The organism is Micromonospora sp. WMMD1082 (assembly GCF_029626175.1).
Classification (GTDB): domain Bacteria; phylum Actinomycetota; class Actinomycetes; order Mycobacteriales; family Micromonosporaceae; genus Micromonospora.
This window is the reverse complement of record NZ_JARUBM010000002.1, coordinates 3240996-3297512: the sequence shown is the minus strand read 5'-3', so window position 1 is coordinate 3297512 and position 56517 is coordinate 3240996. Positions and strand designations below refer to the sequence as shown.

Sequence of the window (56517 nt, the reverse complement as noted above, 5' to 3'; positions counted from 1 at the left end):
GGCACCTGCACCGCGCCTCCGTGATCCTGTTCTGGTTCCCCGCATCGCCCACCAGCGACCAGCCGATCGCTCTCTACGAGCTGGGCGTGCATGCCGCCACCGCGCGGGTGCCGGTCGCCGTCGGCGCCGACCCCGCCTACCGCCGACACCGCGACCTGATCCTCCAGATGAGCGTCGCACGACCCGATATCACCGTGCACACCACCCTCGCCGACACGGTCGCCGCAGCGCGCACCTGGCTCCCGCCGACGCGCTGACAACTGTCGCGGGTATGCGCTGCCCGACGTTCCGGGACAGTTGCTAGCCCAGCCCTGTCGCCGCCGTGGTGGAGTCCGCTGAGGCACCTCGTGGCGGAGCTTCCCCTTGCGAAGGCGTTCACCGTACGCCAGCCAGGAAAGCCGCGGCGCCGCCGATGTGTGTACACACCGCAGACGAGCAAACATTGAGCCATTGATGCCGGCCTGCGATGTGCCCGGCAGTCGATGAATCAGCGTGGTCCGGTTCGCCGGCCAGCACCGCGGTCCCCGCGCCCAGTGACCGAAACGGACGGAGATGCCGCCGGCATCTGCCAGCCGACCGGCAACGGCGAACCGTCACCAGTGGCTCGTTGTGGGCGGACGCGCAGCGCCGCCGGCCTCGTGCCGCCGACCCCATTGACATACCTCCCGAATGGCGAAACGTCCGGTCACTGCGCGTGCTGGTTCTCCGTCACGAATGCGGGCAACTCCGTCGCTACCAAAACGATTGGCACCCATGTATCCGGCACCATGTCCCAGGAGTTGAGGCAGCCCAGACTGCGGTAGGACTTCGGGTGTACGTAGACGCCGAGTCCGCGCTCGGTCCAAAAAACGATGGCACCTGGGTTCGGATTGAGATTGTCGATCAGCGCGAACTTCGGTGCCGTGTCACCGTTGGCCCAGAGTCGTCCGACTTCGTCATAGGCCACAGGCGCCGCAGGGTCCCCCTCACTCAGATGCACCTTGCCCCAGCTGTGCCGTGTGGTGGGGATGTCCCGGATGCGGGGTGGACACGGCCACCCGGGGAGGTCGGAGATCCGGGCCTGGGGTGGTGTGGTCATCAGCGTGCTCCCCCAGCAATGATCGTTAAGTGTCGGTCTGCAACCGACAGCCTACGGTGGACAGCCCGCAGCCCTAGGCATCACGGGACAGGGATCTTCTCGCTCCGCCGGCGTGAACGCCTCAGCACGGCACCGGCCTCGACCGTCACTGGTGGCGGCGCGAGGACCACCGTGCTCAGCGCACCAGCGGTACCAGCAACGATAAGCCAGGCGATCAACCCAACCGGTCAGCCCATCCACTCCGCACACCGCTACCCGAGGAACACGCCCAGCATCCGCCGGCACTAGGTGACCGAGACGTTGCTCATCGTCGCCTACCCAGATCGGTGGTGCAACGCCCAACCCTCACACGACAACCGGTAGCTACCCGACCGGCAAACACGCATGTCGGCCAGCGAACCGAACAAGGCTGGCATCTGACCAGCGGACCCGTCGCGCCGACCGCCACACCCACGGCCAGGGCCGGCGCCCGTGACCGGCCCGCCGAGCATCTACCACGACGCCACGACATGCCGCGTGTCGGCGGCGGTTCGTCAGGTCGCCGACCGCTCTGCCGCCTCCAGGTACTCGGCCGGGACCCGCACGGGCCGGTAGCCGAGCTCAGCACCAAAGTTGATCATATAGGCGTCCGGCGGTCCGGCTACGACCGCCGTGCCGGGTGGGTCGACCTGCCAGGCCGCGCCTTCCACGACCCCGACTCGGCCGCCGTGCTCTCCGCCGGAGACCGTCACCCGCGTACCGCGGTGCAGGCCGCCGCGCTCGTTGAGCATGGCCTGCTCCACCGCGGCGCCCGCCCAGAGCAGACACACGTCCACCGCCGGATCCCGTAGGCCACGGCCTATGCCTCGGGTCAGTCCGTCCCAGCGCTTGCCCGGCGGCGCGTCCGGGTCCCACGGTCGCCGCAGCCATGCCCACTGCGCTGACACCGGGTTCGCGGCGTCGCCGAGCTGCGCGGCGAGCACGGTGGTGACGAGGGTGACGAATCGATCTTCATCCAGCAGCGGCACGATCAGCTGGCCGAGCGGCACCGCCGCCACCGGCACCTCGTCCCGGCACGCCACCGCGTGCAGGGCCACCGCGATGATCCCCCGCGTGGCGACCCAGTCCCACGAGGCCGCCGTACCCCAGGGCACGGAAAGCCGCGCCAGATCGCCACCGAGGACCAGCGCGTCGGACCAGGAGCCGGCACCGGCGTGGTCGGCTTTAGCTGCGGCTGCTGCGGGCGCGTCGGCCGCCTGCGGATCAGGGCCACCGCCACTGCGCGATTCCGGCTCCACCTCACGCTCTCCTAACTCCGCGCGCGCGGCGGTAGTGCATCGCCACCGCGCCGTTGCGCAGCGGGTCCGCCGAGAGCAACTCGAGCCGGCGCGTGCCGGGTAGCCCGCCCTGGTACAGCGTCGGGCCGTGGCCGGCGATCCTGGGGTGGACGAGCAGTTTGTACTCGTCGATCAGGTCCAGCCGGTCGAGCTCGGTCGCGAGCTTGCCGCTTCCGAGCAGGACCCCGGCCGGCGTCACGTCCTTGAGCTTCTGCACGCCCTCGCGCAGATCACCGGCGATGTGGTGGCTGTTGGTCCACCCGAAGTCCGTGCGCGTCGACGACACCACATACTTCGGTTTGGCCCCCAGCTTGACCGCCCACTCGCGCAGGGCCGGCGGCGCCTCCACGTCACCGCGGGCGACGATCGGCCAGTAGCCCTCCATCATCTCGTAGGTGACGCGACCCCACAGCATTGCCCCGCCCTCGTCCATGAGACGGGTGAAGAAGGCGTGCGTCTCGTCGTCGGCGATCCCCTCCCGGTGGTCGACACAACCGTCCAGGGTGAGATTGAGGCTGATGGTGAGCAGACCCATGGCCGGCGAGTCTAACGCCGGGGTGGCCTACCTGCGGGCGAAGGAGTCCCGGCGGGCGGTGGCGGCGTCGCCGCTCGGCAAGCCGGCCCGTCCGGCGGGTGGGCTGCGGTGGCAGCGTCAGTCCGGCTAGTCGTCGATGACGTCGATGTCGTGCTGCTCGGCGTATCGCATCACGTCGGGCTGCGCCTGCCGGTCCCAGTAGCGTCGCCGCACGTTCCCATCGGCGGTGAGCTGGAGCGCTTCCGGGCGGCCGAACTCCTGGACCAGGCCGGTGGCGAGGTGGTACGTGGCGGCCAGCAGATCCCGACCGTCGGTGGCCAGTTCGTCGATGTCAGCGACGGTGTCGGCGACCGGCGGCTGCCACACAGGGTAAGTACCCAGGTTGTCGACGCCGCCGAGGCGGGAGTGCACGAGACGGGCCGGCCGGTCCGGCCCTACCGGGAAGATGGTGGCCCGCACGGTGGCGAGGCCGCCTGCCGCCGCGCGGTCCCGGGCGTGCACCGCGAGGAACCTCAGCGCTGCGGCGACGGTGGCGACGAGGATCTCGTCGTTGATGAGGCTCGGTGGCGGTGGCCCGTCGTGGCCGGGTCGAGGCTGTCGGGGGTCGAAGCAGGAAGCGATGCTGGCACTGCCGTTCTCGTGCAGTTCGCAGGCAAGATCCAGGTACCGCCCGTGTGTGTCGGACTCGCCGTAGCCCATCAGCCGGCGGTGGCGAACCCCGGCCCGTCGGAAGCGCGCGACTGGGATGTCCAGTCCCAGGATGGGACGGCCGGCGATGTCATCGTCGAAGGCCTTGAGTGTGGCCGTGTCGATGCGGAAGGCCCCGGGCAGGTCGGGTACGAGGGTGGCCACGAGCCAGGATTGCCGGTTGTCGAGGCGGGTGGTGAAGTCCTGCTCGATGCGGGCAGCTTCGGTGATGCGGTCGGCGAGGCCGGCGAATCGGGCGCGGTACGCCTCGGCCACCAGTGCTTCGGTAAGCCACACGGTCTGGGTGCCGATGCGTTTGGGGTAGAGCAGCGAGTTGTTCTGGATGTAGGCGTGGGGCGCCGTCGCTGTCCGGGCGACCGAGATGATGAGGAAGCCGGTACCCGGCCGGTCGGGGTTCTCGACCGGGATGATGTCGAACGTCGGCGTCGGGTGGATGTTGGCGACGACGCTCTGGTGAAGCCGGAGGCGTTCGGCGTCGCTGATGTCGACACCGTCGGCCTTCGCGGCGCGTCCCTGGCTGTCCTCGTCCATGCCGAGGATGAGCACGCCGCCGTTGGCGTTGGCCAGGCCACCGACATCGCCGCACAGCGCTTTGCGGTCCCTGTCCCGGCCGCCGTACGTGTCGCGCTTGATGTCCAGGTCGGGGCCTTCGGCGGTGGCCGGGATGAGGCCCGTGACCTGCCCGTAGGTCAGGGACTCGTCAATCGGTCCACCGAGGAGCTGTTCCAGTCGGCGGTTCCGCACGCTCGGCATGGGCTGATCGTGGACCGCCGCGTCGTGGTCGGGCAAATCGCAAGGTCCGTGGCACTTCCGACTGGACGATCACCGCGACGATGGGGTGGCGTGACGGCACCCGACTGGCCAGTTGTCGCCGGCGCAGGCCACTCGTACGGTCGAGGAATCGGCTGGGCAGAGTGGCTTCCCCCGTGGTCACCCTGCCCGGCCGATTCCTCGTGGCGCCGGGTCGTCATAGTCACCGGCCGTGGGTGTTGCGCGGGTGAGCGCGCCCGACCAGGCCGGATGATCTTGCGGGAGCCGGCCGAGCGCAACCCGTGCGCGGACCTACCCCGCCGGCGGTTGCTCGCGCGGCGGGTTGCGGAAGAGGCTGGCACGAAGTTCGGCGGCCTTGCGGGCGATGGGGCCGTAGTGCCGGTGGAAATACTCCAACTCGACGAAGTTCGGCTCGCGCGCTCCGACGATCTCGCCGTCTTCGATGACAGGCATCGACAGCTCCCCGCATTGCGCACACATGAATATCGCGTTGTCGCCTGGTGGCTTGCTCGCGTCGGCGCCTGGTCGAACGGACGCGCCGACCGAATTCTCTGTCCCGCAGACCGTGCACACGATCGGCGTGAACGGGTGCCTTTGCGGTCGTGGGGTCATCGTCATCCTTAGGGTCGCTGCGACCGATCCTAGACGCGTATCAGCACTGATCGCCGGGCGAGGAGCCCGGGTTCCGCGACGGCGGCCCGCGCCGCGGTGGCCGATCCGCACCTCGGCCCGGCGGCGGGTCAGGCGCGCTCCTGGTGGAGTGGTAGCGCTCGGCCTAGGGCGGCGGTGGCGCCGGGTGTGAACCCGTCCCGGAGAACGGGTGCGCTCTGCCGGTGATCGTCGAACAGACCACCGTTGCTGGTCGGCCACAACGACGCATCCGTGATCGCGATGCCCAGGTAGGCAACCCCCATGCCGGCGTCCCACGTGGGGTCGACCGCGGTGCCGTCGGTGGCGGCACACCAGGCGTGCGGCACACTCAACGGCTGCCCCCGTACGGTGAAGGACGCGATGCCTTCGGCGTAGAGCAGGCCATGGCTTCGGCGCGCAGCTGTCGCGGCGTTGATGAAGCAGAACCGGTCGCGCATCTTGCCGAGCCCGCGCGGCAGTGGGCCCGGAGTGAACAGGCGACCGGACGCGAGGAGCAAGTGGAAGGACGTCGCGTGACGCCAGCCGTCGGCGATCTGGTTGCTGGCGTCGATCAGATCGGCGTAACCGCGGACGTAGTCGAGCAGCATGTGCTCAGCATCGGTGATCATGGGTTCTCGCCGATGGACGGTCACCCTGCGATTCTGCGGCAATCGACACAGCCGGCCAAGCCCGGACCGGCGGGGCACCAGATATGTCGGGGTCGCCGGCCGCGATCTCGAACCCGACGACGTTGACCTCGTTCGCACCGCGAAACCTCGCCCCAAGCTCAAGGGTCCTGCTTCGGTACACGGTGCTGCGGGGCCCGGTCTCGCCGTGCGACGCCGCGTGCGGCCCGCGCGATGTCGCGCATGACGCCCTCCGCTGCCGACCGCCCCGTCGGGCGAGGCTTGCTCCGCGTGCGGTCAGGTCCGCGCGGTTGATCATGGAAACGTGCCGCCGGGCTGGCGAGCCTGTTCAGGTCCGCGATGAGATGCGGCTTGTCGATGACGTATGGCCGTTGGTGGTCGGCGAGTTCCCGATCGCGCCGGTTCCGTGCCCGGCCGACGGAGCGCGGGATTCCGGTACTCTGACCGGACGGTGCAGCTCGGCCAGCATCGATGTGCCGCTGGCCGAGTGTCAGCAGGCGGCCCGCCCTCGAAGCGTGGCGTGGCAGGCCTCCGGGCGACACACCCGCCACAGGTCGTGCGGTGTTGTCCCGTACCGCAGCGCCTGACGGACCTGGCAGAATGCGCGGTCAGGAGGGCAACGGTGCCGCTGGCTACCCGCGGCGGACACCGACGACCGGCTACCGAGGGAGATGCCGTGGATGCGGACCTCGCCGCGTCGCCGCCGGAGCCGCAGGCACGAGGTCGAGGTGAGTGCGGCGGCGGTCGTGACAGGGCGCGGATGGTGATCGCCGAGCTGGTCATCATGCGGCACGGGGAGAGCCTGGCCAACGTCGCCTACCAGGCGGCAATCGCCGCAGGGCGGGCGGAGACCGGATTGACAGGGCCGGACGCCGAGGTCGACCTGTCGCCGCAGGGCCGCCAGGAGGCGGCCGGGGTCGGCAGCTGGCTCGCCGCGCTGCCGGCCGGCCGGCGCCCGCAGGTGGTGCGGTGCTCGCCGTACCGGCGCGCCTGGCGGACCTGGCAGATCGCCGCCGACGCCAGTGGCGTGTCCCTGCCTGAGGCGGTTATCGATGACCGGTTGACCGACCGCCTCATGGGTGAACTGTCCCTGATGCGGTCGGTAGAGGTTGATCAGCGTTTTCCCGCCGAACGTGATCGGCGGCGCGCGGCAGGCCCGTACCACTACCAGCCACCGGGCGGTGAATCGTACGCGCATATGCATGATCGGATAGCCGCCCTTGTTGCTGATCTGCACGTCCACTACCCAGGGCAACGGGTCTTGGCCGTCGCGCATAACGCCGTCATCCTCCTCGTACGCATGATTGCCGACGGGCTGACCTGGACAGACGTCGCCGAGTTGGCACGCCGTCAACCGCTGGGAAACGCGTCGGTCAGCCGCTTCGAGGCCATCACGAGCGGGCTGCGGACGACCACCTGGAACCAGCCCACCGGCCAACGGCCCGACGCATGACGGCCCAAGCACGCCGCGCCCGCCCCGCGGGCGAGGGCTGCCGCGGCACGCGCGATGCGGCCAACCCGCGCCTACCCTCCCAGGACCTGTTGCGCTGCGCCCCCTGCGCTGCCCGCATAGCCCGGAGAAGCGTCCGGCAGACCCGTGACCTGACCACCGGTGTCACCCGCCCCGAGCCCGGCGCGGCGGATCCCCGCGTCCTACGGGTCTGCCTCACCGGCGCCGTCGAGGCGGTGCACGCCGGCACGGTCGGCTGCGCCCCGCGGATCCCGCGCGTGGCGCACGACATCACCGCCCGATCTGGTCGGCAGGAACCCACCGAAGGGCAGGCAGCGACGTGATGGTGCGACGACACGCGAAAGCGCTACGCCGTCAGGCGGTATGGCAGCTGTTCCTCGACGTCCACTTCGGCCTGCGGCGCATCCTTGTCGACGGAGAATTCGCCACCAACGAAGCTGCAACGGAGATCGAAACACTACGCGACCGGCTGCACCACTGCGCCCCGCACCTGCAGGACACGGCACCGCACGTCATCACGCAGATCGCCACAGCGATCGGCCTCATCGAACACACCCGCCGCCACGCACGACAGGCCGCCCAACGCGCCGCCATCGACACCGTCGGGCGCCTCGGACTGCTGCCCGCCGACCTGCCGCACCTGACCAGCCACCTCGTCCTCACCGCCACCGACATCGACACCCACTCTCGTGGCGTGCACGGCGCCGCTGCCCGCATCATCGACACCGCCACCCGCACCGCAGGGCACCATCCCGAGCAGCACCGCCTCGACAGCGCCGTCCTGCACGTCGAGCAGTGCCTGCGCGCCATCGACACGGTCAACGCACCGCTCAGGGCCCAGGCGCTGGCCCTGCTCGACACCGCTCTGAAAGAACTCACCCGGATCGGCGGCCTGCCGGTCGACCACCACGCGCTGCCGCCGCCGACAGCGTCGCACCACACCCGGCCTCGATGACCGCCGCAGCCCTCCGGCCGGGCGTCGTACCCCGCCGTCGCCCGGCCGCGAGAGGCCAAGTGCCGGCCGAGGCATCCGATGCCCGCGTGGGCCCGCCGCGACGCGGACTCAGTCGGACCGGTTCCTCACGGTCAGCCGAAGGTAGGTGCGATCATCGAAGCTGTAGCTGTCCGCGAGCCCTTTCGTTCCCGGGTTCGGGCCGATGCGTAGGGGGTCGGCCCGCAGCGAAGCGGCGAGTTCGGACTCAGCGGCGGCCCAGGTGGGCGCGGGGGTGAGGTAGCCGTCGGAGGCGAGCACCACCTCCCGCACGCCCGGTGGTACCGGGATGACCTCCACGTAGCGGGCCGGCACCGCGCGGCCGTCGAGGACACCGTGGCCGAGCGGGTGCTCATCGTCGCGGTTGGCGAGCACGCCCTGCGCGCGCAGCAGGGGCATGACCATGGCGCGGCCCGGGTCCGTAGCGGCCAGGTCCGCCGCGCTCGCCCCAGCGGCCAGCAGGCAGTGCAGCAGCGCGGCCCGCGCCGAGGCCACCACGCGGTCGATTGTCTTGTCGGCGGGGTACACCTGCCAGTCACCGGCCCCGCGGCGCAGGGCCACGTGCACATCGCCCACCCGCCAAATCTCGCCGCGGCGCGGCACGACAACGGCGGCGACAGCGCTCGGCGCGAGCGCATCGTCCGGGTCGATCGCCCAGCGCCGTCGAAGCGCGGCCAGTCGGTCGGTCACCATAGCTACCGCGTCCGTCGGGCTGAGGTCCACGGCGTGCTCGGCGAGGGCGTCCGCGACGCACTGTGCCGCGATAGCGCCGCCGGTGCGTCCACCGTAGTCGCGCCCGCTCTTGTCCGTCGCCCCGTCGATCACCGCGCCCAACCGCAGCCCCGACCCCTCGCGGCGCAGCACGAGACGATCTTCGCCCCGCCCCGACCCCTTCGGGATCTGCTGCTGCTCGGCGACTGTCCACACCAGCATGCACTCACGCCCTCGGCGACACCGTTGCACGACATGTTCGGCACGCCACCGTACCGCCCCCGGACCTATCGCCGTAGTCGGCCAGTACCTGCCGTGCCACTGCCACAGGGCCCGACGGCGTACCTCGCCTGCCACCATCGCACCCCGTGCCGCTCGTCTATCTCGATGACCAGAACAGTCACCATCCCGGTCGGTCGGCACGCGGCCGGCGCACCTGCGGTATCGGCCCGAACGCGGCAGCCAGCCTGGACCGGCAAATCCGAGAGCACCGAGAACTCGGGCCTGAGGCCCGGCGCACGTCCGTGGCACGCCGCAGGCTGGCCTCGACGGCTATCGGACAATGCGCGGCGGCCGAGGCGTCGGGCAGTTGACAATGTTCCGACGACGACTACCGCCGAGTCCTCATAGGAGGGTAGGTGCAACGGTTCATCACCGGTGCTCGGACGTGGGCGACGGGCACCCGGAAGCTGCAGGTCTACATCGTTCCCGACCTGACCCGTGATACCGCGTTGCACGACCTGGTCACCCGGACCCGGTCGGTGGTGCGGCCGGATTTCAGTCACTGCCTTGCCGAGGTACCCGACGAGTGGCTGCACGCGACCGTCCGGGCGGTCGCCGGGATCCCGTCCGCCGACATCAGCACCGCGCAGCGGGCCGCGTTCACGAGCGCGCTGACCGACCGGCTCGCCGCGGTGCCGGCGTTCACCAGCACCGCCGGCCCGCCCATGGCGACCATGACCTCGGTGCTCATCGACGTCGACGGCGATCACCGTGGCGGTCCGTGGAAGGCCTTGGACTCCGCGGTCAAGGCGGCCATCGCCGACGTGTTCGGCGGCGCCGCCTCGGCGATGGATCCGAGCCCTGCACACGTGACGATCGGTTACGGAGTAGCGGACGAGGATTCGGGGCGGATCCAGTCGGCGCTGCGCAAGCAGGTCCGACCGGCCCGCGCCAGGCTGAGCGTCGACGAGGTGCACGTCGTGGACGTGGAACAGGACGCCACCGCAAGCACCTACCGGTGGGAGACGGTCGCCCGCATCCCCCTGGGCGCAGGAGCAGCCGTTGCGTAGCTTCGATGAGACGATGTGGTCACCGCCCGGTTCACGGCCTCACATCGAGATCCCCGCATCCGGGCAGGTCCACGCGCTGGCAGAAGTCTACCTCGCGCAGACTCGGACGTGGTGGGCCGAGCAGGATGACAGCCGACCGTTCGAGGCGGTGTTCCGCCCCGTCGCTCCCGAGTTCAGGCATTTGACCGTGGCCTGGCTCGACCAGCTCACTGCCGACATCACAGCCGAGCACCTCGACGACCTACACACCGCGCTTGGCGCCCGGCTGCGGCACATCGCACCCTTCGACGTCACCGTCGGCCCGGCGATCATGGGCCTGTACGCCCTGGAGCTGTACGTCGCGCCCCACCCTCAGGCCGACGCGGTGGCCGCCGCGGCCCGGGCAGCGATCCGCGAGGTCTTCGGCGCGCAGGCCGCACCCGAACCCCCACCGGCCCGGCCGTGGCGCCCACACATCACCGCCTGCTACGGCCGCCAGCGTGCTGACACCGACGCGCTGGCGTCGCGGATCGCGTACACCTTCGCCCCCGACACCGAGCACCTCATCACCCCGGCCACCATGCCGGTCGACGCCGTGCTGCTCGTCGACCAGAACACGTGGGGCCCCACCGGACTGGCCTGGGACACCGACACCGCCCGCCGCATCCCCCTCGGGCACCCCCAACCGGGCTGACATCGACCCCGCCCGGCGACCGCCACCGCACGCACGCGGCCCGTCCGACCAGGATCCACGTCAGCGCTTCGACGGTGTCATGTGGGCCGCGCAGGGCGTGGTGTGGCGAATCCTTCGCCAGCGACCCGATCCGCCGCCGGGGTGAGCAACCGGCGAGCGGGCTGGTCGGGGCGCGACGCCCCGCGTCGATCGACCCGGCGTCGGCCCCCTACCGACGCTTCCTGCGGTTCCTGCCCTACCGCAGCGCGCGTTCCGCGCTACAACGCGCGTCGAACTGGTCCGACACTGAACCCCGCAACCCGGCTGCGGCTCCGCGACGCACACCAGCGGCGCCGCCGACACCAACCCGGCGCGACAGCCATCCCCCGCGCACCGCGAGCCAGCGGGGTCGACGGCGCGGCAACCGAGGCACAGGAACGAACAACCCCGGGGCTCACGCTGATCTTGTGACCGACACCGGCGGTGCCGACCATCGCCCACCAGCCGAACCGCACGCCGAGGTCACCACCCCGCCGGAACACCACAGGGGCGGTGATGTCATCGGCCCGCAGGCCCACCGTCGGCTACTCGCGGCGGCGCAGGATGCCCGCGAGCCGGGGCAGCTCGGGTAGGTGAACCGTGACTGCCGGCGGGGACCAGGGGCGGCGCAGCGCGAGCAGGCTGAGCGTGATCCACCAGAGGGCGGCGATACCCGCGGCGGTGGTCCGGGCCGGGCCTGGGGTCGCGGCCCAGACCATGGCCACGGTGGCGGTGCCGAAGAGGATCCAGCCGAGCCGAGCGGCGACGGCGCGGGCGAGGAACGCGAGCGTGAACAGAGCGATTCCGGCGGCGCACCAGGTCCACCACAGGGTCTCGGAGGTGACGGGCAGGCCGGCGGCGTGGGTGGTGAGGTAGTCGCGTAGCCAGTCGGCGCCGTCGCCGAGCATCGAGGTGACGAGGGTGGCCAGCCAGCGGATCAGGGGAAGGATGAGTCCGACCAGCAGGAGCGCGACCAGGAGCACCCCGACGATGCCGGCCGACGGCACGAGCCATGCGGGTGGCCAGTCGGCGCTGTCACGGGTGCGATGGACGCGCTGCCACCGGTCCGCGGCCCATTCGTTGAGCATGGCGGGCCAGCTGGCGTCCGTGTCCTCGATCGGCGACGGCGGGTCCGGGGTGGTGGCGCTCATGGCTGGTCGTCCTCGGTGTCGGCCGGGTCGACGTCGTCGACGGCGATGATGACCTGCTCGCCGCGGCGGGCGGCCTCCAGTTGGGCGCGGGTGAGTACGGTGCGGTCGGGCAGTTTGCGGGAGAACAGGGCTTCCAGGCCCGGCGGAGCACCGACGGCGTCGGCCGGTGCTTGTGTGTTGATGTCGTCGAGCAGCGCGTCGACGAGTAGCGCGAGTGAGCCGGGTCCGGATCCGTTGTAGCCCCAGCTGATGCCGTAGTAGGAGTCGCCCGGAGCGGGGTAGATCTTGTCGTCGGCGGTGCGCACCCAGACCGGGCCGTCGAGGATCAGCTCGGCCAACGGCGCGGTCGCCGGTAGCCGTTGGGGCATGGCGGCGGTGTAGTCGCCGACACCGTTGTGCCAGACCGGAGCGTCGGTGTAGGGGTCGACCAGCGCGGTACCGGGCTCGTCCGGTCGGGCGAGGACTTCGAACGCGGCCGTGCGGGCAGTGGGGACCAGTCGCCGCGTCCACGCATACGCCCAAACACTGTCGTTCTCCTCGATGCTCTGAGGGTTGCTGTAGGGCAGGTCGGAACCGGCGTCCCAGTTGGTCACCTCACGCACGCAGCGGCGGGCGAGGTCGTCGGTGCGGGCCAGCAGGTCGAGCCAGCCGGCGCGGCGATGGGTCGGGTCGACCGCGTCGAGGTCGCCGTCCGGCACCGGCATCGGTCGAGCGGCGATCCGCAGCACCCCGTCCGGGAGATCGGCGCCCTCGACCATGCTCACCAGTGTCTCGGCGGAGCTGGCGGCCTGAGCGTGCGCCAGACGCGCGAGGTGGACCAGCACCCGCGCGGCCGGGTGGGTCTGCGGGTAGGTCGACGCCATCATGAGCAACGCGGCGGTGTCCAACGCGGGAACCGCCATCGCGGTGACCGTGTCGGTGGACGGCGTCCAGTCCCGCAGCAGCCGCGCGTCCCGCAGGGTCACCGGCCACCACGGCAGCGGGTGGCCCACCACGGCCGCCACCTCGATCCAGGTCGGGGTGTAGGCCCGCGCCGACAGCCCGGGCAGCAGACCCTTGAGTTCCGGGCCGTGCCGCAGCGAGAAGCCACCCGACACGACGAGCACCGCGCCGTCACCACCCGGGGTGAGTTGCTCGACCCACTGCCGATGCGGCGCCCGCGCCGCGGTCGGCAACGGCCATACCAGATGCACCGGACCCCACCGCGTTCGCCAGCGCAACGCCACCGCCCCGGGCAACTGCACCGCCGCCTCGTAGACGGTATGCAACGGCATGGACGGCCACGCGGTCACCGGCACCCGCCCCGACCAGTCACCGTCACGTCGACGCAACACCCACTGGTAGACGTCGTCCTCGGACCACCACCGCTGGCCGTCGTCGAGGCCGGTCTCGGTCAGCTGCCCGGTCTTGACCCACCACCACACCATCAGCCGGGGCACACCCAGCAGCTGCCCCACCGCACCCATCCCGAGCCGCCTGCGCTTGTCCGCGTCCTCCACGTCCCGCAATCCTCCGTCACCAACAGATAGCCCAGCGTCACTGCTGTCTCAGCGTGCCAGAGCCGCCCCGACCCTGGCTACCCGCCGCTGGAATGCGCGCGACCGACCGGCGCCCGCTGGCTCCTGCGCCAGGGGCACGCGCCGTTCGACTGGCACCACCCCCGCGCTAGAAGGCCATGCCCATGAACGCGTTCACGCCGATAGCCGCACGCGGCCGCCACCGAATTCGAAGCGCCGGGTCGCCAAGCGGAAGGGTCGCCGAGTCGACGAACAGCACCTCGTGCCCAGCCAGCAACCACTGAACGCGGGCCTTCTCCACGATTCTTCTTGACTCATCCGTCGTAGGGGAAGATCGAAACCGCGATCCGACGCTCTAGCCCGCGTCGAGCGCGTCTCTGGGCCGAACCCAGCAAGCTGCACGGTCTACCTGCCGCCTGAACTCGACCAGCACCCCGAACTCACCCGACTGATCACCCGCGCCCACGACATCCTCGCCGACTCATCACGGTCCTCCGGCCTCCGCGGCCACCTGTGACCACCGGCAAGCACTAGCCGACCGACTCGCCCCGGCGTTGGCCGACGTGCCCCTAACCGGACTGATGGTCGGTTCGGTGCTGCCCACCGCCACCCATCGCTGTCACGTCCAGGATGCCCGCACTTCAGCTCGCCTACGCCGCCGCCAGCGGCGACCCCGGTGTCGTCGCCGCCGCGCTACGACGAGTGCCCCCAGCCACGCCACCCTGACCCTACGCACGATCGACCTCTGGACCCGGCCGGCGAGGCGAGAGCCGGTGGTGTCTGCCACGGACACGGCCGCGGCTTGCACAGAGACCGTTCACGGCCAGCGATTCCTGCAGTGGGCGAATCCCCCGCGGGCACGAGGGCGTCGTTCGGTAGGCGCTGTCCGGGCGAGGCGGCAGCCGGGAACCGGTCCGCGGGTCTTGTGGCAGAGGTGGCTATGTGCGTAGCTGCCTGATCAGAGGCGGGAGCAGCCGGGCGAGTGTGCCAGCGTGCGCCCACACGTGTGTGGCGACGTCATCATCCGGCAGGTCCAGGCCGGCCGACGCGGCGGTGCCCAGCAGGCGGCGGGTACCGGCGAGCGCGGCGAGCATGGCGGGATAGACGATCGCGTCGATGCGAGTGAGGACGGTGTCGGCGTCGGGGCCGCCGGTGATCCGGGTGAGGGCCCGTTCGGCTAGGTCGGTGTTGCCGGCGGCGAGCGCGGCGACCAGCAGCACCGCTGCCTGCCCGGCCGGATCGCGGGCGGGGATGTACCCGTCCAGGAAACCGGCGATGTCCTCGACGGCCCGGTATCCGCCGCAGACCTCGGTGATGGTGTGCGTGAACGCGTGCGCGTACCAGGCCAGTAACAGCGATACCTGCCGGTCGGACAGGCGCAGCAGGGCGGCGGCGATCTGCTGCTGCAGCCGGTTGTCGCCCTCGCGTGCGGCGGCCCAGATCGCCCTGCGGTACCGTTCGCCGCCGCGCGGCAGCCAGGACAGCCGGCCGACGGCGTCGCGGTCACCGAGCAGGGCAGCGCCGCGCGCCCACGTGTGCAGCACCGCCACCGCGACGACCGGGTCCAGGCCACCGGCGCCGCCCCGGAAGGCGTGCAGGAACGCGGACTGGTTGGGCGGATCCGCGGACAACGCGATCACGACCTGCCGCGAGACGTCCTCCGCCTGAGCGAGCACCGGCCTGCTGTCCACCCACTCATGATATCGACGCACGAGCTACCACCGGCCGCCCCAGAACGAGCAGCCGCATCGATGTATCGGCGTCGGTGCGCCGGTGAGGCAGGCACACCCGCTCCACGACCGCGGGAACATGCCCCGGCCGGTCGCGACGCTTCACCGACCACTTCGGACAGGGGCGTTAGGCGGCCGCGAGTCGGGGCAGAGCGCCACGATTGCCGCGATCGATGCGCGAGGTACTAAGCTCACCGCGACGCCATGCCACGACGCCACATGCACGGGAGGCCATGATGGGCGACACGTTGGACGAGGATCTGGTCGCTCGGCTCAACCCGCACATCCCGCACAGCGCCCGGTGGTGGAACTACCTGTTGGGTGGCAATGACAACTTCGCCGCTGACCGCAAGGTGGGAGACGCGGTCATGGCGCAGATGCCGGAGATCCGTGACATCGCCCGGGCGGGTCGAGGGTTCCTCGACCGGGCCGTGACCTACCTGACCGCCGAGGCGGGGATCCGACAGTTCCTCGATCTGGGCACGGGATTGCCGAGTGCCGGCAACACGCACGAGGTGGCCCAACACGTCGCGCCGGAGTCGAGGATCGTGTATGTGGACAACGATCCGCTGGTGTTGGCCCACGCACGCGCGCTGCTGGTCAGCAGCCCCGAAGGCGCAACCGACTATATCGACGCCGACGTTCGTGACCCGGACACGATTCTTGCGCGGGCCGCCGCCACGTTGGACTTCTCTCAGCCCATCGCGGTACTCATGGTGGGCATCCTCGGCCACATTTCCGACGACCACCAGCCCAGCCCGGCGCAGATCGTCGCCACGTTCCTCGATGCCGTCCCGGCGGGCAGCTACCTGGCGATCAACGACAGTGTCATCACCGCGAAGACGGCCGAGGCGATCGAGACCGCCCGCGACGCCGGCGGCGACTACCACCTGCGCACCGTCGAGGAGATCACGGCGTTCTTCGCCGGACTCGACGTGGTCGCACCCGGCGTGGTGTCCACACCGTTCTGGCGGCCAAAGCCGCACGACAAACCGAAGGAACTGGACGTGTACTGCGGGTTGGCCAGAAAGCCATAACCGGCGGGTCGTGCAGGTAGTCCACGGCGGGAAGGATGGATACCTCGGCCGCAGCGTAGCTGCCCTTCAGCCGATGATGGACAAGGCCTGGCGCCGGGCATTCATCGGCTCCTCGGTGCGGCCCCGTCGCCCGCTGGTTGACCGTCGGCGGACGCTGGCAACTTGCGACCGATACCGCTTCTTGACGTGCCATGAGGATGATGGGCGGATGTCGATCCTTGGCCAGATCAACTGGACCGCTGTCTTCGTCGCACTCCTCGGTCCGCTGTCCGCTCTTGCCGGTGTGGCGATGACTCAACGTGCTACCGGCAGACGTGATGACGCGAGGTGGGAACGCGACCGCGCTGACCGGCGCCGGGAGATCCGCGGCGAGTTGTACGTCGATCTGGCCGAGTACGTGCAAAGCCACCAATCGATGCTGGACGACCTGACCGACGAGTACATCGAAGGTCGAACCCGGATCCCTGACCTGCCGCACCCGGACCGGCTGACTGCCCGGGTGCGGTTGCACGCCACCGAACCGGTCCGGCACGCGTGGACCGAGTTCCTGGAAGCCCACGGGCACACGACGTGGGAAGCGCGTGAAGGCGACGTGCAGATCACCCGACACACGATCATGCTCGACCCGGACAACCCCGCGGTGGTGCGTCTCACCGCGGCGATCCGGTCGGCGCAGACGGCACTGCGCGCGGAGATTGACGCGGACTACCCGCCCGACCGGCGGCCTGCGGCTTCTCCTCGACGATGGCGCAGGGCCAGCGCGTAGCCGGTGTCCGGCCAGGCGTTCGCCTCTTGCGGCGTCGTGGATCCGGTCAGCAGCCCTCAGGTCCCACCATCGAGTTCCCAGGAGATGAGGCAATGGTCGCAAGCGTGCCCGGTGGTCGTCCCCCGCGGGCGTCCGGTAGTCGGGCCACCCGACCCGGTGCGCCGGGGCTGGCCGGCGGCGCCGGTCCGGCGGTCGCCGAGCATCGGGTGGTGGTGCCCCTCGATCATACGGACCCCTCGCGGGGGCGGATCGCGGTGTTCGCCCGCGAGATCTGGGATCCGGCGCGGCCGGACCTGCCGTGGCTGCTGTTTTTGCACGGCGGCCCGGGGCACGAGTCGACGCGTCCGACGTGGTCGCCGGTGAGCCCGCCGTGGCTGGGCCGCGCGTTGCGGGACTACCGGGTCGTGTTGCTGGATGCGCGCGGCACGGGCCTGTCCAGTCCGATCGGATCGCTGACCGGCCCCACCGCCGACACCACCGCCGCGGTACTGACGCGCTACCGGGCCGACGCGATCGTGCGGGATGCCGAACTCGTACGTCAGGCGATCTGCGGTGATCGGTCGTGGAGTGTGCTGGGCGAAAGCGCCGGAGGGTTCGCGCTGCTGACCTACCTGTCGACGGCGCCGCACGCGGTGGCGGAGGCGTTTTTCGCCGGCGGTCTCCCGCCGGTGGGTCAATCCCCTGACGTGGTGTATCGGGCGACGCACGACGGCATGCGGGAGCGCTCGGCCCGCTTCTACGCCCGCTATCCCGGCGACCGCGACCGGGTCGCCCGGCTCCACGCACTACTGGCCGACCAGACCATCGTCCTGCCCGGCGGGGACCGGCTCACCAGCCGGAAGGTGCGGCAGCTCGGCATGCTGCTGGGCGTCGCTGGCGGCGAGCAGCGGCTCCATTTCCTGCTCGAACGCGATCCCACCTCTGCGGCGTTCGCGCACGACGTGGCCGCCGCCACCCCGTGGTCGGCGCGCGACCCCCTGCACACGGTGCTGCACGAGTCCTGCTGGGCCGACGGCGGCGTGACAGCCTGGTCGGCGCAGCGGACTCTGCCCGCCGACTACGACAGCGATGCCACGCTGTGGACCGGTGAGCACGTCTACCCGTGGATGCTCGACCCCGTCGACGGCTACCAAGATCTGCGGCCCTGGCAGGGGATCGCCGAGGACCTCGCGGCACACCACTGGCCGCGACTGTATGACGAGGCACAACTACGGGCATGCGCGGTCCCGTGCGCCGCGGTGATCTACGCCGACGACGCGTACGTGCCGGCGGCGCTGTCCAGACGCACCGCCCACCTGATCCCCGGCATGCGGGTCTGGGACGATCCCACCCACCAGCACGACGGCCTGGACGTCGACGGCGGCGCCATCCTGGACTGCCTGATCACCATGATCCGCAGCTGACACCTCCGCCCTGGTCGACCGGCACACCGCGGCCGACCGACAGGTTCACGGTGCAGACCTGGCTGCCCGCGCAGCCCGGGCGCGACGCAGTGGCTCGGCGATGGCGTCGAGGATGCGTCGTGTGTCGGCGCGGGAGGCCGCCTGCCGATATGAGTGGTCGAAGGCGCGCGTGTAGCCGTTGACGATCTCCGGATCCTCGACGAGCGCCCCGTCCTCGGGCGGGCTGGCGACGTAGACCACATCCGGATCGATCTCGGATCCGGTCTCGTGCATCGAGAACGGGCCGACGAGGACGGAGTCGGCGGCGGTGCCGCGTGTGAGCAGCACGAGGTCAACTTCGGGCAGCCGCGACAGGATCAGCTCGATCTGGTCGAGCATGACCTGCGCGCTTCTCACGACGGTCAGCGCCCACTCGTCGAGCACGACCCGCACGCGGCCGGGACGTGGCTGCGCGAAGACGCGGCGCTGCCGGGCCATGGCCAGCCGCACCCGGGCCTCGGCCGCGGCGTCGCCACCGCGACGTCGCGGTCCCGCGGCCTGCAGCAGGCGGGCGTACTGCTCGGTCTGCAGCAGCCCGGGAATCACGAACGGATGGTATTCACTGACACGTATCGCATCGTCTTCGAGACCGAGGAAATCCATGTAGGCAGCTGGCACATCGTCGCGGTACGCAGCTGCCCAATGGGGCCGCAGTGCCCGCCTCGCCAGCTCCACCAGCGGCGCCGCCTCGGCCTCGCCAACCCCGTAGAACTGAAGCAGGTCCCGCAGATCCCGAACGCCGATGTTGGTCACACCGCACTCAATCCGGGCCATTTTGGACTGAGACCAGCGCATCACACGGCACACATCGTCCTGAGAGTGCCCACCATCGACCCGTAGTTGACGCAACAGGAAGCGGATGCGGCGGCGAATCGTGGTCGGTCCCGGCCCGCTCGCCGTCATATCCGCACCCTCCGAGCGGGCATCTACAGAAGGCACTGCCAAGTCCTCCAACTCGTGGAATGAGGTGTATCGGTCTCCGCAACGGTGGTTATCGAGGGCGCCGGCAGGCAAGCTCCGTGAGTGCACCCCATGTGGTGGGCACAGGGAGACGGAACGGTTCGGGGGCTTGCCCGCCGGCGTCGACGCCCTCGTTGACGGTCGGCAGCAGCGGTGTGCCCGGGTTGGCACGCCAGGCCATCTCGGCGACAGCATGCAGGCCGCAGCCCTCCGAATGGAGGGACCGACGCGGTCGAGGTCAACTAACTGCCGCGACGGGCAGGAGCTGCGGGAACGGGCGACGGCTGAATCGGATCGAGGATTCGATGTCGCGGCTCCCGGGCGACCTCGCGCGGTAGACCGTTGGGCAGGGCACCTCCTCCATGTGGCTCTGCCCGGCGGCGTGTCGGGGCACGGCGATTGATGTCCGGGGATCACCGAAGATGACCGGTCGTCCTCTCGAGGCGGGCCCCAGGCCGGTGACGGCACCGTCGGGTACCTCCAGCGGTCAACGGCCCCGGGCCCAGAACACGCCGGCGGGCGTGTGGTCGCTGGCGAACCGGGCTCGCGCCGTGTTGTGCACCTCGTAGCGGGTGACCCGCTTCATCATTTCGCCGGTGGCGTGGATGTAGTCGATGCGGCGATCGATGCCGAGCGCATCGGTGGGGTTGGTGCCCGGCAGTCGGTGTCCACTCGGCACCGATGGTGGGAGCGACGTCGTGTAGCCCACCGGCGGCCAGGATCCGGGCCGCTTCGCGGTCGGCCTGATGCGCGACGATCTCACCGCGCTCGTCGGTCGTCCAGGTACAGGTGTGCACAAAACCGGGCTGCCACGGCCGGCTGGCGTACGGATCGTCGTCGTAGAAGCGGTACCCGCCCATACCGTCGGGCACCCGCGCGAATCCGATGGTGTTGCCGTCGCTGCCCACCAACCCCAACCCGTCCAACGGCATCGCGGAGACGACCCGCTTCGCTTCGCTGGCCCGGCGTGGCTGCCCGATGGGGCAGTAGTGCCCGGACGCGACCGTCATCCGCTCGCCGCCGATGGTCAGGTCCACCTTCGTTAGCGAGTGGAAGAAGTCGCTGCCCCCATACACCCGGAAGCTGTCCGGATGCACACGGACGCTGGTGTCGCGTGCCCACAGCAAGCCGGTCGCGAACCGGTTGCCGCCGGCTCCACCGGCGTACACCGGCCGGTCGGAGGCGGCCTCACCGGGGCCACCGGCGGATACCGTGGCCGTCATCCCGGTCAGGTCGGCCAACCGCGCCATCTGCGCCATCGCGGCTGCCTGACTCGCTGCGGTTACCTCCTGCACCGCGATGACCGTGGCCCCCAACTCGCGGATCACGTCGACGACGGCCGCGTACCGGTAGGTGTCGGTGTCGGTGTCGGTCGACAGATAGTCCTTCAAGTTCCAGGTGTAGAAGCTGTACTCGCGGTCTGACATGTACGTCGACTCCTTCCAGTGGACGAGAGGCCGGCTGCTTGCGGGGCCCGGTGTCGGTCCACTAGTCAGGCACGGCCGTAGGGCTGTCGTGGGTCTGGCGACGGGCGCCGCCGGAAGCCGCCCGCCGGAGGGCCATCCCGATGCCTCCCCGACTGCGGGTCGCCGATGTCGCAGTGATCGTGACCCTTGATGCACCAGTCCGGTTCGGCTGCAGTTCCGTCCGCTCCGGCGGGTGGTGAATGCCGACGGCGCAGGCGGGCGGGTAGGCCGACCACGCCATCGAGCAGCGCTTCCGCCTGTTCGCGGCGCTGATCTCTTGCGGACGGTGAAGTCGCGCGCGAGCGTGAGGACCACCGGCATGCTTACCTGGTCATCACCCGGCACGCCGGCACCTGGAGCTGCACAACCGCCCGGCAACCGGCGCACGGAGGCCAGATTCATCGCCCGCCGCCGATGTGCCGGGTGTCGACGGTGAACATCCTCGGGAGATGGTCCGAGATGGCCCTGGTCTGCGGGGTGTCCACCACCCAGTGGTCCTTCAGCGCCTCCACCACCCCGGGAGTCACGAAGCCCTCATCGATCAGCCGAGCGCCGTAGTCGGTGCCCCTCATCGTCGGCGGGGGCTCGTGGCCGGTGCTGGTCTGGGTCAGCGGCCGGCGCAGCGCCGCTCCCACAGACACCAGTCCGGCGTCCACCAGCACCTGCCCGGGAGCGCGGCTCAGCGCCAGCCGCGCCTGCGCCGCGGTGAGGCCATCGGGCATCACCGGGTCGGGATGCCAGTACCCACCATCGGCCGCCCGGTCTGCGGGCAGCCAATTCCAGTCCCCACACACCAGGGCACACTCGTCGTCGCCGCCGGCCACCTCCGCGGCCACCACCTGCGCCTCGCTCACCCGCTGCGCTTCGACGATGTTCTCGTCGCGGCCCACCCGCGGCGGCCCGTGGTACACCCAGCATCCGAAGGTCGGGCCGCCCGCGCGCAGGGTCACCCCGTGCAGGGCGTGCCACAGCCTGTCCGGACTCGCACGCCGGGCCGAGCCCCGCCGCATCACCACCGGGCTCCGCCAGCCGACGCACGTGGCGAGCTGAGCGTGGTTGCCCTCCACCCCCACCGCCGCATCCAAACCGGCGGCGCGCACCATCCGGGCGGCTACCGCCTGCGCCCGCTCGCCGGCCGGCACGAACAGCTCCTGCGCGAACAGGATGTGCGGCCGGTATTGCCGCACGACGTCCACCGCGGCCCGGTGCCGGGCCGCCTCGGCCGGGTCGTGCGCGCGTTTGCCCCAGTCACCCAGGTTGTACGTCATGACGCGCAGCAGCATCATCTGCCTCCACAATGGCCAGCTGGTGGTGTGGTGCGCGACGCTCCGGTGACCCGGGCACCGCTGTCCGGTCGGTGTCGGTAGGGGCAGCCATCGGCGGCGACGCGCGCGCTGACCTGCCGGCCGCCGCCGGCGTCTTCGGTTCGCCGCGGTTGGTCGACGCGGATCCGCTCAGATCTGCCGGTAGGCCCGGGTGGGCCGACGATGGCGCGGCGCCAGATGCGGCGCGCGATGTCCTGGTATGCGCCGCTGGTGGTGTCGGCCGGCGCGTCGGCGCGGCAGTCGGCCATGCGGGTCAGGGCCGAGCCGGCCGCGGCCGGTGGTGCGCTGGTCGCGGTCGCAGCCACGACTGTCGGTGCGGGTGGGGCGGCCGTGGTCCGCCGCTGCCGGGCGACGTCAACCGGCGCCGCCAGCAACTCGTGAGTGATGTGCTGCTGTCCGACCGGGTCCGCCACCAGCCGCGGGCCGGGGACGGCGGTGACGGACCCGGCCGGTGGCGTGGCAGCGGCGGCTACCTCGCCGGCCTGCGGGTGCGAACGGCAGCGTGGTTGAGGGACACGCAGTCCTCGCCACCAACGGCTCCCGCCCGTATCGGGCCGGAATGTGGCGCACACGTCCGGCGGGCGCACGGTAGCCCTGTGGGTCATTGGTAGTCGAACATCTTGCTGCGGTCGATGTCGTCGGTGTCGATCACGGTACGAGTGCCGTCGTGGTCGCTGGCGCGTGCCGGCGTGCCGAGCCGCGCGTATTCCTTTACGGCGTCGGCCATCGGTTCGGAAACCAAGGTCAGGTCGATCCGGTCATCCGACGCGGTGTGTTCCAGCAGACTCTCATCGCCGGTCTTCCTCGCCAGGTGCAGGGCGACGTCGATGAAGCCACGTCGCTCGATGGCTTTCGCGATGTCACGGTTGGGCCGTAGGCCGGTCCCGTTCTCAGAGGGCAGGGTCCGTGAGGCTTTGTTGTAGACACGCATCTTCGAGTAGTCCGGCTCCGGGCCGTCAGCTGGCGCAAAATTCACGTCGCCAAGGGCGACGACGAGCGATCCGTTTTGGTAGCCGCGGGTGACGACCAGCTCAGCCTCCGCGAGGGCGGCCGTGGCACTGTACGGGGTCAGATGCAACCCAACGAACGTAATCGGCTGTTCCAAACCCTCTACGTCGAAACTCACGGTGGTAAAGCCGTTTACCGTGTGCCCGGAGAAGTCGTGGTTGGTGTAGCGCAACGGACCCATGGTGTCCCACCGGGCCAAGATCAGCGACCCGTTGTCTTCCACGGTACGCGGCGGCGGCGGGACAGCGTACATGTCGAGATCCCTCATCGCCCGACCGACCCGCCAATGATCGCCCGTCGTCCAGCCCCGCGTTTCGTTGAGGACCAGCACGTCCGGTTCTGCGGCAGCGAGCCGCTCCCGCAGCAACGGCCACCGGTCTTCCCATTTCCCGTCCTTGTCGGTGAATCCCCCGTGCTGAATATTCTGCCCGACAACTGTGATCAGCATAACGATCTCCTCCTCGTTCGATCTCTTCGTGGGTTCCCTACGGTGTGCGCTGTTCGCCGGCCGTCCTATCGAGATAGGTGAGGGCCGACACAGCGACCGACACGTGGCTGGTGATCTCCCCGCCCATATCGGATGGCGGCGTATCCGGTGACCGCCCGCGGGCCCGGTGGCGGCGATCGCCCCCGTTGAAGAGGTCGACGTGGCGGGTTATCCATGCCGGCTCGCGTTGGTGTCGGAATGAGCGGGCCGCAGACGCGATGGGGATGTGTTCGCGCCGACCGGTCGCCCGACGCCGGCCGGCACGCCGGTGTAGCAGTAGTCGTGTCCCTTGGTGGTGCAGTCACGGCGGATCCGGGCCAGGTGCAGCCTCATCGCGGTCGTCGCCGGCCGACGGTCGCGATGCACGGCGCGGTGGGTGGAGGTGTCGGCGTGCAGGGCGTGGGCTGTCTGGCAGTGGCCGAGGCGGTGCAGCATCAGCGCGATGCTGGCGCGGGTGGCCAGGGTGCGGTGACCCTGCGGCCCGTCCGTGACGACCAGGTGCTCGGCGAGTCGCCCGTAGCGGTGCAGGGCTTGCTGGTACTGCCCGACGACGCGGTGTGCGGCGGCCTGTGCGTGGGTGTCGTCGGGTGCCGGCGCGGCGGGGTCGACACCGGCCAGGACGAGACGCAGCAGACGCACCGCCTGGTGAGGGTTGCCGGACACGACGCGGCGAGCCGTGGCGAGACGACGGACGTGGCCCGTCGCGGGCGAGGCGGGTGCGGTGCGCCAGGTGAACCGGGGCGTGGCGGCGGTCGGCCCGACGGTGACGGCGGCCAGGACCCGGCTGGCATGGGTGGCGGCCTGGTACGGGTCCGTGCCCGGCGGCAGGAGCCGGGGCGCCTGCCGCAGGATCTCCCGTCCGACGATGCCGGTGATCTGGAGACCGTTCAGGGACTTGCGGCGGCAGCCGGGCCGGCACTGGTAGCCCAAGACGGTCGGGTGGTCGGTGCGGGTCATGGGTTGCCGGCGCAATGCGCAGTGCAGCAGCCCGTCCGGCAGATACCCCTCGATACCGCGAATGTCTAGGGTGGTCGGGGGTGTCACGGCGACATCCGTCCGCGGTTGCCGGCCGTCTCGGCAGCGGAACGCGCGTCACCGCCGGCCCCGCTGGCAGCCCGCATCGGGCACAGCGTCTGCCCGCCGGGCACCGTGAACTGACGTCCGGCGGTGTAGCCGGCGCTGGCGAACAGGTCCCGCCCGCCTGGCAGGACAACGGTCCACGACGGCGCCTCGACGCTGTCCATCCGGCGACACACGTGATCGAGCAACGCCCGACCCCATTCGACGCCCTGGGCCGACGGACGTACGGCCAGACACACCACGTGATGGTGCGGCTCGGTGGGACGGTGACTCAGGATGAGGGCATCCACCAACGCGACGTGGGCCGCGTGCTCATCAGCGGCGTCGACGACACGACCGCCGTCCATCTCCGGTGGTGGTATCGCCCGGTACCGGTGCAGACGCACCACGACAGCGGCCACACCCTCGGTGCCGTCGGCCAGATACACCTCGCCGTGCACGAACGCGTGCTCGACCCAGATCGCGGCCACATCGGCCACCACACGGCCGCGCTGCGTCGCCTCGGGCACCAGCCACTCGACCAACGCGCTGGGAAGCAGCGCGTCAGCAATCACCGCCGTCACGGCCGCATGCTCCGCCCACCGGGCGGCCCGGATCCGGCTCACGGCCCCTCCTCACCGTTGACCACCCCGACCACCTCGTCGGAATCGGCTGCGTCCGGGATGCTCCGCCGCGGATCGGCGGCGGGCCTTCTGCGGCTCGGGGACGCCGATGGCTGCCCGGACCGCGCGTAGAGGCACCCTCCCTGCCACCCTGCCGACACACGACCCAGCGCAGTGCTCACCGCGGCCTCCCACGGCGGCCGGCACGATGGCCAATGCCCCGTGCCCAACGGCCCGTACGACGACTGGCGCACCACGACCGCCCTAGGCGTACCGCTGCCCGCGCAGCGGATGACCGGCATGCGGGCCGCCGCGCCCGCGTACGCCGGGAGCACGCCGGGCGGCACCGTGCCCGCCGCCAGGTCGGTGCCGGAGGTGGCGGCCGGTCGCCTGCGCGACACCGGCGCTGCGAGGTTGTCGGTGACAGTGCTGTGCATGATCGTCCTCGGGTGTGCCGTAGGAGATGCCCGGCGACGACGGGAACAGCGGGATGAGTCGTCACCGGCCGCTGCCTGGGCGACCGGTCAGGCTGCCGCTGCCACTGCGGGCCGCCCGACGTCACTGCGGCCTCTGGGCGATGGTGGAGGCGAAGCGGTAGCCCTCGACGACGACGCCGGGGTCGACCATCAGCTCCCCGAACTGCTTGAGGTCACCGGCGGTGAGGTCGTCTCGCAGAAGCTGGTCGCGCAGCGCAGCGGCATGTGCGGCCATCAGCAGGCAGCCCGGGCCGCCGCCGCTCCACGTCTCAGCACGGCTACGGCCGTAGACATTCCGCATACCAGCGTCCAGGAGCACCGCGAGAGCCTTCTCACCCCAGCGCAGGTCGACGCCACCATCGGCGACAGTGGCGAGAATGGCGTGAATGACCTGGACGATCAGGTCGGCGTCTGACGGCGCCCGGTGAACCAGGACGCGGCCGTGGATAATGTCACCGAGCACCAGCCACCCACCAGGACGCAACAGTGTGATCGCCTCGTCGACGACACGGACCGGGTTCGGCAGATGCGCCCACGCGTTGCGGGCATGGACAAGGTCCACCGTGCCGGGCATGATCGGCAGACCCAGACCCGCCCGCAGATCACGCTGATGCACATCGACGATGTCGGTGGTATCGAGCAGACGGGTGTCGTCGACCGCGATCACCCTGCCGGTGACGCCGACCCGCTCGGCGAGGAACCGGGTGATCGAACCCGCGCCGGCACCGATGTCCATCACCCGCTGACCCGGCCAGACACCCACACGCGACAAGTCGCGACACGTGAACGGGTCGTACACCAGCTGCATCAGCTCGTCGCTACGAAACCGGTAGTGCGACGGTGCGGCGATCATCAAAAGCCTCCCGGAGAGGTGGGGTGTTGGCTCGGCGCGGGCGGCCGGCCGGCGGGGCCGTGGCCGGCGGGTCGGTGGCGAGGCGGTGTGCGGCCGTCACCGGCGGGTTCCGGTCGCTGGTGGCTCGGGTGATGGAACCCGCGCCCGCGCCGATGTCCATCACCTGCTGCGGATCTGGTAGCGCCGTGCTGCGGCGATCATCGAAGGTCTCCTCGAAAGGGGTGCGCGGAAGAAGAGTGGGTTGTGGGCGGCGTGCCCGTCACGCGAGCCCGCCCCGGACGCGCCCGGGCCTATTCCGGGCGCGGGGGCGTGTCGCGTCGCCGGCGAGGCGGTGGACGGTCCTCACCGCCGGCCCCGCACATCGGAAGCGGCGTCCCCGCAGGCCGCCGGCACACGTCCGAGACGACGGTGGCTGGTTCACGGCGCCTCCCAGGGCGAGCGTGCCGCTGGCGTGGGCTGACCCGCGCGGCGGGCCTCCAGGCTTTCGGGGTGTTGGCTCGGCGCGGGCGGCTGGCCGGTGGGGCGAGGGCGGCGGTGGGTGCAGACCCTCCGGTGCCGGTCGCAGGGCGCGCGTGCGGCGGCGGCGCGCACCTGCTCGGCGAGGCCCACGGCGCGGGCGCGGGCTACCGCCTGTAGGAAACACTGCGCGGCGCGGGCATCGAGGCAGTCTCGGTACATGCAGGCCCGCCGCGTGAGCAGCTTGACCATGAGGTGATCCGGGCCGCTCTGCTGTTCCTGCAGCACCGCGCCGAGCTCGGCATGGGCTGTGTCGCAGTCGCCGCTGGCGTGCAGCACCACCGCGAGGTCCGCGCGGGCCGCCAGCGTACGCGGCGCGTCAGGCCCGTCCAGGCGGGTGAGCGCCGCGGTCAGGTCCCGGTAGTGAGCGGCGGCGGCCCGGAGCTGACCCGTCGCGTGCAGAGACGCCGCGAGGACGCCTAGGATCCGCACCGCCACCGGGTCGTCCGGTCCACGCCCGTGCCGGGGCCGTGCCCATCTCGCCCACGCCAGTCCGACCTCAGGATGTCCCGCGCTGGTGAGGACATGGGCGTAGAGGACGGCCGCGTCGACCGCCGCGGACGACACGGCGGCGCGGTCCATGTTGGCGAGGACAGACCGCAGGCACCCGGCGGCCCTCGGCAGGTCACCCACCGCGACCAGCTCTTCCGCCCGTTCGACCGCACGTGCGATCCGTGCCGCGCCCGGGCCGTCATCCTGAGGCGCGGCTGGCACGGCGCGGTGCTCGTGCGGTTGGGTGGATTGCCGGTCGGTGATGGCGGTGCCGCGTTCGGTGTCCGCGCCCGCAGCGGTAGCGGCGAGACAGTCAGGGCGCTCGGACGCGGGTGGGAGAGGTTCGCGAGGTGCGTGGACGGTCGCGGCGGTGCGGGCATCGACCACTCCGACCACCCGGTCGCGAGCACGTGCGTCTGGGGTGACTCGCGGCGGATCGGCGGCGGGCACATGCGGTGCCACGGCGACCCGAACGCCGCCCGGTTCGTGTCGCGGGGTCACGCCGGTTCCCGCTCGACATCGGCTGGCGCGGGCGTACGCGGGCCCGCGGCCTCACTGGCCTGGCTTTGGCTCCTGACATACGCGGTGATCGCCGCGATCCGGTCGACGACCGGGGGATCATGTGCGAAGAGCCGCTCGATTCGGGGTGGGTTGGGGTCGGCCTGGCTTACCCGCGCTGTCTCTCGCCAGTACTGCTCCAGCGATTCGGGATCATCGGTCACGGTGAGCGCATACCAGTCGGCGTACGCCTCCCTGCGTCGCCATACCCACGCCAGCACCGGGTTCAGCCCTTGCGCGCCAGCGAGGAACAACAGGAACAGTAGCCCCAGCGCGTCGGGGTCGGTGGCAGACTCCACACCAGACAAGCTCAGCAGCCACGCCCAACCACTGAGCAGGTAGATGCCGCACAACGCGATGCCGACCCTCAGCCCCATGAGGACGTGATGCGAGCTGGCGTCCTGGTGCCTGGCGTGCGCCAGCTCGTGGACGACCACCGCGGCGATCTGGTCGTCGGCACCGCGGACCGTCGTGCTCGCCGAACGCGTTGCGGCGGCCTGGCGCAGCAGAGTGTCCGCGAGCACGATCCGCCACGGGCCGTATCCGATCACCTCAGCCTGCAGTCCTTTTGGCCAATAGGTGCGCGTGACATACACCTCAGTGACGTTGACGCCGTTCTGCTCAGCCAGTCTGAACAGACGCTCACGCAACTCGCCGTGCGCGAGAGGCGTGGCCTTCGTCAGCCGTGGCAACCGCCAAGAAAAGAAAAACCTGACCGCAATCGACATGATCGTCGTTCCCACGAACGCCCATAACCACCACCAGTCCGGCGTGAGAGCGACAGCGGCATACCAGACCCCCAGGACCAGTCCGAGGCCAGTCACATCGAAAAGGCATTTCCGGGCGGTGGTGCTGATCCAATCCGGCCACCCCTGCCCGGAGAAGCGGTAACGGACGAGGAGCCGCTGCTTCGCAATTTCGTGCGGTAACCCGACGATGACGAGAATGAAGTTGAGCACGAGGAAGCCCGAGACAAGTTGCGCCGTAGGCGAATCGCCCAGTGGTCGGATAAGAGCCGGCCCTAGCGGCGTCAGTCCCAGCAGCACCAGCACACCCACCGGCAGGAGAGCCCACTCGCGGCAACGGCGCAACTCCTGATGCAGCGCCGTGGTCCTGCCCTGCCAGGTGTCCACCAAACTCACTGCCGCTGCCCGGTCCTGCCTCGACACCGGCAGCCCTACCCGAGGGGTCAACGTCGCGACTCCCACGGCAAAAGCCACCACCAGCACCACAAGCCCGTAACCGGCAGCCGCGTACGGAGACGGCGCGACGAGCACCGCCGACGCCAACGCCGCAGCCGACACACAAGCAAGAACAGCCATCCGCCGCCCGGCGGGCCTACGCTTCAACCCCAATTCAACATTCTCCAATCACGTCGAATTTCCTGTCGCACTTCAGCACCGCGATCAGGGTCAACAGCGTCCGCCACCAGAGAATCCGCCGAGTGATCCGGTGGTATGCGGTACCGGCGGGCGGTAACAGACGAGGATCCCCCGCGGACCAGGTCACCGCCGCACAGCGCGATGCCGAGTTCGGGGTGCAGGATCTGAACGGAGGCCACACCGTCGTGCGGCGTGGCGGCCCATCCGCCGGCGACCGCGTCGGCGGGGGCAGTCATGCCGGCGAGGACGCCGGCCAGCGTGACCGCCACGATGATCGACCGTGGTAACAGGCCGATGCTGCCGAGGTACTGGTGGTGGGCCACCAGCGTGCTGTCGTGGCCGCGTCGCTGGTTGCCAGGGTGCACGGCGGTGCGGAGGCGAGTCACGTCGGGCTCCCGGCCGTCTCGTCCTCGCCTCGCTGTGTGGCCGGTGTGGTGGGGGCGGCGCTCGTGGCCGCTGGCGTGGTGGTGAGGACCTGTCCGCGGGCTACGACGCGCACGATCAGCACGTAGACGGCGATCGCGGTGCCGATGATGACGGGCCTGGTCCAGGGTCCGGTGACGATGGTCCTCATGCCGAGGAGGTCCCAGGCCAGCACGTCCAGGACGTTGAAGGCGGTGTGGAAGGCGCAGGCGGCCTCGATGCCGCCGGTGCGGACGGTGATCCAGCCGAGGGCAAGGCCAAAGCACAGCATCTGCACGGTGCGCGGGTGGAAACCGACTTTGCTGCCGTGCAGCGCGGTGAAGACCGCGGCTTGAACGGCGATGGCCGGCCAGGGTGAGCGGGTGATCCGTCCGACGGCCTGCAGGACAGCACCACGGGTGACGAACTCTTCCGCCGCGGCCTGGCCGATGATGGGCAAGAGCAGAATCGGCCCGATGATGATGAGACGGGCAGCAAGGTCATCGGGCACTGCGAGTATGGGCAGCACCACCTGAAGGTCCAGCCGTCCATCGGCGACCGCCAGCGCCGTAGGCGCGATGATGGCGAGCATCGCGGCGCCGGCGCAGACCACCGCGATGCCGGTGCAGAGCAGCAACCATGGCCAGCGTAGGCGGCCCGTGACGCTGCACAGCGTACCCACTCGGCGGGCCTCACCCCAGCGGACGATGAGTAGCGCCACCGGCAGGATGCTGGCGGTAGCGAGGAACGACATGATCAGCGGAGTGAAACCACCGAGGATCGGCAGGTCCAGCGGCAGGTGTTGACGCAGCAGCCTGGCGGGGTACACCGCGACCTGAGTGCTGATCAGCACCGCGATCAGGGTCAGTAGCGTCCGCCACCACGGGATCCGCTGGGTGATCCGGTGGTAGGCAGTACCGGCGGGGGGTGCGTGCACGCGCATCGTTAGCGGGTCCTTCGTACGGCGAAAATTTCGTGGACAGGGCGGTAGGTCACGGGCAGGCACGGCCCTGGGCACCGTGTCGGGCGGCGGCGGGTTCCCGACGTGGTGCCGCCGGCGGCGTGCCGGGCGGACGCAGCGCTGGTGAGCCGCCGGTGGCCGGGGCTGTCGGTGCGGGCGGTGTGGTGGGCCTGCCGTTGTGGGTGACGGTGGCGTCGGGGATCCAGTTCACGGCGGCGCGTAGGGCTCCCGGGTGGTCGGTGTGGGCGACGTCTACCGGCAGATCCGACGGCGTAACGGTGCCGTGGGGTCGAGGCCGAGTTGCGGTGGGTCGCTTGGCGGTGGTCCCGCCGTCCCGCCGCACTAGCTCGGTATCCGATGGGCGTCGAAGGCCGGCAGGAACGGTCATGACACGAAAGCCTCAGGATGGGTGGCTTTCCACTCGCGCCACCGCGGCGATGGGTCGCTTTCTGGTCCGCTTCCGTGGATTCGGTCCATCAACGCCGGCAGGGACAGCGGTCCGGGGATGCCGTCGTCGTGCGGGCTACCGCGCAGCGCCGGGGGTGTGACCGAGAACGGGTGGCCGGCCTCGTGGAGGCGTCGGCGATACCCCCAGTCGTCCTGCGCCCACTTGTGGAAGACCACTCCGTTTGCGGTTCCATCCACGTCGAGTGGCAGGCGTTCCATCCGCTCCCGGGTGCTAGGACGGTAGTGGACGTCCTTGTACTGCTGCAGGAATGAGGCGAGCAGTACCTTCTCCTGATCGGTGGGACGTGCCTCCGAGCCCAGGTGGAATGCCACCAGGTATGACCAGGTGGGAGACACATGGGTTACCGCGGCGATCCGGTATCGCGTGAGCGGGTCATCTCGCAGTGCGTCCGCACCGAACAGCCACGGCCGCGACTCACGTTCTGGGTGCAGCAATGCGTGTCCTTCCTCTCGCTGGTTGTCCCGCGGTTGCGCTCCTGTCGCCCGTGACGATGGGCGAGCCGACCTGGCGCGTACCCCGCTGACGTCGGGATTCATGTCGGCCTTTGTCATGCGGGCGGTCTCCTGCCGGTGGTGGCCAGCGGTGCGGCACGGGTAGCGGGGGGCTGCTGGACGGGTGTGGTGATGCCGTCGGCATCAGCTGGGCTCGGTGGGCGTGTCGAGGTGCCGGTGGCCGCTGGCGGCGCAGTCGCGGCGGATGCCGGCCAGGTGCTCGGTCATGCGGGCGGTGCTGCGGTGGCCGGGGTGCTCGCGCTGGTGGGTGGTGATGGTGTCCGCGAGCAGGGTTTGAGCGGCGTGGCAGTGGCCGAGGTGGTACAGGACGAGGGCGATGGTGGCGTGGGTGGCGAGGGTGCGGTGGGCGTAGGGGCCCTCGGTCTCGGCCAGCAGGTCGGCGAGCTGCTGGTAGAGGTGCAGGGCGCGTTGATGGTTCCCGGCGCGGTGGTGGGCGGTGGCGAGCAGATGCAGGCTGGCCAGGGTGCCGGGGTGGTGGGCGCCGTTGAGGTGGTTCAGGCTGTGGTGGGCGTAGGTGGCCCAGCCGATCGCGTCACGCGGTTGGCCGAGGGTGAGGTGCACCTGGGCGCGCAGCGCAGCGGTGTCGGCGTACCCCGGATCGGGTAGCGCACTGCGGGGGTTGACGCCGCTGAGGCAGGAACAGAGCAGGTGCAGGGCCCGGTGCGGATCGCTGGCGGCGAGGCCGCGGGCCGCGGCGAGTCGCTGTCGGTGGGTCGTTCCGAGCGGGTCCGGGGCGGCGGGGGCGGCGTGCCAGGCGAGGGTGATGTCGGTGGCGGTGGCGCCGACGGTGACGCGGGTCAGGACGCGGCGGGCGTAGGCGGCGGCCAGGCGCGGGGGTGTCGGGGTGCCGGTGATCGGGACGATCCGGGGGGCGTGTCGCAGGATCTCCCGGCCGACGGTGTCGGCGAGGACGCCGGCGTCGATGAGTCCACGGCGGCAGTCGGGTCGGCACTGGTAGCCCGGCTCGGCCTCGGGGCGCTCGGTGTGGGTCATGTTCTCGTCGCAGCGTCCGCAGTGCACCAGGCCGTGTGGCAGGTACGTCGCGTCCGGTAGGTCCCGCGCGGTGTCGGTGGCTAGTGGGGGCATGGCGGCTACACCTGCGCGTCGTGCCCGCGTGGGCCGGCCGGGCCGGCGACGGCGGTGGTTAGGGTCGTGGCGTGGTGGACGGCACGGCCCGTGGGGTGCGGGGTCGGGCCGTCGGGCAGCGTGATCCGCGGCTGGTCGGTGTAGCCGTGACAGGCGAGCAGGTTCCGCCCGGCGGGCAGGTTGCCGGTCCAGGACGGCAGCTCGATGCGGGCCAGCCGACCGCGCAGGTGCGCGACCAGTGCCCCACCCCGCCCTGCTCGCTGCTCTGAGGAGCGCCCGGCGAACAGGGCGAGGTCGTAGTGGGCATCGGCGGGCCCTTGGGCGGCGATGAGGGCGTCGATCTGGGTGACACGTCCGGTGTGCGCTGCGGCGGCCTCGGCGAGACGCGACGCGTCGTCGGCCGCGGCGACGCTGTCTGTCTCCGACCACCGCGCCGGGCGGATACGGTCGGTCACGTGGCGCTCCCGACCGTCTCGTCGCCGCGCCGGATGAGCGTGGTCGCGTCGGCGGGTGAGCTATCCCGGCGTGCGGGGGTGGCAGGCGTGGTGGTGGTGACGCCGTATAGCCGGGCGACCACGCTGATGCTGGCGGTGTAGAGGGCGACGATGGCGCTGATGAACAGGGCCTGGGGCCAGGTGGCCGTGATGGCGGACTCGGTGGGATCGGGGGCGCCGCCGCCGAGGATCACGGCCGGGATCGCGACGGCGGCGTTGTAGACGACGTGGAAGGCGAGGGCGGCTTCCAGCCCGCCGGTACGCACCGTGATCCAGCCGAGGGCGATGCCCATGCTGAGCACGCCGACGGTGCCCAGGAGTCACCGATGCCGTGCAGCGCGGTGAAGACCAGAGCCTGGACGGCGATGGCGGGCCAGGCTGAGCGGGTGAAACGGCCGACCGCCTGCAGGACGATGCCGCGGCTGACGTACTCCTCCGCGGCGGCTTGGCCAAGGATGAGGCACAGCAGGATCGGCAGGACGGTGAGGCGTCCACCGAGACCCTCCAGGCCCGCAGACGACCCTCCGCCGGAGGGTGGTGGTGCGCTGCCGGTGACGGACAGGAATGTCAGGACGACCGCGCTGCCGACCACCGCGCCGATGACGCTCGCCACCGCGAGGAAGGCGCAGAAGCACAGCCACCCCCACCGGAGCCGACCCGTGACGCTGGACAGCGTGCCGACGCTGCGGCCCTCACCCCGGCGCACGATCAGCAGGGCCACCGGCAGGACGCAGCCGACCGCGACGAAGGACAGCGCGAGCGCGGTGAAGCCGCCGAGGATCGGTAGGCCCTCCGGCGCCACACGCGCACTGACGAGCACGGCGGGAAGCATCGCGAACTGGGCGCCGATCAGCACCGCGAACAGCGTCAGCAGCGTCCGCCACCACGGGATCTCCCGGGTGATCCGGTGATAGGGCGTATCGGCGGGCAGCAGCATGGGCATGGATTGCAGGTCCTTCTGGTATCGAGAGGGAACGGGTTTTACGGCAGGGTGAGGCTCGGCAGGACGTCAGTGCTGCCGTCCGCGGCCGACAGGCTGATCACGAGATACCGCACAATGCAGTGCAGGCACGGAACAAGCGTCTGGGCCCTGGCCACGACCTCGCCCGCGACCACGGCGGGATCAGGCAGGGTGACGGGCACGCCGGCGACGTAGAGGCGCAACACGATCGATGCGACGACCGCGAACAGGCTGAGCAAGGCGGGTGAACCCTTCAAATCATGTGCCGCATGGCGGCGTGTGGGGCTGGTGGAGGGCCAGCGGGGCGGGTGGCGCTCGCTGGTGGCCGTGAGCGGGGTGTCGCTGGTGGCCCAGGGGTGGCCGGCGGCAGCGGACGGGGGGCCGCTGCCGCCGGCCGGGACCGGCCGCTTCCCTCCCCAGAGCGGCGGCCGGTCAGCTCGTTACCGGTTCGCGGCTCCCGGTGGCTGTGGTGGGTGCGTGGAGTCGGTGCTGGCGTGACCGCGTCCGAGGTGCAGGTAGGTGTAGGGCGAGTCGCCGGTGATGGTGTCGGCCGGTGTCGCGCCGATGGTGTCGGCGAGCAGCAGCAGACGCTGCGGCGCGGTGAGCCCGTCAGCCGTGACCGCCCCGGGTGGGCCGGCCGGCGCCGTGGTGGCCGGCGTGCTCGCGGTATCCGAGCCGGCTGCCCTGGTGTGCTGGCAGGCGGTGAGCATCAGAGCGCTGAGCAGCGCGGCCAGCGGCCGGCGGAGAGTCGTCAGATACGTCATCAGTGGCCTGGATCTCCGCTCACCTTGCGGGCGTGGATGAGCCGGGTCGCCCACGGACGCAGGAGCACACGGTGGTCAGCCATCAGGGCCGTGAACCGGGTGGCGTCGGCGTCGGTGACCCCGGCCAGGGCCGGTCGCAGGTACGTGACGATGTCGGCGAGCAGGCGGCAACCGTCGCCGCCGCCGGTCCAGGTTTCGGCGGTGGTGTGGACGCACTGCTGCGTGAGGCCGTTGTCCAGCAGCAGGGCGTCGGCGTCGGCGGTCCAGGTCCCGCCGTCGCGGCCGGTGATGATGCCGTGGACCTGCCGCAGGACGGTGTGGATCAGGTTGCCGGATTCCTCGTCTGGTGCCAGGTACACCCGGGGCGGGGTCGACGCGACGACGTCGGCCAGGACGAGCCAGCCGTCCAGCCGCAGCCGGACGATCATCTGCTCCAGCACGTCGGCCGGATCGCGCAGCGCGCCGTGCGGCCAGCGGGCGACGACGACATCGAAACCGCCTGCCGTACCGGGCAGCAGCTCGCGGTCCAGATCACGCCGGTGCACGTCGACGACGCTGGTCGGGGTCAGGTGACTGACGTCGCGGTCCACGGCGGTGACCGCCCCATACCGGCCCACCTGCGCGGCCAGGCGGGCGGTGACGCTACCGATGCCCGCACCGATCTCCAGCACCTTGTGGTTGGTCTTGATGTCGCTCATCCGGTCCAGGTAGTTCTCGATGCCGCGGTCGAGCACTCGGTGCAGCGGCCCTGGTGGGGCGGGCAGTGTCGTTGCAGTCATGGTTTCTCCGGTTGTCGGTGAGGCTGTCGGCAGGGCTGCTGGTGGTGCTGGTCTGCCCGGTCAGGCAACGGAGCTGGTGGGGGCCGGTGTGATCCGCGCGACGAGCCGCGCGGCGGTCTCGATCACCTCCCGTTGGTGCGGCAGGAGGTGATCGGGGGCGACGACGGCCGCGTAGGGGTCGACGACGTGCGTGTGGTGCCCGGACAGTTCCTCCACGTGGGCGAGGACGCAGAGCGGCACGTACCAGGGGTTGTAGCCGCCCTCATGGGCGCTGACGAGACGGCCGTGGCAGAGCCGCTCGGCGGCCTCCACCAGGAGGCGGGTCATCTCCCGGTAGGTGTCGGCGGTGAGCATCTGCCGCGCCATCTGCTCGAAGTTGTTCGCGTCGAAGCCGGCCGAGACCAGGATCAGGTCGGGTGCGAACCGGTCGAGCGCGGGCAGGACAACCTCGCGCATCGCGTGCAGGTAGCCGGCGTGGCCGGTGCCCGCCGGCAACGGGCAGTTGATCGCATACCCGGCGCCGTCACCCAGACCGTTTTCGGCGAGCGCGCCGGAGGCCGGCGGGAAGCAGTTGTCCTGGTGAAGCGAGATGGTGAGCACACTGGGATCGCCGTAGAAGATCGCCTGGGTGCCGTTGCCGTGGTGCACGTCGAAGTCCACGACCGCGACCCGGCCGAGGCCCAGGACCTTCTGCGCGTGCCGGGCGGCGACAGCAACGTTGTTGAACAGGCAGAACCCCATCCCCTGGTCGGCGGTCGCGTGGTGCCCCGGCGGACGCAGCAACGCGTAACCATTGGTGACCACGCCCTCGGCGACCGCGGTAACGAGTTCGACCAAGCCGCCAGCGGCGAGACGAGCGATGCGGTAGCTGCCGCGCCCCACCGGGGAGAACCCGTCCCCGGCGTCACCTCCCCCACGCAGCTCGCTCTGCTCGTTGATGGACTGGATGTGGTCGCTGGTGTGCACGCGCAGCAGCTCGTCCATGGTGGCCTCGCGCGGATCGACGACCTTCAACGCGGCGGCGAGCACACCGGAGGTCTGGATCAGCTCGTGACTGCGCCGTTTCGCGTCGGCGTTCTCCACGTGCACGTAGGGCTGGATGCCCGCAAACGGATCCGCGGGCATCACGCCGGCGCTGGTACCGGTGTCATGCCAGAAGAAGAGCGGATGGTGGACGTAGCCGGTGGGCATGTAATCGCCTCCGTAAGGTCGGCAGCCGATGCAGGGTTCACGACGCGGTCGTGATCTCAGGCGGGGTGCGGGGGTGCGGGATGCGTGTCCTGACGGCGTCGGCGAGGTCGGCGACGAACGCGTCGATCTGTTCTCGGGTCACGCCGGGCATGCAGACGATGTGGCTGACCGGTCCGTCCGTGGCCAGCAGCCACCTAGCGCGTACCGTGGCCGGTGGTGTGGGCAGGACGACGGTGAAGGCGTGCGGCCACCGCCAGGCGCGCCATCCGGTAGCGGCGGTGATCTGTTCGACGGCGTATGCGGCGGTGCTGCGGGCCTCCGCGGCCCGCCAGCGGTGTCCCTCGCGGCCGTGTACGGCGATCGCGTTCCAGATCAGGGCGGCGGCCAGGCCGCAGCGAGAGCCGCTGACGGTGGTGTCGACGGTGCCGGTGTAGGCGACCCGCTCGGCCGGTCTGCGGACGCTGTCGCGAATGAGCACTACCCCGCATGGGGTGGGAATGCCGAGGAACTTGTGTCCGCTGATGGCGATGCTGTCGATGTCGCCGTCGGTGAAGCGCAGTTGTCCGTCGAGTGCGAGGGGGATCCCGGACAGGGCGGCGTCGACGTGCAGGTGCCCGGCGACGCCGTGCTCGGTGAGAACGGCGCGGATGCGGGCGGTGTCGTCCACCGCCTCGGTCATGGTGGTGCCGGCCGTGGCGACCACGATCGCCGGCCACCGCTTCCGCCGCCGGATCTGCGCGGCCAGGTCGTCGTAGTCCATCTCCCCGTCGGGGCCGGCCCGCACGACCACCTTGTAGGCGCCGACCATCTCCCTACCGATCTTGCGGACGGAGTAGTGGGCGGCGTCGGTGTGGTAGATCCGGGCGGTCGGCCAGCGATGGTAGGCGGCCAACAGAGCGGCCCGGTTGCCCTCGGTGCCGCCGCTGGTCGCGTAGCCCCACCGGTCATCGGCCGGCATACCCAGCAGGTTCGCGAACCAGGTGATGGCAGCACGTTCCAGGACCCGCGTGTGCGCCACTCCGCCCGGGTCATCGAGGTTGCCGATGTTGTTCCACAGCCGCCCGCCGAGACGTGTCACGACCCGGCGGTAGTCAAGGTCCGTCGCGCCGGGAAAGCCGATACTGGTCGGCGCGGCCGCGTCGGCGTCGCGGACGAGCCGGCCGAGCACCGCGTCTATGTCGATCGTGTCCTGGTCGAGGTCCGCGGCGGCGGCCAGGTCGAGGGTGTCGGTCACGCCGGCCGCCCGCACAGGTAGTCGGTGAGGACGGCGTGTAGCGTGCCGAGACCCCGCCAGATCGCGAGGGTTTCCTGGTCGCCCTGCTCGGTCAGGTTGGCGTGGGGGTTGTGCCAGTGGTCAGGTCGGTTCGCGTCCAAGGGTTTGTTGCTGCGGATGCCGTCGTCACCGACCCGGCCGTGGGGATCACGCAGAATGCGCAGGGCGGTGTCGTCGGTCAGCAGCGCGAAGCCGCGGCCCTTCAGGTCGTAGGCCGACCTGCTGCGGTGGCCGGGGGCCACCGGCGCACGCAACTGCTCGGCGACCTGGTACCAGCGGCCGTCCTCGCTGTCGAGCGTACTCACCCCGACGCCGACGTACTGCGCACCGGGCGGAAGAGTCACGTCCCTGCCGTTGACCATCGACCCTTCCGGACCAGCCGGATGCCACCGCCGCCCATCGGCGGCCGCGGAGGCGATATTGCCCTTGGCGACCTCGGCCAACTCGACGAGCAGTTCAGGCAGGGCGTCCGTGTCGGGCGACGAGTACCACAGCCGTTGCAGCATGTCGATCCGGAAGCCGAACGGCTCCTCCGGCGCCGCGGAGGCGAAGAACCACAAGATCCCGTGAGGGCCCAGAGCCTTGGGTGTCCCGAACGCCAAGTCGGCACGATTCATGTGGCCGTTGTTGGCCGTTTTGGTCCGGCAGGCGACCTGATAGCGCAGACTCGCCCACCGCCGAGCCTCCTCGCGTTCCGCCTCCTCGTCCGGTGCGTCCACAGGCGCGGACGACTCCGCAGGCGCCGGCGCGGCCGGGGGCGCAGGCGGCGGCACCCGCACGGGGATGGGGGCGTCCCGCCAGTCGTAGCCGGCGGGAGACGGGTCGTAGCCGGGCGGCGGCCCGTACTGAGCGCGAGGACGGTAGCCCTCGGACGGTACCGGCGATGCGCGCTCCGGCAGCCCGGGATACAGCGGGTCGCCGCCGTAGCCGGGATGCTGCGGGTCAGGGCGGTAGCCGGGATGCTGGGGGCCGGAGCCGTAGTGTCCGGCGGGTGTTGCCGCGTGGGTCATCATCGTCGCCCCTGTCAGATGTTGAAGTCGACGTCGTCGGGAACGGCGTTGGTCGGCGGCGTGCCATGACCGATACCGGCGTGGACCTCCGGTCGGACCTGCCGCAGGTGCCCAGCCCACATGCCGCCCAGCCCGGCGACACCGAGCAGGATCACGGGCAGCAGGTACGGATAGGCCGACCCGGGCGCGGCGCCCAGCAGCGGCCCCGCGTTCAGGATCATCAGCCCCAACAGCACACACCCGGCGAGGGAGCCCAGGAACGGCGCGAGCCGCCACTGCCACACCCCGGGCCGCGGGCCGCTCACCTCGGGCGGGGCCTTCAGCGCCGCGACCGACGCGGCCAGCAGCAAACTCAACAGGCCCATCGCTCCCAGGCTCGACAACCAGGTGAACATCTGACCGATCGGATCAAGGCCGGCCACTCCGAAGCCGGCCACCACCCCGGCAGCCACGACCGTCTGCGTCAACGAACCGTTGCGTGGGGCTTTGACCCGCTTCCCACTGCCGCCCCGCGCCAGCCCCACCGGCAGAGTCCGCTCGCGGGCCATCGCGAACACATACCGCGCGAACACGCAGTGGAAGGCCACCATCGAGGTGATGATCGCGAAGACCAGCAACACCCCCGCCGCCGCACCGACCCACCAGCCGCCAGCACGCTCCAGCACCGCGAACGGCAACCCCGGATCGGCGGCCTGCTCGGCGACGCTGCCCGGACCGACCGCCACGCCCGTCGCCCACGCCGCCAACGCGTACGCGCCACCGAGCACCAGCGCCGCGCCGATCATGGCCCGGCCGATCGACGTCTTGTCGATCGACTCCTCGCCGAAGCTGCCCGCGGCATCGACACCCATCAACGACGCCACCACGAACGCCACCGCCCCGCCGATCCCGGTAACCGCCAGCCCGGAGACCTCGAAGCCCTCCCACGACACGGCACCCGCCGCCGGCTGACTCGCCCCCGCCACCACGAACACCACAACAATCAGCAGCGAAACGACCAACACCGTCCCCAGGACCCGGGTCGACAGCACGATCGTCCTGACCCCCAACGCCCCGACCACGGCGAGAGCCACAGCCGCGTACACCCACCAGGCCCCACCGAACGCGCCGGCCAGCGTCCCGCCGAGCAGGCCATACAAACTCGTCTGGATCGCCCCGTAGGCGACCAACGCGACCATCCCCGCCGCCACACCCCAGCCAGGGCCCACACCACGGGCCAGGATGGCGTAATAGGCGGCCGGATGCCCCACCCTCGCCGCCATCGCCGTATACCCGACCGCCAGCAACGCCACCCCGACCGCCACCAGCACATACGTCAACGGCAACGCCACCACACCCGTGGTCGCATAGATCGCCGGAATACCCCCGACAAGCACCACCAACGGCGCCGAAGCCGCCGCACCGAACACCCACAACCCGGCCGGCGTCACCGTGCGACGCGTCAACGCCACCTGCAACCCCGCACTCACCACGACACCCCCCGCACCGGCGAGTCCGGGCACGACCCAGCACGGCAGCCATCCACCGAATGCCGGTCCACACCGGCCGCGTTGGTCGGCACCACATACACCGCCAACGGCCGCACCGGGCCGCGACGCCAAAACCGTTCGTCACAGGCGACCGCCCGATCGGCCTCGTCCCGGTCGGACGTGAACCCGAACAGGTCATGCTCACCGTTACGCCACTCACGACGAATTGCGTAACCCCACAGACCTTCCCTTGCCGCCACGTCGTCATCGGCTGCCGGAACGGCGGCACCGGCATGCGCCGTCGACATCAGCGCACTCAACAATCGTTCAGGGCGCCAGAATCGTGGGACGGTGGTCGCGAGACGAGTTGCGGTCTTCATGAAGGGAACGGCTCCTGGTCCTTTGGAAGGGAACTGCCCACTGACGTAGCAGACATAAAGTGACGGAAGGGGAAACGCAAATACCAACGGCATCATCGAGTCCCATAGCGCTGCAGACGGACGCGACGCGGCAATCCATCCCTGACCACAACGGGCGCAGATCGCCACATCCGCCACAGGACCGGACCGCCCGACTCCAACAGAACCGGCGACCGTGCCTGGTACCCACACCGAGCGAGCAGACTCTCTCGAGGCCGGTCGCTGACGATTTCCGCAACCGAGGGCAGCCCTGCGGCATCGAGAACACGTAAACGCCCGGCGAGCACTCCGCCGTCGGCTCCGCCTCGCCCGTCAACGACGTGAGCCAGATAACGATGTGGGACGTTTGGCTGAGCCGCATGGAACAAGGCGAAACGACCGGCGCTAACCCCCAGCAGCCTTTCAAGATCACGCGCCCACGCCGTAGGCACGGCAGGACGCACCGAGCCGGAGTACCAGACCGCCAACGCGGACAAATCCTCGGTCGTGTCGACCTGACCATGCCGCACCGCGTGCTCCAACACGAGCTCGGCGTAGCGGTGCAGGACGCTCACGCGAGCACCCGCGTCAGGGACAAGCCAGGCACCAACCGATCCCGCCGACAACGCGTGGGCCAGCAGCATGGCAAGCTCGGGCACGTCCGCGCCGCCCGCGCGGACCATCGCGGTCTCCTCGGACTGCATCGTTGTCGCCATCACGACAGCTCCTCAGCTTCAACAGCACTCGGCCGTGCGCCCCGCTTCTGCTGGTGATCGACCTTGCTGAACATCGTGGTAAAACGGTCGGTCCCGGAGGCCCGTGCGCAACCAACGCAAGCGCATAAAGCCGCCGCATCGGCTGTCCCACGTGCGGGATTTCCGGCAACGGACCTATCCCGACATGGGCATAGCTCGTTGCAAATAAACGATCACCGAATCGGGCCCGGCTGGGAATACCGACCTTCGGTCCGACCTTGCGTCCCGACCTTCGGTCCGACCGGGCCTTGAGCTGCGTCTTCACTAGGGTCGAGCAACAACATGGAGATCATCTCCACGTCAACCCGGGTTACATTGAGTGCCCGGCCGGCCGCCAGCGCCTGACCGGGCCCGGGATTGATCTTGGAGGCTGCTGTTGACCCGCCCCAGTCCCTATGTCCGTCGGCGGTGGCTCGGACGTGAAATCCGGCGCCTGCGCGAGGAGCACGGCGTGCGCGGTGATGCACTCGCACGCGCCGTCGGGTTTTCCCGGCAGCAACTCAGCGCCCTAGAGAATGGCCATCTCGGCCCTGACATCGATCTGGTCAGCGGCATCTGCGACTACCTTGCCGTCGGCGCGAACCGGCGGACCGCGATCATGGATGCGGCGGCCGATGGCTGGACGCGGGGATGGTGGATGGCGAACCCCGACCAGATGGGACTCCGTCAGGTGACCTACGCCGACCTGGAAAGCGGCGCCAGCGTCATCAACGAGTTCAGCATGCTCGTTCCGGGTCTCCTGCAGACGCCGGCGTTCAGCAACGCTCGGTTACGCAGCGACCTAAGCCAGAACGACAAGTTCGATCCTGATGCCGCCGTCGCCGCTCGCGCCCACCGCCAGAGGCTGCTGCTTGCCGCCGGCGGGCCACAGCGCTACGAGGCCATCATCGATGAAACCGCGGTTCGACGTGATGCTGCCGATCCGATCGTTGCCGCGGAGCAGTTCCGGCACATCGTCACCATCTGCGAGACGCACCGGTCCGTGATTGTTCGGGTGCTTCCCATGGGTGCCTCCGTCCGGAACTGCAGCTCCCCCAAGTCGGCGTACTCGATTTACCGATATGGCGATCCGCAAGACCCGCAGGGTTTACAAGCTGTCGCCGTCGATACGCTTACCCGAGACCTAATCTTCACCGACGCCGACGAGGTCGACCCGTACATCAGCATGCACAGCCGACTCAGGGCAGCCGCCCTATCGATCGATTCGAGTATGCGTCTTCTGCGCGAGATCGCGGAGAAACTGTCCCCCATGGAGAAGGAGTCTCGCCGTGACCACACCCCAGTACGCCTGGCGTAAGTCCACCCGTAGCGACGGCGGCAACTGCGTCGAGTTCGCCAGCGCAGGCGCATCCGTTTTCGTGCGCGATTCGAAGGACGAGGATGGCCCGGTTCTGCGATTCGGCTCGGCGCAATGGCGCGCCTTCACCAATGGAGTTCACGCTGACGAGTTCACGCCTGTGACCACGTCGGAATGAGCTAACCCGCTCCCCGGCCCGAGGCTCGCGCGGGTCTCGCGAGCCCGCAGCCCGCGGAACGCAACGCGGGCTGCGGGCTGGCGCGGTGCCGGCCGACCTGGGATGCTACGCCACGCTCTACATACTCCATGTCTCCATCTGGTCACGCTACAGCAGTGGTTCGCGTTGTGGAGGTGGCTGTGCCACGTCACCCTGAGGCGGTCATCGCGCCGAACAGCACGTTGCGCAATGCTCGCAGGGCTCTCGCTTCGCCGCACCGCCACGGCCAGTGCATGTCTCGATCGGAGTTGGCGGAGGCCGTCAACGCGGCGCTGGATCTGCTCTATCCGAAACGGAACCTCACCGCGCACTACGTGAACGACCGGTGGGTAGGAAAACTGGAGCGGGGCGAGCACCGGTGGCCGAGCCCTGAGCACCGCACCGCCCTGCGCCACGTCCTCGGCGCCACCACCGACGTCGAACTCGACCTCTATAGCCCGCGACGCACGCCCGACGTTCCGCCCCACCAACTCCTTGGGCTGTCCCAGCCGCCAACACCGCACCTGGTCAGCATCCACGTCGATGACGAACTCCTGTCCGGCCAGTCGCAGGCGTGGCTACGCGAACTCGACCGCATCACCGCACAGCCCTCCCACACCTGGTCCACACTCAGCCTCCGGGTACGCGAACACCTCGACCTCCTTGATCGGTTGCAACGCGACCTCGGCCGGCCTCACCTGGCGGCCGTCGACGCGCGATGGTCCGAGTTCATGAGCTGGATCGCCGACAACGCCTCCTCGGACGGCGGTATGTGGCTGGAGCGCTCACACCTGCGCGCGAACGAGGCCAACGACCGACCGCTCGTCGCGTACACGCTGATGCGACAAAGCCAGCGAGCCCTCGACAACGGCGACGTCCGGACCGCAATCGCGCTCTCACGCCGATCGCTGGCCCACGGCCCGGTACCGCCGCGCACACGCGCCCTGTGCCTGACCCGGCTGGCCGAGGCGCTGGCAGCCGGCGGCGACGACACCGGCACCGCCGTCACAGCCGCACACCAGGAACTACGACACGCCGACGCGGATGGCGGGGACGAAGACGCGTTCGCGCGACACTGCGACCTGCGATACGTGACCGCGGCGGAGGCCCGCTGTCGGCAACTGCTCGGAGATCCGGCCTCCGCCACAGCCATCCTTGAAGAACTCCTCGACGACCAGGCCGGCGTCGCGTCGATCGATCGCGGGATGTGGCACGCTCACCTCGCCGACTGCTCCCTGCATGATGATCCCGAACGTGCCGCCGAGCACGGGATGAACGCGCTGCGACTGGCCCAGGAGACCGGGTCACACCGCATCATCCGAGCAACCCAGCCTCTCGCGATCGCGTTACGCCCACGCAGCACCCTCGCCTCGGTACGCGCGTTCGTCGAGGCGCACCGCGCCGCCGTGACCCGTCAGTGACAGAATGACCGCGTGGACGTGCTCCCCACCACCACCAGCGCCGACGTCGCCGCCCAGGCACCGACCGTCGCGGTACTGCCCATCGGCAGCTGGGAACAACACGGCTCGTTCCTACCCCTAGCCACAGACACCATCGTCGCCACAGCCATCACCGCCGCGATCGCACAGCGGCACAACGTCCTGGTCCTGCCCCCGATCACCATGTCTTGCTCACACGAGCACACCGGCTGGCCCGGCACCGTAAGCATCAGCCATCAGACTCTGTCCGCGACGGTCGAGGACATCCGAGCCTCCCTCGCCGCGAGCGGCGTCACCCGCCTGGCCATCGTGAATGGCCATGGCGGCAACTACGTCCTCAGCAACATCGTCCAGGCGGCCAACGCGACAGCGCCGAAGTCCATGACGTTGTTCCCCACTCGGTCAGACTGGACCAAGGCCCGAGACGCCGCTCGGCTGGACACCGACACCCACCAGGACATGCACGGCGGCGAACTCGAAGTGTCCATCCTGCTGCACGTGTGCCCCCACGCCGTCGGCGCCGACTTCGTCGACGCAGACCACCTCGCGAACGACAGGCCCATGCTCCTAGTTCATGGCTTGGCGCCGTACACAAAGACCGGTATCATCGGTCGCCCCTCGGCCGGCACTGCGGACAAGGGTCAAGCCCTGCTAGAAAGCTTGGCAAGATCGTTCGACGACCATCTGGCCATTTTCCTACATGCGCGGTAGCTGAGCGACTAGGGAGCGGGTGCATGCCTCGTCATCCGGATACGGTGGTCACGCCCAACGGGGTGATCACCGAAGCACGCCAGCGCATGCCGTCGCCCCGACGCCGTGGGCAGTGCATGTCCCGGTCCGAGCTGGCCGACGCTATCAACCAGACGCTCGGTCTGCTGTATCCGAACCGGAACCTCACCGCCCACTACGTCAACGACCGTTGGGTAGGAAAGTTGGAGCGCGGGGAGCATCGGTGGCCCAGTCCTGAGCGCCGCACCGCCCTGCGCCACGTCCTCGGCGCCTCCACTGACATCGAACTCGACCTCTACAGTCCACGACGCACGCAGCCCGACGCCGCTGCCGAAAGCGCATCGACGGGAGGCCCGGAAGGCGACAACCGAGTGGAATGTGCACTCGCCCAGCCGCAGTCTACGGATCTCGCGACCGCCGAGTACCTGCGTGAACAGGTCGGTCACCTTGACGCAGCGCATCGGGCGCCAAGCAACCCAACGCAAACAACTAGCTTGGACGATCGGACTCAGCCAGAGGGTGCATGCAACGGCCAGTTTCGTCGCCGAGAACTCTTGCGCGGCCTGAGCAGCATAGCCGCAGCCACGGGACTCGCTGGAACAGCCGGGCCAGCCACCAACAATGCCGGCCGGCAACTGGACGACCGGCACGTACAGACAATTTTGGACATCGAGCAACGCCTGTACGCCCAGGACCGCCGGTATGGTGCCGTCGAACTCAACCAGCTCGCGGCGACAGCCGTGACCCAAGCGAACAGATGGCTTCGCAACGGCCGCTACAGCGAACAGGTAGGACGCCGGCTGCAACTGGCCACCGGCGCTCTGTCGGTGACCGCCGGCTGGCTCGCGCTCGACTCGGGCAGGACGACGGACGCCCGCTCGCTGTACACCGAAGCTCTCGTCTGCGCGAGGCACGCCGACGATCCGGCTCTGGAAGCGCATGCCTTCGGCTGCTTGTCCCTGCTCGCGGCGTCGACCGATCATCCGCGCGAGGCGGTCAGCACCGCCAAGGTCGCCCAACGCGCCGCTACCCAGCTCGGGTCGCCTCGGTGGCTGTCGTTGCTGGCGATGCGCGAGGCCCGCGGCTGGGCGCTCCAGGGCGACCGAACCCTCACCGAACAGGCACTGGTGCGCGCCTACCATCTCTACGGTCAGGGCCCCAGCGACGCTGACCCCGCCTGGCTCGAATTCTTCGTGCCGGCTGAACTCGCCGGTCTGGAGAGCCTGTGCAGGGCCGACCTCGGCCAGTACGAACGCGCCTGCGCCGGCGCCGAGCACACTGTCATGCTGTTCTCCGCCGACCACGCCCGCAATCGCGCCCTCTACACCGCCGACATCGCTTTGCATCACGCGCGCAAGCCACGTCCGGACCTCGACGCGGCGGTCGATGCCGCCCACCGAACGCTCGGGTATCTGTCCGACGTCAAGTCCGACCGTCTCCGGCGTGCCCTCAACACCGTCGCCGACGCGCTGTCACCTTACGAGCGGACCCGCAGCGTCGCCGGTTACCTCGATCTTCACCGAGCGGCAATACCGACGTGAGTAACGAGGCGCCCGGCACAACCACCCGTCGCCACGACGGCATAGCGGTCGACGGTCTCCTCGACACGCTCACCGCAGTGTGGGCCGACGCCCACGCCGACGACCACGACGTCGCGGCGGCGGGCTTCAACTCCGACACGCTGCGCCGTCAGATCATCGGCCACGCCACCCGCGACGACTTCACCCTCATCACCGCTCACAACGCCGAACGTTGCATCGGCTTCGGGTACGGCTTCCGCTGTTCCCCCGCCTACTGGTTCGGCAAGGATCTGCTGCCCTCGATCACCGAAGCGGCACGGACCACCGATTCCCTCATCGGGATCTGCGAACTGGCGGTCTGCCGCCGATGGCACGGCCACGGTGTCGGAAGCCGCATCCACGCCGCGATCCTGGACGCCCTGGGACCCCAGTGGGCGTCGCTACTCACCATGCCCAACAGCAACGCGCAGCGCTTCTACCGGCGCTTGGGCTACCGCTATGCCGGCCCGTACCGCACCAACCCCAACGGGCCAGTCCTCGACCTGCTGCTCCTCAGATCCTTCTCCAGGAACCCCACGCCGTAACTGTCACCGGGCCCAAGACATCGGACTGCTACAGGTCAACCCCGCCGCAGATACCGCATGCCAGTAGAGTGGCTCCAGCTCGGCGGGAGCTTCGTGTGTAGACGGCGCGCGTCGATACCGACGCTGCATCGCCAGGACTTTGAACTCGCGCGAGTAGGGCCGCAACTCAAGTCGCCGCAGGGCAGCCTGAACTGGCCGCCGCCACTGCCCACACCGCGCTACCGATTGCTCGCAGCACAGGGGCCGACGCGTTCTACACCAGCTCGTGCAGGTCGGCGCAGCAGTCGATGCTCATCGCGGTCTCGCCGATGTACAACCTTTCCTTGAGGGCCTAGGCTATTCGGGGGGTGCTGCCTGATGGCGTCAGACGTCGAGCTGACCGCGATGCGACATGCCATCGCGCTGTCCGCCTGCGGCTTCGGAACGACAGGCCCAAATCCACCCGTCGGCTGTGTCGTCTTGAACAGCCGAGGAGCCATCGTGGGTCGTGGTTACCACCGCCGCAAAGGAGAAGCCCACGCAGAGGTGCGTGCCCTCTCCGATGCAGGACCGGCGGCACGCGGTGGTACTGCCGTGGTCACCCTGGAGCCGTGCAACCACGTCGGCGTTACCCCGGCCTGTCGACAAGCCCTGATCGACGCCGAAATCACCAGAGTTGTCATCAGCCTTATCGATCCGACATCACGAGGTGACGGGGGCGCCGCGATGCTCACCGCAGCGGGCATCGATGTCGAGACCGACGTGCTACGCGACGAGACGCTCGCAGTTCTCGGGCCCTGGCTCACTGCGACGCTACGCCGTCGGCCATACGTGATCTGGGCCTACGCCCTGGATGACGGCCAAGACGACGCCATGACCGCACAACTCGTACGCTACCTACGCGCCAGCGCTGACGTGATCGCAGTGAACAAGGTACCGGACGAGGGCATTCCCGGAGGGCACTCGGCGGCCCACTTTAGGCTTCCGGCGAACGCCGATTTCGACACCGGCCTCGTACCGTGGCTAACAGCGGCCTATTCGGGAGGCGCCCGCAGCGTTCTGCTTGCGGGACACGGATACGCCGATGCGATTCGCGACGACTTGCACGCCGTCGACGAGATCATCATTGCGGTGCGACGAAACGTCCGAGTCCCGACCGATGCGACGGCTAGTTTCGAGCTAGTCGCCGTATGGCCCGGATGGGACTGGATGACGCTTCATTTCCGGCAACACCAACGAGAGGAGATGTAGATGTCTTATCAACACGAACAGACGATCACGTCGAACTTTGCACTCACGGCGGCACGGAAACGTCAGGCTTCGCCACAACGGCCGGGAAACCACATGTCCCGGGCCGAACTGGCCGATGCCGTCAACCTCTTCCTCCGCCAGCTGGACGCCCCCGGCGACGTCCCGTACGTCGATAACCGATGGGTCGACAAGCTGGAACGAGGCGAGTACCGGTGGCCGGGCTCTGAGCTCCGCACCGCCCTGCGACACGTCTTAGGAGCCGCCACCGACATCGAACTCGGCCTCAGTAGCCCGCGACGCACGGCCGAGACAAACTAACCGCCGTGAACGTGGACCCGACCGGGCCCGACGGGCCCGAAATGGTCCGCGGGCCAACCCCAGCAGTACGTCGGCAGCGCACACCGGCTCCTCGCAGCCGGGAGCGTTGTCGGCGCTGGGTAAGCAATACCCCGTAGGCTGTGATGTGCCCACGCGTCAGGGCGCAGTTCCGTGTAAGGAGGGCGTTGGTGCCTCGCCACCCCGAGACGGTGATCATCCCGAACGTGCTGGTCGCCGCGGCACGTACACGGATCCCATCGCCGCGGCGGGCCGGACAGTGCATGTCCCGGGCCGAACTGGCCGACGCCGTCAACGATGCGCTCCACCAGCTCCATCCCCGCCGGAAGCTCGATGCCCTCTACGTCGACCGCCGATGGATCGGCAAGCTGGAACGCGGCGAACACCGCTGGCCCAGCCCCGAGCGCCGCGCCGCCCTACGACACGTCCTGAACGCCGCCGACGACACCGACCTCGGCCTCTACAACCCGCGACGCACTGATTCGGGTGGCATGGGGTTGGATTCCGATGATCACGGTCTAGCGCCTCGGTACGGGCTAGGGCCAAACCTGCTTCCCGCCGGAGACCTGCTGCAGCTCGGCATCTCGGCGTCTGGACGCCAGTTGCTGACCAGTGACCCTTCCTTGTGCCGAACGATCTCGGCCCCGCAAGGACAGCACTTTCCCGGTACGGCGATCGACGTGGAGTTGTACCCGGCGGTCGATGACGGCCGTGTCCTCGCCACGATCGCCCTCGCCGACATGGAACAGAGATGGCGCCGATCGGTTCAGCGGCGGCTCATTCTTGGGTATGTCGACGGACCCGAGCGTGTCGGTGTCTTCGCGCTGGACTCACGGCGGGCGTACCGGCACCTGGTTGAAGCCGGTAGGGACGCACGGCTGCTCATCCCCCGCGTGTACCAGCTCGACGCGATCACCGCCGCGGTCCTGTGGGCGGTGGCGAACCTCGACCTGTCGCTACTTCTAGACGACGCAAGGTTGGACGCCGCCCGCGCCGCCGCCTCCCCCTACCGGGACATGGCTAGATCTGCGGCCAGCCAAGACATCGCCGAAGACTTGGATTCGGTCTCACAGCTGTGGATCGGATCGGCATTCTGCGCCGACCACATCCGCCGCCACTACCACGTCCTATCCGGCGTGCCCGTCTACTGGACGCGCGAGCAACGCGGGGAGGAAGCCAGCACCTGGCTGCTGTTTCGCCACAAGTTGCGCTACCTGCGCGAGACCGCCGATCGGTTCCGCAGCATCACGAAGCCGATGACCAGGATGTTTTGCGTTCCTTCGCAGACAGTCGCCGCGTCATCCATCTCTGAACGCATCCTGCTGCTACTTGCCTTGGCCTTGATGGAATCTTTCGGCATCCGCACTGCGGTCACGGACGACCCTAAGTACGCCACGCTGCCCGGACTCGTCATGGACAACCAGCGCGCCGTCATCGCCACCTGGATTCGCGCCGACGACGTCTGGCATGTCGACGTCACCGACCACCGCAACACCATCGCCACCTACCGCGACGCCCTCGGCGACGTGCACGCCCACTCCGTGACCGCCGACGACACGCCCGCCGGACGGCTCCGCCACCTGGCCGACTACCTCGCCCTCGACTGGCACTGGCTGCAAAGCCGCTGCGCCGACCTCGGCCAGTACGGCTTCGCCGGCCTCGCCGAGCCCCGCAGCCGTCTCCTCTCCCTCGACGGCGTCGACCAGGCATGCCGCTTCATCGGCACCCTGCCGTAATAGGCTCCAGCCCGACCACGAGCCGCGACCGCCGAAAGGACCCGCCCGTGTCCCCCACTCCGACAACACCTGCGCTGAGGGTGGTGGTGTTCGGCCTGGGCGGCACGATCGCCATGACCAGCGGCGCTGGCGAAGGCGTCAGTCCCACCCTGTCGGCACACGACTTGGTTGACGCCGTACCAGGGCTGGCCTCGGCTGGAATCGACATCGAGGTGGTGGACTTCCGCCGCCGCCCTGGAGCGTCCCTCACGTTCGCCGACGTTACGGCGCTCGCCAGCGCGGCGACGCGAGAACTCGCCGAGGGCGCGACCGGAGTTGTCGTCGCCCAGGGCACCGACACGATCGAGGAAACCGCATACCTACTCGACCTGCTCCACCAGCGACCCGAACCCGTAGTCGTCACCGGCGCCATGCGTAACCCCACCATGGCCGGCGCCGACGGCCCCGCCAACATCCTCGCCGCCATTCAGACCGCTGCCTCCCCGGCCGCCCGCGACCAAGGCTGTCTCGTCGTCCTCGCTGACGAGATCCATGCCGCCCGCTGGGCCGCCAAGACCCACTCCACCAACGGCGCCACCTTCCGCTCGCCGGACACGGGCCCCATCGGCTACATCATGGAAGGCGCCGTACAGCTGCTGACCCGCGTGCCGCACCGGCTCACCATCCCCACCCCGAGCCAGAACGAAAAGGCACGCGTTGGCCTCCACACCGTCAGCCTCGACGACGACCCCACCCTCCTCGACACCATCGGCCCCCACTGCGACGGCCTCGTCGTCGCCGGATTCGGCGTCGGCCACGTACCGGAACCCCTCGTCCAGCCCCTCACCACCCTTGCCGCACGGATCCCCGTTGTCCTCGCCTCCCGCACCCCGGCCGGCCCGACGCTCACCCGCACCTACGGCTTTCCCGGCTCCGAACGCGACCTCCTCACCCGCGGGCTCATCCCCGCCGGCTGGCTGCACCCCTACAAAGCCCGCATCCTGCTCCGCGCGCTCCTCGCCGCGCAGACCAAGCCACAGGACATCGCTCCCGCGTTCGCCGTTGCGGGCAACCTCGATGGCCCTGCCTCCTGGCCCTGGCCGACACCGACCCCGATCGGCGACGAACGGAGACACCAGACCGCGCATGCGTAGCCACGACCTGACACCAGGACGGATGATCGGTGTGGTCTTCGACCACGGCGACGACTTCTTCACCGCCCTCACCGACGCCTGCCGCGCCCACGACATCAAGCAGGGCTACATCCCCATGTTCATCGCTGGCCTCTCCGCAGCCAAGATCGTCGGAACCTGCCAGCGCCTAGGCAACCCCGACGCCCCCGTGTGGACGCACGTCGACCTGACCAACGTCGAAGCACTCGGTGGCGGCACCATCGCGTGGGACGACACCAACCAGAGAATTTTCCCGCACATCCATCTCACCGCCGGGCTCAAGGAACACAGCGCCGTCGCCCATACCAGCCACCTCCTGGACGCCACTGTCCAGTTCCTCACAGAGATGCTCATCATCGAGGTCGATTCGCCACCCATGCGTCGGCTAACGAACGTGAATCTATACGACGTGCCGCAGCTACATTTCGGCTAACAATCCCGAGGTCGGCCACGTCATTGCTGCGCTACGTCCTCGGGTCTCGGCCAACGACCAGTCGTATGGCTATGCAAAGCGAGCATTTCCGAGTAACGGTGTAGGGACTTACGGTAGCTGGGACCAGCCTCAGCGACCACTTGCGCGCTGGCCTGATCACCGCCCGAGCGCGAGAAACTACTCGCGGCACTGACGAGCCGAGTCCCATCCGCAGGCGAAGTGCGCGAGCTACGTAACCTGCTTCAGCAGGACACCACCGGGAGTCACACGATCTCTTTATCTGAAGGATCTTCTTCCGGCTGCCGGTCGGATCCGACTCCTAGCCCGCGCCGACCTGTCGACACGACGGTAGGCGGGACGGTCATGGTGTCACCCGGCTGGAGCTGACCCTGTGTCTCAGGAAGCGTTGTCCGCGCCAGGTAGCACTACCCCGTAGGCTGGGAGCCCGCATGGCAGGTCGCAGTACCGTGTAAGGAGGGCGTCGGTGCCTCGCCACCCCGAAACGGCAATCATCCCGAACACGCTGGTGACCGCAGCACGTACACGGATCCCATCGCCGCGGAGGGCCGGACAGTGCATGTCCCGGGCCGAACTGGCCGACGCCGTCAACGATGCGCTCCACCAGCTCCATCCCCGCCGGAAGCTCGATGCCCTCTACGTCGACCGCCGATGGATCGGCAAGCTGGAACGCGGCGAACACCGCTGGCCCAGCCCCGAGCGCCGCGCCGCCCTACGACACGTCCTGAACGCCGCCGACGACACCGACCTCGGCCTCTACAACCCACGCCGCACGACTGAGGTCGCAACCTACGGCGATTCGGCCGCACCTGATGACAGGATCGATGGCGACGCAGCTTCGGCCTTCCTCGGCAACGGTTCGGTCACCGTAGTCACCCCGTTGAAGCAAGAGGCAATCCGCGCCCGGCCAGTCGTAGCGCTGGAGGATGTCGTTGGTGCTCAGCGTCTCGGGGAGTTCGCAACGATGCTCGGCCTCGGCACGCGATTCGAGAATGTGCCGATTGGCGGCGAAATAGATCTCAATCGGCCAAACCTAATCGTCATCTGCGGGCCCAGGCTCTCTCGACGAACTGCCGCCGTGCTTGACCAGGACCCACTACTGCGATTCGAGCTCGCGCCGGACGGTGTTTGGACGCTCCGCGACAAAGGCACTGGTCTTGTTTACCGCTCAGGCTTGGACGAGAGGCCAGAGCGCCATTGGGACGTTGCCTATTTCGGTCGCCTTCCTCGCCTCGACGGCAAAGGAACACTCATAATGTTTACCGGCGTACACCCGCAGGGTTCTCTCGGCGTTGTCCAATTCATAACTACCACCCTTCACGAGCTATGTCGGAAGGCCGGGGATCGCTGCTTCTCGATGCTCGTGGGCACTCAATTCGATCCATACACAGGAGAGCCGGTGCAAGTGGAGCGGATAACCCCGCTGTACGGGCATGAGGGAGTTTTAACGTCATGCGCGTAACGATCACAACCGAACCCGCCCTCGGCCATATCAACGAGGATTTCGCCGCAGCGACGGCGAACGCTGTCGTCTTACTCGACGGCGCAGGACTTTCCGGGGTCGATAATGGTGGCTGCATCCATGGAGTTACCTGGTATGTACGCCGTCTTGGCAGCGAGCTTCTCGCGCGACTGGCACATGACTCCGCGCTCAGCCTCGCGCAAATCTTGGCTGATGTTATCGGCCTAGTCTCCGCATCCCACGACACGACGTGCGATGTCAATCATCCGGGCACGCCGTCATCCACGGTAGTTATGGTCGATGTCCGCGGACCCCTCCTTCGGTATCTAGTGCTTGCGGACTCGGTGCTCGTCATCAACGAACTGGGCAAGCAGCGCGTCGTCAGTGATGGGCGGGAGGCGGAAACCGGACGCCTCCACCGCCGCGTCATGGATTCGATTCCCGCTGGGACCCCCGCCCACGATGACGCCCGTCGCGCTTACGTCGAGACCCTTCGTGCGCACCGAAACCGTCCAGGCGGATTCTGGGTCGCTGCCGCAGACCCTCAGGCCGCATCTGAAGCACTCACTGGAGAAGTCGACAGGGAACGAGTCGAATCACTCCTACTGCTCAGCGACGGCGCAAGCAGGCCCGTAGACAGGTTCGGTATTTTAACCTGGCACGAGATAGCAGATCTGGTGGCCAACTCCGGCGGCCCAGCCTTGCTCCGACGGGTTCGCGATGCCGAAAACAGCGACCCTCATGGTATGCGGTGGCCGCGGGGAAAAATCCACGACGACGCCACGGTCGTCTACTGCGACTTCCCCCACATGGCTGGGGACGTGCGGCAGACTTTTAATCGAAGCGGGAGCGTTGTCCGCAATGGGTAAGGCGCTGCCACGTAGGCTGGGGGCCCACGCGTCAGGGCGCAGTTCCGTGTAAGGAGGGCGTTGGTGCCTCGCCACCCCGAGACGGTGATCATCCCGAACGTGCTGGTCGCCGCGGCACGTACACGGATCCCATCGCCGCGGCGGGCCGGACAGTGCATGTCCCGGGCCGAACTGGCCGACGCCGTCAACGATGCGCTCCACCAGCTCCATCCCCGCCGGAAGCTCGATGCCCTCTACGTCGACCGCCGATGGATCGGCAAGCTGGAACGCGGCGAACACCGCTGGCCCAGCCCCGAGCGCCGCGCCGCCCTACGACACGTCCTGAACGCCGCCGACGACACCGACCTCGGCCTCTACAACCCGCGACGCACTGATTCGGGTGGCACTGTGCCAGGTCCACGGAGCGTGGCACGCGGCCCCGCCGCTGGCCTCGACTTGTCCGCGCTGCGTGCCTGCCTCGACGCGTTCGACGTTCCTCCGGATGGCCCGATCCGTACCGAAGCTGACCTGGGCGCCGCCGTGGATAGCGTGGTACGACTACGTCTGACCTCGCACTACCACCAGATAGCGGCCGTCGTTCCCGCCCTGCTCGATGAACTGCACCGCGCCCAGCTCGTATGGATCGGAGCGCGACGCATACACGCCGCGGCGCTATTGACTCAGGTGTACCGGGCGGCAGACGCGCTCGCCGACAAGTTCGGCTACCACGACATCTCGGCGCGCAATCATTCACCATGATGACCAGCACAGCCCACGCAACCGGCGCCCCTGCGATCATCGCGACGTCCCAGTATGTACGTGGAGAGCTTTTCTTCCACAATGCCCAGCCCGAGCGGGGACGAAGGCTGCTAGAGCGAGCCGCAGCGGATGTCATCAGCGCGGACACCAGTCGAATCGGGATCGCCGGAATCGACGGCGAGGGTCGACTTTCGGCAGCCGACGTGCCGGCGTTCGGCAACGCGGGCGGGTGTGCCGGACGCTCCGGGCGACGCGTCGAGGTGGAGGGTCGATCATGGACACCGTCCGGGTGCCCAGCGAGCACGCGTCTGGCCGACGGTTCACGGCTGAAGACAGTGGGCCGCCTCAGTTCCGTCCTACGTGCGGCGGGTGCGGCCGGGAGGTCTCCGGCAGGTAGCCGGCCGGTCGGCCGCGCGGGGCGCCAGGACTGTTCAGGATAGATACTCGCCCACGGCCACTGTCATCTGCCCGAGGTCGACGCAGAGCGCGCCGACGGTGTTGTCCCCGTGCTTCGCGGACGCGTGCCTCACCATGATCACCACGGCCTCGAACATGCCGGCCACCAG

General features: G+C 69.5%; 62 protein-coding genes (2 of these 62 running past the window's edge). 25 read left to right on the top strand and 37 right to left on the bottom strand.

Going from position 1 to position 56517, the window contains the following annotated elements; translation table 11 throughout:
* On the top strand, positions 1–257 hold the 3' portion of the coding sequence (locus tag O7615_RS15225) for a nucleoside 2-deoxyribosyltransferase domain-containing protein (RefSeq protein ID WP_278178254.1). It extends 208 nt beyond the left edge of the window; 257 of the gene's 465 nt are visible here — the last part of the coding sequence; the start codon falls outside the window, past its left edge; it ends in the stop codon at positions 255–257.
* Positions 258–685: 428 nt separating this feature from the next.
* On the opposite strand, the gene O7615_RS15220 is transcribed toward O7615_RS15225, so the two are convergent.
* The 3 genes from O7615_RS15220 to O7615_RS15210 all read right to left on the bottom strand — a co-directional run bounded on the left by O7615_RS15220 (position 686) and on the right by O7615_RS15210 (position 2929).
* On the bottom strand, positions 686–946 hold the full coding sequence (locus O7615_RS15220; RefSeq protein WP_278178253.1) for a hypothetical protein: 261 nt from the start codon (positions 944–946) through the stop codon (positions 686–688).
* 665 nt (positions 947–1611) lie between these two features.
* Positions 1612–2355, bottom strand: a complete 744-nt coding sequence (locus O7615_RS15215; RefSeq protein ID WP_278178252.1) for a hypothetical protein — start codon at positions 2353–2355, stop codon at positions 1612–1614.
* A 1-nt stretch (position 2356) separates the two neighbouring features.
* Positions 2357–2929 (bottom strand): dihydrofolate reductase family protein, encoded by a 573-nt coding sequence (locus O7615_RS15210; protein WP_278178250.1) that lies wholly within the window; start codon positions 2927–2929, stop codon positions 2357–2359.
* Here O7615_RS15210 and O7615_RS15205 point away from each other — a divergent pair.
* Positions 2928–3059, top strand: coding sequence for a hypothetical protein (locus O7615_RS15205; RefSeq protein WP_278178248.1), 132 nt, complete (start codon positions 2928–2930; stop codon positions 3057–3059). The two genes, O7615_RS15210 and O7615_RS15205, sit on opposite strands and share 2 nt — an antisense overlap.
* Here the strand turns inward: O7615_RS15205 and O7615_RS15200 are convergent.
* From O7615_RS15200 to O7615_RS15190, 3 genes are all read right to left on the bottom strand, one after another.
* On the bottom strand, positions 3056–4390 hold the full coding sequence (locus O7615_RS15200; protein ID WP_278178246.1) for an ATP-binding protein: 1335 nt from the start codon (positions 4388–4390) through the stop codon (positions 3056–3058). The two genes, O7615_RS15205 and O7615_RS15200, sit on opposite strands and share 4 nt — an antisense overlap.
* Positions 4391–4699: 309 nt before the next feature.
* A complete protein-coding gene (locus O7615_RS15195) occupies positions 4700–4861 on the bottom strand; it encodes a hypothetical protein (RefSeq protein ID WP_278178245.1) in 162 nt (53 codons plus the stop codon).
* A gap of 287 nt (positions 4862–5148) precedes the next feature.
* Entirely contained in the window at positions 5149–5667 is a 519-nt protein-coding gene (locus O7615_RS15190) for a hypothetical protein (protein WP_278178244.1), read from the bottom strand.
* A gap of 694 nt (positions 5668–6361) precedes the next feature.
* On the opposite strand from O7615_RS15190, the gene O7615_RS15185 reads away from it, so the two are divergent.
* Genes O7615_RS15185 through O7615_RS15175 form a run of 3 tightly spaced genes read left to right on the top strand, consistent with a single transcriptional unit; the run spans position 6362 to position 8111 of the window.
* Positions 6362–7138: a histidine phosphatase family protein gene (locus tag O7615_RS15185; RefSeq protein WP_278178243.1), complete on the top strand. Its 777-nt coding sequence runs from the start codon at positions 6362–6364 to the stop codon at positions 7136–7138.
* A complete protein-coding gene (locus O7615_RS15180) occupies positions 7135–7479 on the top strand; it encodes a hypothetical protein (RefSeq protein ID WP_278178242.1) in 345 nt (114 codons plus the stop codon). The genes O7615_RS15185 and O7615_RS15180 overlap by 4 nt, the downstream gene beginning before the upstream one ends.
* A complete protein-coding gene (locus O7615_RS15175) occupies positions 7479–8111 on the top strand; it encodes a hypothetical protein (RefSeq protein ID WP_278178240.1) in 633 nt (210 codons plus the stop codon). The genes O7615_RS15180 and O7615_RS15175 overlap by 1 nt, the downstream gene beginning before the upstream one ends.
* Positions 8112–8219: 108 nt before the next feature.
* On the opposite strand, the gene O7615_RS15170 is transcribed toward O7615_RS15175, so the two are convergent.
* Positions 8220–9080: a protein phosphatase 2C domain-containing protein gene (locus tag O7615_RS15170; RefSeq protein ID WP_278178238.1), complete on the bottom strand. Its 861-nt coding sequence runs from the start codon at positions 9078–9080 to the stop codon at positions 8220–8222.
* Positions 9081–9496: 416 nt separating this feature from the next.
* On the opposite strand from O7615_RS15170, the gene O7615_RS15165 reads away from it, so the two are divergent.
* Positions 9497–10150, top strand: a complete 654-nt coding sequence (locus O7615_RS15165; RefSeq protein WP_278178237.1) for a 2'-5' RNA ligase family protein — start codon at positions 9497–9499, stop codon at positions 10148–10150.
* On the top strand, positions 10143–10823 hold the full coding sequence (locus tag O7615_RS15160) for a 2'-5' RNA ligase family protein (RefSeq protein ID WP_278178235.1): 681 nt from the start codon (positions 10143–10145) through the stop codon (positions 10821–10823). Before O7615_RS15165 ends, O7615_RS15160 begins: the two co-directional genes overlap by 8 nt.
* Before the next feature lie 563 nt (positions 10824–11386).
* On the opposite strand, the gene O7615_RS15155 is transcribed toward O7615_RS15160, so the two are convergent.
* The 4 genes from O7615_RS15155 to O7615_RS15140 all read right to left on the bottom strand — a co-directional run bounded on the left by O7615_RS15155 (position 11387) and on the right by O7615_RS15140 (position 15200).
* Complete coding sequence (locus tag O7615_RS15155) at positions 11387–11992, bottom strand: hypothetical protein (protein WP_278178233.1); 606 nt, start codon at positions 11990–11992, stop codon at positions 11387–11389.
* A complete protein-coding gene (locus tag O7615_RS15150) occupies positions 11989–13491 on the bottom strand; it encodes a hypothetical protein (RefSeq protein WP_278178232.1) in 1503 nt (500 codons plus the stop codon). Before O7615_RS15150 ends, O7615_RS15155 begins: the two co-directional genes overlap by 4 nt.
* Before the next feature lie 166 nt (positions 13492–13657).
* Positions 13658–13810, bottom strand: a complete 153-nt coding sequence (locus O7615_RS15145) for a hypothetical protein (RefSeq protein ID WP_278178231.1) — start codon at positions 13808–13810, stop codon at positions 13658–13660.
* Between the two features lie 637 nt (positions 13811–14447).
* Positions 14448–15200 carry a hypothetical protein gene (locus O7615_RS15140; protein ID WP_278178230.1) on the bottom strand — a complete coding sequence of 251 codons (753 nt, stop codon included), beginning with the start codon at positions 15198–15200 and terminating at the stop codon, positions 14448–14450.
* 275 nt (positions 15201–15475) lie between these two features.
* On the opposite strand from O7615_RS15140, the gene O7615_RS15135 reads away from it, so the two are divergent.
* From O7615_RS15135 to O7615_RS15125, 3 genes are all read left to right on the top strand, one after another.
* On the top strand, positions 15476–16276 hold the full coding sequence (locus O7615_RS15135; RefSeq protein ID WP_278178229.1) for an SAM-dependent methyltransferase: 801 nt from the start codon (positions 15476–15478) through the stop codon (positions 16274–16276).
* Between the two features lie 73 nt (positions 16277–16349).
* Complete coding sequence (locus O7615_RS15130) at positions 16350–17042, top strand: hypothetical protein (RefSeq protein WP_278178228.1); 693 nt, start codon at positions 16350–16352, stop codon at positions 17040–17042.
* Positions 17043–17134: 92 nt separating this feature from the next.
* Positions 17135–18445 carry an alpha/beta fold hydrolase gene (locus O7615_RS15125; RefSeq protein WP_278178227.1) on the top strand — a complete coding sequence of 437 codons (1311 nt, stop codon included), beginning with the start codon at positions 17135–17137 and terminating at the stop codon, positions 18443–18445.
* Positions 18446–18490: 45 nt separating this feature from the next.
* On the opposite strand, the gene O7615_RS15120 is transcribed toward O7615_RS15125, so the two are convergent.
* The 3 genes from O7615_RS15120 to O7615_RS15110 all read right to left on the bottom strand — a co-directional run bounded on the left by O7615_RS15120 (position 18491) and on the right by O7615_RS15110 (position 22196).
* Positions 18491–19387 (bottom strand): helix-turn-helix transcriptional regulator, encoded by an 897-nt coding sequence (locus tag O7615_RS15120; protein WP_278178225.1) that lies wholly within the window; start codon positions 19385–19387, stop codon positions 18491–18493.
* A 470-nt stretch (positions 19388–19857) separates the two neighbouring features.
* Positions 19858–20871 carry a hypothetical protein gene (locus tag O7615_RS15115; protein ID WP_278178224.1) on the bottom strand — a complete coding sequence of 338 codons (1014 nt, stop codon included), beginning with the start codon at positions 20869–20871 and terminating at the stop codon, positions 19858–19860.
* A 437-nt stretch (positions 20872–21308) separates the two neighbouring features.
* Complete coding sequence (locus O7615_RS15110) at positions 21309–22196, bottom strand: endonuclease/exonuclease/phosphatase family protein (RefSeq protein ID WP_278178223.1); 888 nt, start codon at positions 22194–22196, stop codon at positions 21309–21311.
* 201 nt (positions 22197–22397) lie between these two features.
* Here O7615_RS15110 and O7615_RS15105 point away from each other — a divergent pair, with 201 nt between their 5' ends.
* Positions 22398–22616, top strand: coding sequence for a hypothetical protein (locus tag O7615_RS15105; RefSeq protein WP_278178222.1), 219 nt, complete (start codon positions 22398–22400; stop codon positions 22614–22616).
* A gap of 220 nt (positions 22617–22836) precedes the next feature.
* Here O7615_RS15105 and O7615_RS15100 read toward each other — a convergent pair whose 3' ends face one another.
* From O7615_RS15100 to O7615_RS14995, 22 genes are all read right to left on the bottom strand, one after another.
* Positions 22837–23691 (bottom strand): endonuclease/exonuclease/phosphatase family protein, encoded by an 855-nt coding sequence (locus tag O7615_RS15100; RefSeq protein WP_278178221.1) that lies wholly within the window; start codon positions 23689–23691, stop codon positions 22837–22839.
* A gap of 207 nt (positions 23692–23898) precedes the next feature.
* Positions 23899–24774, bottom strand: coding sequence for a tetratricopeptide repeat protein (locus O7615_RS15095; protein ID WP_278178220.1), 876 nt, complete (start codon positions 24772–24774; stop codon positions 23899–23901).
* Entirely contained in the window at positions 24771–25415 is a 645-nt protein-coding gene (locus O7615_RS15090; RefSeq protein ID WP_278178219.1) for an N-acetyltransferase, read from the bottom strand. The genes O7615_RS15095 and O7615_RS15090 overlap by 4 nt, the downstream gene beginning before the upstream one ends.
* 555 nt (positions 25416–25970) lie before the next feature.
* Entirely contained in the window at positions 25971–26741 is a 771-nt protein-coding gene (locus tag O7615_RS15085) for a methyltransferase domain-containing protein (protein ID WP_278178218.1), read from the bottom strand.
* Positions 26742–27158: 417 nt separating this feature from the next.
* A complete protein-coding gene (locus O7615_RS15080; protein ID WP_278178217.1) occupies positions 27159–27971 on the bottom strand; it encodes a tetratricopeptide repeat protein in 813 nt (270 codons plus the stop codon).
* A gap of 275 nt (positions 27972–28246) precedes the next feature.
* On the bottom strand, positions 28247–29596 hold the full coding sequence (locus tag O7615_RS15075; protein WP_278178216.1) for a M48 family metalloprotease: 1350 nt from the start codon (positions 29594–29596) through the stop codon (positions 28247–28249).
* A 56-nt stretch (positions 29597–29652) separates the two neighbouring features.
* Positions 29653–30075 (bottom strand): hypothetical protein, encoded by a 423-nt coding sequence (locus O7615_RS15070; protein WP_278178215.1) that lies wholly within the window; start codon positions 30073–30075, stop codon positions 29653–29655.
* On the bottom strand, positions 30072–31034 hold the full coding sequence (locus O7615_RS15065) for a type II CAAX endopeptidase family protein (RefSeq protein ID WP_278178214.1): 963 nt from the start codon (positions 31032–31034) through the stop codon (positions 30072–30074). The genes O7615_RS15070 and O7615_RS15065 overlap by 4 nt, the downstream gene beginning before the upstream one ends.
* A gap of 402 nt (positions 31035–31436) precedes the next feature.
* Positions 31437–31955, bottom strand: a complete 519-nt coding sequence (locus O7615_RS15060; RefSeq protein WP_278178213.1) for a hypothetical protein — start codon at positions 31953–31955, stop codon at positions 31437–31439.
* Positions 31956–32156: 201 nt separating this feature from the next.
* Entirely contained in the window at positions 32157–33119 is a 963-nt protein-coding gene (locus tag O7615_RS15055) for a tetratricopeptide repeat protein (RefSeq protein WP_278178211.1), read from the bottom strand.
* 5 nt (positions 33120–33124) lie between these two features.
* Complete coding sequence (locus O7615_RS15050) at positions 33125–33574, bottom strand: hypothetical protein (protein WP_278178209.1); 450 nt, start codon at positions 33572–33574, stop codon at positions 33125–33127.
* Positions 33571–33906: a hypothetical protein gene (locus tag O7615_RS15045; RefSeq protein ID WP_278178208.1), complete on the bottom strand. Its 336-nt coding sequence runs from the start codon at positions 33904–33906 to the stop codon at positions 33571–33573. Before O7615_RS15045 ends, O7615_RS15050 begins: the two co-directional genes overlap by 4 nt.
* A complete protein-coding gene (locus O7615_RS15040) occupies positions 33804–34556 on the bottom strand; it encodes a CPBP family glutamic-type intramembrane protease (RefSeq protein WP_278178207.1) in 753 nt (250 codons plus the stop codon). Before O7615_RS15040 ends, O7615_RS15045 begins: the two co-directional genes overlap by 103 nt.
* 38 nt (positions 34557–34594) lie before the next feature.
* The gene (locus tag O7615_RS15035) at positions 34595–34813 is read right to left on the bottom strand and encodes a hypothetical protein (protein ID WP_278178205.1); all 219 of its coding nucleotides are present in this window, start codon (positions 34811–34813) and stop codon (positions 34595–34597) included.
* 201 nt (positions 34814–35014) lie between these two features.
* The gene (locus O7615_RS15030; RefSeq protein ID WP_278178204.1) at positions 35015–35338 is read right to left on the bottom strand and encodes a hypothetical protein; all 324 of its coding nucleotides are present in this window, start codon (positions 35336–35338) and stop codon (positions 35015–35017) included.
* Positions 35338–36117: a methyltransferase domain-containing protein gene (locus O7615_RS15025; RefSeq protein ID WP_278178203.1), complete on the bottom strand. Its 780-nt coding sequence runs from the start codon at positions 36115–36117 to the stop codon at positions 35338–35340. Before O7615_RS15025 ends, O7615_RS15030 begins: the two co-directional genes overlap by 1 nt.
* 60 nt (positions 36118–36177) lie before the next feature.
* On the bottom strand, positions 36178–37308 hold the full coding sequence (locus O7615_RS15020; protein WP_278178202.1) for a class II histone deacetylase: 1131 nt from the start codon (positions 37306–37308) through the stop codon (positions 36178–36180).
* A gap of 37 nt (positions 37309–37345) precedes the next feature.
* Positions 37346–38542, bottom strand: coding sequence for a histidine decarboxylase (locus O7615_RS15015; protein WP_278178201.1), 1197 nt, complete (start codon positions 38540–38542; stop codon positions 37346–37348).
* A complete protein-coding gene (locus tag O7615_RS15010; protein WP_278178200.1) occupies positions 38539–39591 on the bottom strand; it encodes a hypothetical protein in 1053 nt (350 codons plus the stop codon). Before O7615_RS15010 ends, O7615_RS15015 begins: the two co-directional genes overlap by 4 nt.
* Positions 39592–39605: 14 nt before the next feature.
* Entirely contained in the window at positions 39606–41060 is a 1455-nt protein-coding gene (locus O7615_RS15005; protein WP_278178199.1) for an APC family permease, read from the bottom strand.
* Positions 41057–41440 carry a hypothetical protein gene (locus O7615_RS15000; protein ID WP_278178198.1) on the bottom strand — a complete coding sequence of 128 codons (384 nt, stop codon included), beginning with the start codon at positions 41438–41440 and terminating at the stop codon, positions 41057–41059. Before O7615_RS15000 ends, O7615_RS15005 begins: the two co-directional genes overlap by 4 nt.
* A 92-nt stretch (positions 41441–41532) precedes the next feature.
* Entirely contained in the window at positions 41533–42174 is a 642-nt protein-coding gene (locus O7615_RS14995; protein ID WP_278178197.1) for an N-acetyltransferase, read from the bottom strand.
* A 415-nt stretch (positions 42175–42589) separates the two neighbouring features.
* Between O7615_RS14995 and O7615_RS14990 the strand changes: the two genes are divergently transcribed.
* The 14 genes from O7615_RS14990 to O7615_RS14925 all read left to right on the top strand — a co-directional run bounded on the left by O7615_RS14990 (position 42590) and on the right by O7615_RS14925 (position 55951).
* Positions 42590–43510: a helix-turn-helix transcriptional regulator gene (locus O7615_RS14990; protein WP_278178196.1), complete on the top strand. Its 921-nt coding sequence runs from the start codon at positions 42590–42592 to the stop codon at positions 43508–43510.
* Positions 43482–43688, top strand: a complete 207-nt coding sequence (locus tag O7615_RS14985) for a DUF397 domain-containing protein (protein ID WP_278178195.1) — start codon at positions 43482–43484, stop codon at positions 43686–43688. Before O7615_RS14990 ends, O7615_RS14985 begins: the two co-directional genes overlap by 29 nt.
* Positions 43689–43960: 272 nt before the next feature.
* Positions 43961–45127 carry a hypothetical protein gene (locus tag O7615_RS14980; protein WP_278178194.1) on the top strand — a complete coding sequence of 389 codons (1167 nt, stop codon included), beginning with the start codon at positions 43961–43963 and terminating at the stop codon, positions 45125–45127.
* 12 nt (positions 45128–45139) lie between these two features.
* On the top strand, positions 45140–45856 hold the full coding sequence (locus tag O7615_RS14975; RefSeq protein WP_278178193.1) for a creatininase family protein: 717 nt from the start codon (positions 45140–45142) through the stop codon (positions 45854–45856).
* Positions 45857–45879: 23 nt separating this feature from the next.
* Positions 45880–47415, top strand: coding sequence for a hypothetical protein (locus O7615_RS14970; protein ID WP_278178192.1), 1536 nt, complete (start codon positions 45880–45882; stop codon positions 47413–47415).
* Entirely contained in the window at positions 47412–47978 is a 567-nt protein-coding gene (locus O7615_RS14965; protein WP_278178191.1) for a GNAT family N-acetyltransferase, read from the top strand. Before O7615_RS14970 ends, O7615_RS14965 begins: the two co-directional genes overlap by 4 nt.
* Before the next feature lie 357 nt (positions 47979–48335).
* Complete coding sequence (ribD, locus tag O7615_RS14960) at positions 48336–49208, top strand: bifunctional diaminohydroxyphosphoribosylaminopyrimidine deaminase/5-amino-6-(5-phosphoribosylamino)uracil reductase RibD (RefSeq protein ID WP_278178190.1); 873 nt, start codon at positions 48336–48338, stop codon at positions 49206–49208.
* Between the two features lie 93 nt (positions 49209–49301).
* Positions 49302–49526, top strand: coding sequence for a hypothetical protein (locus O7615_RS14955; protein ID WP_278178189.1), 225 nt, complete (start codon positions 49302–49304; stop codon positions 49524–49526).
* Positions 49527–49714: 188 nt separating this feature from the next.
* Complete coding sequence (locus tag O7615_RS14950; protein WP_278178188.1) at positions 49715–51280, top strand: XRE family transcriptional regulator; 1566 nt, start codon at positions 49715–49717, stop codon at positions 51278–51280.
* Positions 51281–51327: 47 nt separating this feature from the next.
* Positions 51328–52413, top strand: coding sequence for an asparaginase (locus O7615_RS14945; RefSeq protein ID WP_278178186.1), 1086 nt, complete (start codon positions 51328–51330; stop codon positions 52411–52413).
* Entirely contained in the window at positions 52406–52864 is a 459-nt protein-coding gene (locus O7615_RS14940) for a DUF296 domain-containing protein (protein WP_278178184.1), read from the top strand. Before O7615_RS14945 ends, O7615_RS14940 begins: the two co-directional genes overlap by 8 nt.
* Positions 52865–53441: 577 nt before the next feature.
* Entirely contained in the window at positions 53442–54344 is a 903-nt protein-coding gene (locus tag O7615_RS14935) for a hypothetical protein (protein WP_278178180.1), read from the top strand.
* Positions 54335–55213 carry a hypothetical protein gene (locus O7615_RS14930; RefSeq protein WP_278178179.1) on the top strand — a complete coding sequence of 293 codons (879 nt, stop codon included), beginning with the start codon at positions 54335–54337 and terminating at the stop codon, positions 55211–55213. The genes O7615_RS14935 and O7615_RS14930 overlap by 10 nt, the downstream gene beginning before the upstream one ends.
* An 84-nt stretch (positions 55214–55297) precedes the next feature.
* The gene (locus tag O7615_RS14925; protein ID WP_278178178.1) at positions 55298–55951 is read left to right on the top strand and encodes a hypothetical protein; all 654 of its coding nucleotides are present in this window, start codon (positions 55298–55300) and stop codon (positions 55949–55951) included.
* Positions 55952–56382: 431 nt separating this feature from the next.
* Here the strand turns inward: O7615_RS14925 and O7615_RS14920 are convergent, their stop codons facing one another.
* Positions 56383–56517, bottom strand: partial view of a hypothetical protein gene (locus O7615_RS14920; protein ID WP_278178176.1) — the 3' portion only. Its footprint extends 117 nt past the window's final position; the window shows 135 of its 252 coding nt (coding positions 118–252); its start codon lies off the right edge, out of view; the stop codon is at positions 56383–56385.

Excerpts from the sequence above, each read along its gene's own strand:
- O7615_RS15210 (WP_278178250.1), bottom strand. The coding sequence starts at position 2,929 with ATGGGTCTGCTCACCATCAGCCTCAATCTCACCCTGGACGGTTGTGTC.
- O7615_RS15020 (WP_278178202.1), bottom strand. The coding sequence starts at position 37,308 with ATGCCCACCGGCTACGTCCACCATCCGCTCTTCTTCTGGCATGACACC.
- O7615_RS15175 (WP_278178240.1), top strand. The coding sequence starts at position 7,479 with ATGGTGCGACGACACGCGAAAGCGCTACGCCGTCAGGCGGTATGGCAG.
- O7615_RS15105 (WP_278178222.1), top strand. The coding sequence starts at position 22,398 with ATGGCGCGGCGCCAGATGCGGCGCGCGATGTCCTGGTATGCGCCGCTG.
- O7615_RS14955 (WP_278178189.1), top strand. The coding sequence starts at position 49,302 with ATGTCCCGGGCCGAACTGGCCGATGCCGTCAACCTCTTCCTCCGCCAG.
- O7615_RS15170 (WP_278178238.1), bottom strand. The coding sequence starts at position 9,080 with ATGCTGGTGTGGACAGTCGCCGAGCAGCAGCAGATCCCGAAGGGGTCG.
- O7615_RS15155 (WP_278178233.1), bottom strand. The coding sequence starts at position 11,992 with ATGAGCGCCACCACCCCGGACCCGCCGTCGCCGATCGAGGACACGGAC.
- O7615_RS15135 (WP_278178229.1), top strand. The coding sequence starts at position 15,476 with ATGGGCGACACGTTGGACGAGGATCTGGTCGCTCGGCTCAACCCGCAC.
- O7615_RS15045 (WP_278178208.1), bottom strand. The coding sequence starts at position 33,906 with ATGGGCATCGCCCTCGGCTGGATCACGGTGCGTACCGGCGGGCTGGAA.
- O7615_RS14935 (WP_278178180.1), top strand. The coding sequence starts at position 53,442 with ATGTCCCGGGCCGAACTGGCCGACGCCGTCAACGATGCGCTCCACCAG.
- O7615_RS15110 (WP_278178223.1), bottom strand. The coding sequence starts at position 22,196 with ATGATGCTGCTGCGCGTCATGACGTACAACCTGGGTGACTGGGGCAAA.
- O7615_RS15195 (WP_278178245.1), bottom strand. The coding sequence starts at position 4,861 with ATGCCTGTCATCGAAGACGGCGAGATCGTCGGAGCGCGCGAGCCGAAC.
- O7615_RS14995 (WP_278178197.1), bottom strand. The coding sequence starts at position 42,174 with ATGGCGACAACGATGCAGTCCGAGGAGACCGCGATGGTCCGCGCGGGC.
- O7615_RS15120 (WP_278178225.1), bottom strand. The coding sequence starts at position 19,387 with ATGACGGCGAGCGGGCCGGGACCGACCACGATTCGCCGCCGCATCCGC.
- O7615_RS15030 (WP_278178204.1), bottom strand. The coding sequence starts at position 35,338 with ATGACGTATCTGACGACTCTCCGCCGGCCGCTGGCCGCGCTGCTCAGC.
- O7615_RS15085 (WP_278178218.1), bottom strand. The coding sequence starts at position 26,741 with ATGATCGCCGCACCGTCGCACTACCGGTTTCGTAGCGACGAGCTGATG.
- O7615_RS14940 (WP_278178184.1), top strand. The coding sequence starts at position 52,406 with ATGCGTAGCCACGACCTGACACCAGGACGGATGATCGGTGTGGTCTTC.
- O7615_RS15125 (WP_278178227.1), top strand. The coding sequence starts at position 17,135 with ATGGTCGCAAGCGTGCCCGGTGGTCGTCCCCCGCGGGCGTCCGGTAGT.
- O7615_RS15000 (WP_278178198.1), bottom strand. The coding sequence starts at position 41,440 with ATGAAGACCGCAACTCGTCTCGCGACCACCGTCCCACGATTCTGGCGC.
- O7615_RS15130 (WP_278178228.1), top strand. The coding sequence starts at position 16,350 with ATGATGGACAAGGCCTGGCGCCGGGCATTCATCGGCTCCTCGGTGCGG.
- O7615_RS15190 (WP_278178244.1), bottom strand. The coding sequence starts at position 5,667 with ATGATCACCGATGCTGAGCACATGCTGCTCGACTACGTCCGCGGTTAC.
- O7615_RS15025 (WP_278178203.1), bottom strand. The coding sequence starts at position 36,117 with ATGACTGCAACGACACTGCCCGCCCCACCAGGGCCGCTGCACCGAGTG.
- O7615_RS15180 (WP_278178242.1), top strand. The coding sequence starts at position 7,135 with ATGACGGCCCAAGCACGCCGCGCCCGCCCCGCGGGCGAGGGCTGCCGC.
- O7615_RS14930 (WP_278178179.1), top strand. The coding sequence starts at position 54,335 with ATGCGCGTAACGATCACAACCGAACCCGCCCTCGGCCATATCAACGAG.
- O7615_RS15205 (WP_278178248.1), top strand. The coding sequence starts at position 2,928 with ATGGCCGGCGAGTCTAACGCCGGGGTGGCCTACCTGCGGGCGAAGGAG.
- ribD (WP_278178190.1), top strand. The coding sequence starts at position 48,336 with ATGGCGTCAGACGTCGAGCTGACCGCGATGCGACATGCCATCGCGCTG.
- O7615_RS15055 (WP_278178211.1), bottom strand. The coding sequence starts at position 33,119 with ATGCCCCCACTAGCCACCGACACCGCGCGGGACCTACCGGACGCGACG.
- O7615_RS15200 (WP_278178246.1), bottom strand. The coding sequence starts at position 4,390 with ATGCCGAGCGTGCGGAACCGCCGACTGGAACAGCTCCTCGGTGGACCG.
- O7615_RS15010 (WP_278178200.1), bottom strand. The coding sequence starts at position 39,591 with ATGACCCACGCGGCAACACCCGCCGGACACTACGGCTCCGGCCCCCAG.
- O7615_RS15040 (WP_278178207.1), bottom strand. The coding sequence starts at position 34,556 with ATGCCCATGCTGCTGCCCGCCGATACGCCCTATCACCGGATCACCCGG.
- O7615_RS15065 (WP_278178214.1), bottom strand. The coding sequence starts at position 31,034 with ATGCGCGTGCACGCACCCCCCGCCGGTACTGCCTACCACCGGATCACC.
- O7615_RS14970 (WP_278178192.1), top strand. The coding sequence starts at position 45,880 with ATGCCTCGTCATCCGGATACGGTGGTCACGCCCAACGGGGTGATCACC.
- O7615_RS15100 (WP_278178221.1), bottom strand. The coding sequence starts at position 23,691 with ATGCTGATCACAGTTGTCGGGCAGAATATTCAGCACGGGGGATTCACC.
- O7615_RS15115 (WP_278178224.1), bottom strand. The coding sequence starts at position 20,871 with ATGTCAGACCGCGAGTACAGCTTCTACACCTGGAACTTGAAGGACTAT.
- O7615_RS14980 (WP_278178194.1), top strand. The coding sequence starts at position 43,961 with ATGTCTCGATCGGAGTTGGCGGAGGCCGTCAACGCGGCGCTGGATCTG.